The organism is Streptacidiphilus anmyonensis (assembly GCF_000787855.1).
Taxonomy (GTDB): Bacteria; Actinomycetota; Actinomycetes; order Streptomycetales; family Streptomycetaceae; genus Streptacidiphilus; species Streptacidiphilus anmyonensis.
On the sequence record NZ_BBPQ01000004.1, the window covers coordinates 212,269 to 269,202 of the forward strand.

General features: G+C 72.0%; 49 protein-coding genes, 1 tRNA gene and 1 pseudogene (2 of these 51 cut by a window edge). 28 read left to right on the forward strand and 23 right to left on the reverse strand.

Annotation, left to right across the window (positions count from 1 at the left end; translation table 11 throughout):
• From TR50_RS07185 to TR50_RS07200, 4 genes are all read left to right on the forward strand, one after another.
• A protein-coding gene (locus tag TR50_RS07185) for a dihydrolipoamide acetyltransferase family protein (protein ID WP_042416047.1) crosses the window boundary here: on the forward strand, positions 1 to 44 show its 3' end. It extends 1,411 nt beyond the left edge of the window; 44 of the gene's 1,455 nt are visible here — the last part of the coding sequence; its start codon lies beyond the left edge, outside the window; the stop codon is at positions 42 to 44.
• 107 nt (positions 45 to 151) lie between these two features.
• The gene (locus TR50_RS07190) at positions 152 to 1,273 is read left to right on the forward strand and encodes a M64 family metallopeptidase (RefSeq protein ID WP_052440814.1); all 1,122 of its coding nucleotides are present in this window, start codon (positions 152 to 154) and stop codon (positions 1,271 to 1,273) included.
• Positions 1,274 to 1,377: 104 nt separating this feature from the next.
• Positions 1,378 to 2,511 carry a trypsin-like serine peptidase gene (locus TR50_RS42365; protein ID WP_152648290.1) on the forward strand — a complete coding sequence of 378 codons (1,134 nt, stop codon included), beginning with the start codon at positions 1,378 to 1,380 and terminating at the stop codon, positions 2,509 to 2,511.
• A gap of 72 nt (positions 2,512 to 2,583) precedes the next feature.
• Positions 2,584 to 4,029, forward strand: a complete 1,446-nt coding sequence (locus TR50_RS07200; RefSeq protein ID WP_042416050.1) for an MFS transporter — start codon at positions 2,584 to 2,586, stop codon at positions 4,027 to 4,029.
• Between the two features lie 78 nt (positions 4,030 to 4,107).
• Here TR50_RS07200 and TR50_RS07205 read toward each other — a convergent pair whose 3' ends face one another.
• A complete protein-coding gene (locus TR50_RS07205; protein ID WP_042416363.1) occupies positions 4,108 to 4,935 on the reverse strand; it encodes a maleylpyruvate isomerase family mycothiol-dependent enzyme in 828 nt (275 codons plus the stop codon).
• A 118-nt stretch (positions 4,936 to 5,053) separates the two neighbouring features.
• On the opposite strand from TR50_RS07205, the gene TR50_RS07210 reads away from it, so the two are divergent.
• The gene (locus TR50_RS07210) at positions 5,054 to 5,848 is read left to right on the forward strand and encodes a nitrilase-related carbon-nitrogen hydrolase (RefSeq protein WP_042416053.1); all 795 of its coding nucleotides are present in this window, start codon (positions 5,054 to 5,056) and stop codon (positions 5,846 to 5,848) included.
• A 180-nt stretch (positions 5,849 to 6,028) separates the two neighbouring features.
• Positions 6,029 to 7,324, forward strand: a complete 1,296-nt coding sequence (locus TR50_RS07215; RefSeq protein ID WP_084699850.1) for an MFS transporter — start codon at positions 6,029 to 6,031, stop codon at positions 7,322 to 7,324.
• Here TR50_RS07215 and TR50_RS07220 read toward each other — a convergent pair.
• Positions 7,309 to 8,259 (reverse strand): LysR family transcriptional regulator, encoded by a 951-nt coding sequence (locus TR50_RS07220; RefSeq protein WP_042416056.1) that lies wholly within the window; start codon positions 8,257 to 8,259, stop codon positions 7,309 to 7,311. The genes TR50_RS07215 and TR50_RS07220 overlap by 16 nt on opposite strands.
• Before the next feature lie 70 nt (positions 8,260 to 8,329).
• Here TR50_RS07220 and TR50_RS07225 point away from each other — a divergent pair, with 70 nt between their 5' ends.
• Entirely contained in the window at positions 8,330 to 9,415 is a 1,086-nt protein-coding gene (locus tag TR50_RS07225) for a TDT family transporter (protein WP_042416061.1), read from the forward strand.
• Here TR50_RS07225 and TR50_RS07230 read toward each other — a convergent pair.
• The 6 genes from TR50_RS07230 to dnaK all read right to left on the reverse strand — a co-directional run bounded on the left by TR50_RS07230 (position 9,393) and on the right by dnaK (position 15,874).
• On the reverse strand, positions 9,393 to 9,920 hold the full coding sequence (locus TR50_RS07230) for a hypothetical protein (RefSeq protein ID WP_152648291.1): 528 nt from the start codon (positions 9,918 to 9,920) through the stop codon (positions 9,393 to 9,395). The two genes, TR50_RS07225 and TR50_RS07230, sit on opposite strands and share 23 nt — an antisense overlap.
• A 202-nt stretch (positions 9,921 to 10,122) precedes the next feature.
• Complete coding sequence (locus TR50_RS07235) at positions 10,123 to 11,142, reverse strand: helix-turn-helix transcriptional regulator (protein ID WP_042416067.1); 1,020 nt, start codon at positions 11,140 to 11,142, stop codon at positions 10,123 to 10,125.
• A gap of 475 nt (positions 11,143 to 11,617) precedes the next feature.
• Positions 11,618 to 12,076, reverse strand: coding sequence for a heat shock protein transcriptional repressor HspR (locus TR50_RS07240; protein WP_042416070.1), 459 nt, complete (start codon positions 12,074 to 12,076; stop codon positions 11,618 to 11,620).
• Between the two features lies 1 nt (position 12,077).
• Positions 12,078 to 13,250 (reverse strand): molecular chaperone DnaJ, encoded by a 1,173-nt coding sequence (dnaJ, locus tag TR50_RS07245; protein ID WP_042416073.1) that lies wholly within the window; start codon positions 13,248 to 13,250, stop codon positions 12,078 to 12,080.
• A 93-nt stretch (positions 13,251 to 13,343) separates the two neighbouring features.
• Complete coding sequence (gene grpE, locus TR50_RS07250) at positions 13,344 to 14,024, reverse strand: nucleotide exchange factor GrpE (RefSeq protein ID WP_042416075.1); 681 nt, start codon at positions 14,022 to 14,024, stop codon at positions 13,344 to 13,346.
• Entirely contained in the window at positions 14,021 to 15,874 is a 1,854-nt protein-coding gene (gene dnaK / locus TR50_RS07255; protein WP_042416079.1) for a molecular chaperone DnaK, read from the reverse strand. Before dnaK ends, grpE begins: the two co-directional genes overlap by 4 nt.
• Positions 15,875 to 16,120: 246 nt before the next feature.
• Here dnaK and TR50_RS07260 point away from each other — a divergent pair, with 246 nt between their 5' ends.
• From TR50_RS07260 to TR50_RS07275, 4 genes are all read left to right on the forward strand, one after another.
• Entirely contained in the window at positions 16,121 to 18,319 is a 2,199-nt protein-coding gene (locus tag TR50_RS07260) for a (Fe-S)-binding protein (protein WP_042416082.1), read from the forward strand.
• An 87-nt stretch (positions 18,320 to 18,406) separates the two neighbouring features.
• Entirely contained in the window at positions 18,407 to 19,261 is an 855-nt protein-coding gene (locus tag TR50_RS07265; protein ID WP_042416085.1) for a LamG domain-containing protein, read from the forward strand.
• A 95-nt stretch (positions 19,262 to 19,356) separates the two neighbouring features.
• Positions 19,357 to 20,175, forward strand: coding sequence for a Yip1 family protein (locus tag TR50_RS07270; protein ID WP_152648292.1), 819 nt, complete (start codon positions 19,357 to 19,359; stop codon positions 20,173 to 20,175).
• 134 nt (positions 20,176 to 20,309) lie between these two features.
• A complete protein-coding gene (locus tag TR50_RS07275; protein ID WP_042416088.1) occupies positions 20,310 to 21,176 on the forward strand; it encodes a metal-dependent hydrolase in 867 nt (288 codons plus the stop codon).
• Between the two features lie 16 nt (positions 21,177 to 21,192).
• Here the strand turns inward: TR50_RS07275 and dcd are convergent, their stop codons facing one another.
• Complete coding sequence (dcd, locus tag TR50_RS07280) at positions 21,193 to 21,768, reverse strand: dCTP deaminase (protein WP_042416092.1); 576 nt, start codon at positions 21,766 to 21,768, stop codon at positions 21,193 to 21,195.
• A 74-nt stretch (positions 21,769 to 21,842) separates the two neighbouring features.
• The gene (locus tag TR50_RS07285) at positions 21,843 to 22,061 is read right to left on the reverse strand and encodes a hypothetical protein (protein WP_042416094.1); all 219 of its coding nucleotides are present in this window, start codon (positions 22,059 to 22,061) and stop codon (positions 21,843 to 21,845) included.
• 201 nt (positions 22,062 to 22,262) lie between these two features.
• Between TR50_RS07285 and TR50_RS07290 the strand changes: the two genes are divergently transcribed.
• From TR50_RS07290 to TR50_RS07305, 4 genes are all read left to right on the forward strand, one after another.
• Positions 22,263 to 22,336: transfer RNA gene (locus tag TR50_RS07290), tRNA-Gly, on the forward strand.
• 203 nt (positions 22,337 to 22,539) lie between these two features.
• Positions 22,540 to 22,872, forward strand: coding sequence for a hypothetical protein (locus TR50_RS07295; protein WP_042416099.1), 333 nt, complete (start codon positions 22,540 to 22,542; stop codon positions 22,870 to 22,872).
• Positions 22,873 to 23,014: 142 nt separating this feature from the next.
• Positions 23,015 to 23,713 carry an 8-oxoguanine DNA glycosylase OGG fold protein gene (locus tag TR50_RS07300; protein ID WP_042416102.1) on the forward strand — a complete coding sequence of 233 codons (699 nt, stop codon included), beginning with the start codon at positions 23,015 to 23,017 and terminating at the stop codon, positions 23,711 to 23,713.
• 116 nt (positions 23,714 to 23,829) lie between these two features.
• Complete coding sequence (locus TR50_RS07305; protein WP_152648293.1) at positions 23,830 to 24,894, forward strand: glycoside hydrolase family 26 protein; 1,065 nt, start codon at positions 23,830 to 23,832, stop codon at positions 24,892 to 24,894.
• Positions 24,895 to 24,934: 40 nt separating this feature from the next.
• On the opposite strand, the gene TR50_RS07310 is transcribed toward TR50_RS07305, so the two are convergent.
• Genes TR50_RS07310 through TR50_RS07320 form a run of 3 tightly spaced genes read right to left on the reverse strand, consistent with a single transcriptional unit; the run spans position 24,935 to position 29,287 of the window.
• On the reverse strand, positions 24,935 to 26,779 hold the full coding sequence (locus TR50_RS07310; protein ID WP_052440818.1) for a glycosyltransferase family 39 protein: 1,845 nt from the start codon (positions 26,777 to 26,779) through the stop codon (positions 24,935 to 24,937).
• Positions 26,776 to 27,975 (reverse strand): glycoside hydrolase family 26 protein, encoded by a 1,200-nt coding sequence (locus TR50_RS07315; protein ID WP_152648294.1) that lies wholly within the window; start codon positions 27,973 to 27,975, stop codon positions 26,776 to 26,778. The genes TR50_RS07310 and TR50_RS07315 overlap by 4 nt, the downstream gene beginning before the upstream one ends.
• A complete protein-coding gene (locus TR50_RS07320; protein WP_042416106.1) occupies positions 27,968 to 29,287 on the reverse strand; it encodes a glycosyltransferase family 2 protein in 1,320 nt (439 codons plus the stop codon). Before TR50_RS07320 ends, TR50_RS07315 begins: the two co-directional genes overlap by 8 nt.
• 396 nt (positions 29,288 to 29,683) lie before the next feature.
• Between TR50_RS07320 and TR50_RS07325 the strand changes: the two genes are divergently transcribed.
• Positions 29,684 to 30,847, forward strand: a complete 1,164-nt coding sequence (locus TR50_RS07325; protein WP_042416109.1) for a hypothetical protein — start codon at positions 29,684 to 29,686, stop codon at positions 30,845 to 30,847.
• A 112-nt stretch (positions 30,848 to 30,959) separates the two neighbouring features.
• Here TR50_RS07325 and TR50_RS07330 read toward each other — a convergent pair whose 3' ends face one another.
• Complete coding sequence (locus tag TR50_RS07330; RefSeq protein WP_042416114.1) at positions 30,960 to 32,279, reverse strand: UDP-glucose dehydrogenase family protein; 1,320 nt, start codon at positions 32,277 to 32,279, stop codon at positions 30,960 to 30,962.
• A 159-nt stretch (positions 32,280 to 32,438) separates the two neighbouring features.
• Between TR50_RS07330 and TR50_RS07335 the strand changes: the two genes are divergently transcribed.
• From TR50_RS07335 to TR50_RS07345, 3 genes are all read left to right on the forward strand, one after another.
• Positions 32,439 to 32,792: a hypothetical protein gene (locus TR50_RS07335; RefSeq protein WP_052440820.1), complete on the forward strand. Its 354-nt coding sequence runs from the start codon at positions 32,439 to 32,441 to the stop codon at positions 32,790 to 32,792.
• Positions 32,789 to 33,199 carry a DUF2568 domain-containing protein gene (locus TR50_RS07340; protein ID WP_042416117.1) on the forward strand — a complete coding sequence of 137 codons (411 nt, stop codon included), beginning with the start codon at positions 32,789 to 32,791 and terminating at the stop codon, positions 33,197 to 33,199. The genes TR50_RS07335 and TR50_RS07340 overlap by 4 nt, the downstream gene beginning before the upstream one ends.
• 240 nt (positions 33,200 to 33,439) lie before the next feature.
• Positions 33,440 to 34,813, forward strand: coding sequence for a S53 family peptidase (locus TR50_RS07345; RefSeq protein ID WP_042416120.1), 1,374 nt, complete (start codon positions 33,440 to 33,442; stop codon positions 34,811 to 34,813).
• A 139-nt stretch (positions 34,814 to 34,952) separates the two neighbouring features.
• Here the strand turns inward: TR50_RS07345 and TR50_RS07350 are convergent, their stop codons facing one another.
• Positions 34,953 to 35,867, reverse strand: coding sequence for an NAD-dependent epimerase/dehydratase family protein (locus TR50_RS07350; protein ID WP_052440822.1), 915 nt, complete (start codon positions 35,865 to 35,867; stop codon positions 34,953 to 34,955).
• Positions 35,868 to 35,962: 95 nt separating this feature from the next.
• Between TR50_RS07350 and TR50_RS07355 the strand changes: the two genes are divergently transcribed.
• The 3 genes from TR50_RS07355 to TR50_RS07365 all read left to right on the forward strand — a co-directional run bounded on the left by TR50_RS07355 (position 35,963) and on the right by TR50_RS07365 (position 38,604).
• A complete protein-coding gene (locus TR50_RS07355; protein WP_042416127.1) occupies positions 35,963 to 36,568 on the forward strand; it encodes a DedA family protein in 606 nt (201 codons plus the stop codon).
• A 65-nt stretch (positions 36,569 to 36,633) separates the two neighbouring features.
• The gene (locus tag TR50_RS07360) at positions 36,634 to 36,939 is read left to right on the forward strand and encodes a hypothetical protein (RefSeq protein WP_042416130.1); all 306 of its coding nucleotides are present in this window, start codon (positions 36,634 to 36,636) and stop codon (positions 36,937 to 36,939) included.
• A gap of 153 nt (positions 36,940 to 37,092) precedes the next feature.
• Positions 37,093 to 38,604, forward strand: coding sequence for a GlnX family signal transduction membrane protein (locus tag TR50_RS07365; RefSeq protein WP_042416135.1), 1,512 nt, complete (start codon positions 37,093 to 37,095; stop codon positions 38,602 to 38,604).
• Positions 38,605 to 38,738: 134 nt separating this feature from the next.
• Here the strand turns inward: TR50_RS07365 and TR50_RS42370 are convergent, their stop codons facing one another.
• On the reverse strand, positions 38,739 to 39,164 hold the full coding sequence (locus tag TR50_RS42370; RefSeq protein WP_052440823.1) for a hypothetical protein: 426 nt from the start codon (positions 39,162 to 39,164) through the stop codon (positions 38,739 to 38,741).
• A 230-nt stretch (positions 39,165 to 39,394) separates the two neighbouring features.
• Between TR50_RS42370 and TR50_RS07375 the strand changes: the two genes are divergently transcribed.
• From TR50_RS07375 to TR50_RS07390, 4 genes are all read left to right on the forward strand, one after another.
• Complete coding sequence (locus tag TR50_RS07375) at positions 39,395 to 42,040, forward strand: ATP-binding protein (protein WP_084699854.1); 2,646 nt, start codon at positions 39,395 to 39,397, stop codon at positions 42,038 to 42,040.
• Complete coding sequence (locus TR50_RS07380; RefSeq protein WP_042416138.1) at positions 42,037 to 42,723, forward strand: response regulator; 687 nt, start codon at positions 42,037 to 42,039, stop codon at positions 42,721 to 42,723. Before TR50_RS07375 ends, TR50_RS07380 begins: the two co-directional genes overlap by 4 nt.
• A 154-nt stretch (positions 42,724 to 42,877) precedes the next feature.
• Positions 42,878 to 44,500, forward strand: a complete 1,623-nt coding sequence (locus TR50_RS07385; protein ID WP_152648295.1) for a N,N-dimethylformamidase beta subunit family domain-containing protein — start codon at positions 42,878 to 42,880, stop codon at positions 44,498 to 44,500.
• Positions 44,501 to 44,539: 39 nt separating this feature from the next.
• Entirely contained in the window at positions 44,540 to 45,133 is a 594-nt protein-coding gene (locus TR50_RS07390) for an acyltransferase (protein ID WP_042416140.1), read from the forward strand.
• A gap of 174 nt (positions 45,134 to 45,307) precedes the next feature.
• On the opposite strand, the gene TR50_RS07395 is transcribed toward TR50_RS07390, so the two are convergent.
• From TR50_RS07395 to TR50_RS07425, 7 genes and pseudogenes are all read right to left on the reverse strand, one after another.
• Positions 45,308 to 47,944 carry a glycosyltransferase gene (locus TR50_RS07395; RefSeq protein ID WP_236654307.1) on the reverse strand — a complete coding sequence of 879 codons (2,637 nt, stop codon included), beginning with the start codon at positions 47,942 to 47,944 and terminating at the stop codon, positions 45,308 to 45,310.
• A gap of 101 nt (positions 47,945 to 48,045) precedes the next feature.
• Positions 48,046 to 49,329, reverse strand: coding sequence for a nucleotide sugar dehydrogenase (locus tag TR50_RS07400; protein ID WP_042416143.1), 1,284 nt, complete (start codon positions 49,327 to 49,329; stop codon positions 48,046 to 48,048).
• A gap of 14 nt (positions 49,330 to 49,343) precedes the next feature.
• Positions 49,344 to 51,176: a glycosyltransferase gene (locus TR50_RS07405; RefSeq protein WP_052440825.1), complete on the reverse strand. Its 1,833-nt coding sequence runs from the start codon at positions 51,174 to 51,176 to the stop codon at positions 49,344 to 49,346.
• Complete coding sequence (locus tag TR50_RS07410) at positions 51,173 to 52,144, reverse strand: Gfo/Idh/MocA family protein (protein ID WP_042416387.1); 972 nt, start codon at positions 52,142 to 52,144, stop codon at positions 51,173 to 51,175. Before TR50_RS07410 ends, TR50_RS07405 begins: the two co-directional genes overlap by 4 nt.
• A 47-nt stretch (positions 52,145 to 52,191) precedes the next feature.
• Positions 52,192 to 53,307, reverse strand: coding sequence for a DegT/DnrJ/EryC1/StrS family aminotransferase (locus TR50_RS07415; RefSeq protein WP_042416146.1), 1,116 nt, complete (start codon positions 53,305 to 53,307; stop codon positions 52,192 to 52,194).
• 233 nt (positions 53,308 to 53,540) lie between these two features.
• The gene (locus TR50_RS07420; RefSeq protein WP_042416149.1) at positions 53,541 to 54,473 is read right to left on the reverse strand and encodes an SDR family oxidoreductase; all 933 of its coding nucleotides are present in this window, start codon (positions 54,471 to 54,473) and stop codon (positions 53,541 to 53,543) included.
• Between the two features lie 205 nt (positions 54,474 to 54,678).
• Positions 54,679 to 55,434 (reverse strand): annotated as a pseudogene (locus TR50_RS07425) (SDR family oxidoreductase); the annotation flags it as partial.
• Positions 55,435 to 55,559: 125 nt separating this feature from the next.
• Here TR50_RS07425 and TR50_RS07430 point away from each other — a divergent pair.
• Complete coding sequence (locus TR50_RS07430) at positions 55,560 to 56,309, forward strand: enoyl-CoA hydratase family protein (RefSeq protein WP_042416152.1); 750 nt, start codon at positions 55,560 to 55,562, stop codon at positions 56,307 to 56,309.
• A gap of 31 nt (positions 56,310 to 56,340) precedes the next feature.
• Positions 56,341 to 56,934 carry the 5' portion of a CoA transferase subunit A gene (locus TR50_RS07435; RefSeq protein WP_042416394.1) on the forward strand. It continues 240 nt past the right edge of the window, so the window shows 594 of its 834 coding nt (coding positions 1–594); it begins with the start codon at positions 56,341 to 56,343; the stop codon falls past the right edge of the window.

The window sequence follows — 56,934 nt, forward strand, 5'->3', positions numbered from 1 at the left end:
CGGCGATCCTGGCGGACCCGAAGAAGCTGATCAGCTGGCAGTAGCCGGTCAGGGCGCGGGGAGTGGCATCGTGCCGCTCCCCGCGCCTCGCTTGTCCGCAATTGCCCGAATGGTGCAACAACCGTTGCGCGGCGGCTTCGTTCTGCATTGAGTGAAGCCCTCTGCCGCCCTTCTGCTGCTGTTCACACTGCTGTTCGGCGCCGCCCCCGTCCCCGCCGCGGCGTGCGAGGCGCACGTCGTGGACGCCGTCGACCTCGTCGACAACGGCCCGGCCGCGAACCGGATCACCGTCGTGCTGGTCGGGGACGGCTACACCCCGGCCGAGCTTCCGCGCTTCCGCGCCCAGGCCGAGGCCACCTGGCGGGCCCTCAGTTCGGTGGAGCCGTTCCGCAGTTACGCGCGCTTCTTCGACGTCAGGCGGGTGGACCTGGTCTCGCCCCACTCCGGGATCGGCGACGGCTCCCCCCTCGGCATGCACTTCGGCTGCGGCGGGACCCCGCGCCTGCTGTGCGCCGACGACGACGCCGTCAGGCACTGGGTCGGCCCCGCGGCCGGGCCGCGGTACGTGATCGCGCTGGCCGACTCCACGGACTACGGCGGGGCGGGCGGCAAGGGTGTGACCACGCTGTCCGCCGGGGCGCCGGACGCGGCCCGCATCATCGAGCACGAGATGGGGCACACCGTCGGCGGGCTCGGCGACGAGTACGACTCCGCCCCGGCCGGGGACTCCGACTTCCCCAACCTGTCCGACCAGGGCGCCGACGCGATGGCGGCCGCGCACGCCAAGTGGTGGCGCTGGCTCGGCGCGGCCGACCCCTCGGGAGGCGTCGTGGGCGCGTACCGCGGGGCCAACGGGCTGTACCGGCCCACCCAGGACTCGATCATGCGCACCCTCGGCGGCGTCTACAACCTGCCCTGCCGGGAGGCGATCATCGAGTCGCTGTACCGGCGGCTGCGACCGCTCGACGGCGCGGCCCCGGCGCCGCAGGCCGGGCCGGTGCGGGCGGGCCGGATCCTGCGGGTCCGGCCGCTGCTGCTCCCGGGCGGTGGCCGCCGACTCTCCGTCAGCTGGACCGTCGACGGCCGCCCGGCGCGCTTCGGCGCGCTGCGGGAGGGCGGCCTCGCCCTGGACACCGGTGCGCTCGGACTGCGCCCGGGCGCCCGGGTCGTCGTCCAGGCCGTCGTCACCGACGAGACGTCATGGGTGCGCGACGAGGCGTTCCGACAGGCGCGGATGCGGGGCCAGGTGGCCTGGCGGGTCGGCCGGTTCTGAAGATCCGCACAGCAAACTCACAGGTCACGTCCTGCTAACGGGGCCTGTGACGTGATCGGCGGACGGCCAGTCATATGAGAGTGTGTAAAAACGAAAATCGGAGGGTGGGGAGTTCCACGGTGGGTGAGCGCAGGCGTCGCCGCTTCGGAGGGGTCAGGACGGGAGTCGCGGCGCTGGTGGCGGCGGGCGTGCTGGGAGCCGTGTTCGCGCCCTCCGCGTTGGCCGGGATCAGCGGATCGGGTGCGGGCTCGCACCCGATGGGCGATGCCGCGCCGGTCTCCGCCTCGCCGACACCGGGCGCCCCGGGCGCGGGGACGATGGCGGTCTCCCCGAAGGTCGCGACGACCTCCGCGACGACCTGGAACGCGGCGGCCGCCGCCGAGTTCTGGACCCCGGCACGGCTCGCCTCAGCCCTCCCGGCCGACGCGCCGAAGCCCGTGACGCAGCAGCCCGTGACCCAGCAGCCCGTGACACAGCCCGCGGCGCGGTCCTCGACGAGGACGGCCGCGAGGACCGCGGCGAGGGCCGCCGGCGTCGTCGCCGACTCCGTGCCGAACTCCTCGTCGATCGCCCGCTCGACGCACTTCTCGGGCGCGTCGAGCACCGGCATCATCTTCTACGCCTCGAAGGACCTCACCACGCACTACTGCACCGCCAGTGTCGTGGACAGCCACTACGGCAACCTGATCATCATGGCCGCCCACTGCAACCCGGGCAGCTGGATGGCCTACGTGCCCAAGTACCAGCACGGCGCCGCGAAGCAGCCCTACGGCATCTGGGCCGTCACCAAGGTCTTCAAGGACTCGCACTACACCGGCACCCCCGCGACCAGCGACTACGACTACGCCTTCGCGCAGGTGGCCAAGAACGCCAAGGGCCAGACCATCCAGAGCGTCACCGGCGGCAACTGGCTCAGCCACACCCCGAGCTACAGCATGTACGTGACGGCGCTGGGCTACCCGAAGATCACCGCGGACTCCGCGGACCAGGCCATCCGCTGCCACCCGAACTACCCGACGCAGCGGCTCACCGGCTACCGGCAGATGGTCCTCTACTGCACCGGCTTCTGGGGTGGCACCTCGGGCGGCCCGTGGATCACGTACTTCAACGGGAACACCGGCTACCTGGTCGGCATCACCGGCGGCTACGAGGAGGGCGGTCCCAACAGCTGGACCAGCTACAGCCCGATCTTCGACGACCGGATCTTCACGCTGTTCAACTACGCCGAGTATCACTAGTTGGCATCAGCAAGTTCCACACGGTGGACCCAGGCGGGGTTGATTCGTCCTACCAATTAGGATGACGCCACGATGACTGCCGACCCCGCCACCGCTGCCGCCGACGCCTCGACCTCCACCGGCCCCACCGCCGCTCCGGCGCGGCGCGAGCCGCCGGGCGGCAGGGGGGCCTGGCTGGCGTGGGGCATCGGCGTCACGGTCTACGTCCTCGCCGTCGTCCACCGCACCAGCCTCGGCGTCGCCGGGGTCGACGCGGCGGCCCGGTTCGGGATCAACGCCTCGGCGCTGTCGACCTTCTCCATCCTTCAGGTCCTGGTCTACGCCGGCATGCAGATACCCGTCGGCCTCCTTGTCGACCGCCACGGCCCGCGCCGGATCCTCAGCGCGGGCCTCGTGCTGCTCACCGCCGGGCAGCTCGGCTTCGCGCTGGCGACCTCCTTCACCCCCGCGCTGCTCGCGCGCGGCGTGCTGGGCTGCGGCGACGCGATGACCTTCGTCAGCGTGCTGCGGATCGGCTCGCGCTGGTTCCCGCTGTTCCGCAACCCGTTCATCGCCCAGCTGACCGGTCTGGTCGGCACGGTCGGCAACCTGGTCTCGACGCTGGTGCTCTCCCAGGTCCTGCACAGCGCCGGCTGGACGGCGACCTTCGGCACCACCGCGCTGCTGGGCTTCGGCGTGCTGGCGCTGGTGGTGCTGGTCCTGCGGGAGACGCCGGACAGCGCGCCGCGCGAGCCGCTGTTCGTGCGCCGGAGCGCACGCGTCCCCGACGCCCCCCGGCCGGTAGCACCCCTGCCGCCCGTACCGTCCGTACCGGGTTTCTCGCTCCGCGACCAGATCCACGCGTCCTGGCGCGAGCCCGGCACCCGGCTCGGCATGTGGGTCCACTTCACCACGGCGTTCCCGGCGTCCAGCTTCCTGCTGCTGTGGGGCATGCCCTTCCTGATGACCGGCCAGCACCTCTCGCGCGCCCTCTCCGGTGCGCTGCTCAGCCTGGTCATCGTCGCGGGCATGGGCTTCGCGGTCCTCTTCGGCCAGCTGATGTCGCGCCGGCCCGGCTGGCGGACCCCCACGGTCTTCGCGGTCGTCCTCACCACCGGCGCGGCCTGGGCCGCGGTCCTGGCCTGGCCGCAGCCGGGCCACGTCCCGATGTGGCTGCTGATCGTCCTCGCGGTGGTGATGGGCAGCAACGGCCCCGCGTCCCTCATCGGCCTCGACTACGCCCGCCCGGTGAACCCCCCGGAGCGGGTCGGCACGGCCTCCGGCATCGTCAACATGGGCGGCTTCATCGCCGCGGTCCTGGCGCTCTTCCTGATCGGCCTCGTCCTGGACCTCGACACCCCGGGCGGCGGCACGGACTACACGGCGAACGGCTTCCGCGCGGCGTTCGCGATGCTGTACCTGCCGATGGCCCTGGGCATCCTCCAGATCCTCCGCCTCCGCAAGCGCGCCCTCGCCCGCGAACGCGAACTCATCGCGGCGGCGGTCCCTGTCGCGCGTGGGGAGCTTGCCGCTCCCTAGGGGCACGAGGAACCACTGACATGCGGGTCGTTTCTCGCGCCCCTGGGGAGTGCACCCACCTGTGAGGGCGAAGCCGCCTCAGGGCGTGACGGCGAAGTTGTCCAGGATGAGGCGGGCGAGGTCCTCGTCGCCCTCCACCTTGACGTCCGCCGCCTGGGACGGGATGCGGCCGCAGGCGAGGCGGGAGAAGGTCTCCCAGTCCATGCCGAGGGCCACCGCCGGGGCGAGCAGGACCTCGCCGTCGACACGGCCGCGGCCGTCCGCGTCGACGTGGACGGTGCGCATGAACTCCTGCTCGCCGTGGACGTCGAAGACGGCCGTCGTGCCGGCCGGAGCGCCGGCCAGCTTGGCGACGGCGCGGGGCAGCATCTCGATCAGGTAGTCGCGGGTGATGGCGGCCGCCGCCGAGTCCAGACCGCCCGCCCGGCCGAGGGCCCTGCGGATGTCCTGCTCGTGGGTCCACACGTCGAAGACGCGCGTGCGCAGCAGCTGGTGGAAGGGGACGTCGCGGCTGTAGGGGCCCATCGGCCAGCGGACCTCGTCCACCGGCGCGTAGCGGTCGCTCCGCAGCGCGCGGGAGCGGCGGATGATGGTGTACTCCAGCTCGGAGGCCATCTCCACCGCGGTGTGGCAGCGGCGTTTGTCGACCGGCACCTCGCAGTGGCGGCTGAACTCGTCCACGACGTGCCGCAGATCGCGTGGCAGCGTGTGGATCGGGCGTGGGTCGCCCAGCAGTTCGGACTCCATGGCGATGATGTGCGAGACGACGTCCCGCACGGACCACCCCGGGCATTCGGTCGGCCGGTTCCACGCGCCCTCGGGGAGTGGGGCGACCAGCTCGGATATGGCCTCGATGGACTGGGTCCAGGCATCGGCGTACGCCTGGACGGTCTGCTTGTCGGTCACGTTCACGACCCCTCAGGCGGAGCAGCCAACTTCGCTATCGGCACGTTACGCTGCCTGGTGTCCCCAGGCAGCGCTTTCCGGTGTTGATCGTAGGGCTCTTGACGAAACGGGTGGTACCGTGCGCGCTTCTCTTGTCCAGATCGATGTGAACGAGCGCGAGTCCGCGGACGAGCGCCGGAGCCGGATCGCGGACGTGGTCCGAGCGCAGCGCGGCGTCGCCGATCTGGTGGTGCTGCCCGAGCTGTGGACCCTCGGCGGGTTCGCGTACGAGGCGTGGGCGGACGGCGCGGAGACGCTGGAGGGCCCGACCGCCGAGGCGATGTCCGCGGCCGCCCGCGACGCGGGCGTCTGGCTGCACGCCGGCTCGATCGTGGAACGGGACCCGGAGGGGCCGCTCTGCAACACCTCGCTGCTGTTCGCGCCGGACGGCGAGCTGCACGCCTGGTACCGCAAGATCCACCGCTTCGGCTTCGACAGCGGTGAGGCCGCGCTGATGGCCGCGGGGCGGGAGCTGTGCGTGGTGGACACGCCCTTCGGGCGGATGGGTCTGGTCACCTGTTACGACCTGCGCTTCCCCGAGTTGTTCCGGGCCATGCTCGACCAGGGAGCGGAGCTGTTCGTCGCCCCGGCGGCGTGGCCGGCCCGCCGTGCCGCGCACTGGTCGCTGCTGGCACGGGCGCGGGCGGTGGAGGAGCAGGCGCTGGTCCTCGCCTGCAACACCGCGGGCACGCACGGCGGCGTCCCGCAGGCGGGGCTCAGCGTCGTGGTGGACCCGTGGGGCACGGTGCTGGGAGAGGCGAACGGCGGGGAGTCCGGCAGCGCGGAGGAGGTGCTGACGGTCGAGTTCGACCCGGCCGTGGTCGAGCGCACCCGCGCCGAGTTCCCGGTGCTGCGGGACCGTCAGAAGTGGTGACGGGTTGAGCCGCTGACATGTCGACCCGATGGCCGGAAGTGGTAACCGGCCCGTGGCAGGAAGATGTCACTGATGCTCGTGGTGGCAGATCTGGTGATGGTGCCGTGAAGCCGACATGATGATCCGCGCTCACACTGCATTCTGGTTGGCCTGCGACTCGCTTTGCGGTAATTGTGATGAGTGCCTGACAAAATTGCGTCCACGGCGACGCCACTCCCCTCACAGGCGCGCTCATCGCTGTGGCGCGACAGGGACTTCCTGCTGCTCTGGGGCGGCGGTGCGGCCAGCGATCTCGGCTCGGCCGTCTCCACTCTGCTCATCCCGCTGATAGCGGTCCAGAACGTAGGCGCGACCACCTTCCAGATCGCCATGCTCGGGCTCGCCCGCCGGCTTCCGGCGGCGGTGCTCTCGCTGCCCGCCGGGGTCCTGGTGGACCGGCTGCGCAAGCGCCGGCTGATGATCTGGTGTCAGGTCCTGTGCGCGGTGGCCATGGGCTCCGTCCCGGCCGTCGCCTTCTTCGGCCACGTCCACCTCTGGCAGCTCTACGTCGTGACCGCCGCGGTGGGCAGCGTCGGCGTCTTCTTCGGCATCGCCGACCTCAGCTATCTGCCGACCGTGCTGTCACGCGACCAACTCGTCGACGGCAACGCCAAGCTGAACACCACCGAGACCGCCTCCGACGCCGCCGGCCCGGCCCTCGGCGCGCTGCTCGCAGGGGTGGTGACCGCCGCGCGGGCCGTCGCCGTCGACGCCGTCTCCTACGCGATCGTCGCCGCCACGCTGCTGCTGATGCGCACACCCGACCCCCAGCCGGAGCCCGACCGGACCAGGACGACACCGGTCAGCTTCCGCGTCGCGATGACCGAGGGCCTCCGCTTCGTCTGGCGCAACCCCGTGCTGCGCGCGATCACCTGCTGCACCGCGACGGCCAACCTCGGCATCATCGCGGTGGTCAGCCTCGAGGTCGTGTACCTGGTGCGCGGTCTGCACGCCTCGGCGACCTCCGCCGGCATGGTGCTCGGCCTGGGCGTGCTGGGCGGCTTCGTGGGCAGTCTGGTGGCCAAGCCGCTGGCGCGGCGGCTGGGCAACGCCCGGGTGATGTGGGTGGCGCTGATCGTCTGCGGCCCGTTCGCGCTGCTGATGCCGCTGGCGACGCCGGGGGCGGGGCTGGCCCTCTACGCGTTCGGCTGGGCCGTCTTCAACGCCGGTGGCGTCGTCTACCAGACCGCGCAGATGGCCTACCGCCAGTCGAGCATCCCGAGGGAGCTGCTCGGCCGGGTCAACGCCGGTATCCGCTGGGTGGTGTGGGGCGCCATGTCGCTGGGCGCGCTGTTCGGCGGCACCGTCGGCAGCTGGCTGGGACTGCGCACGGCCCTGTGGCTCGCCACCGGCTTCCTCGCCGTCACCGGCCTGTGGCTGCTGGCCTCCCCGCTGCGCGGCTGGCGGGACATCCCGGAGCGTCAGCTGAGCCACTGACCGGCGCGCGGGCCGCTGCCCTTGGCGCGGATCAGGGTGAGCAGCTCCCGGGCGGGCCCCTTGGGCTTGGCCCCCTTCGGCCAGACGGCGTGCAGCGGGCGCTTGAGGTCGAGCTCGGCGACCGGGACGGACACCAGGCGGCCGGCGGCCAGATCGTCGGCCACGGCGAGCTCGCTCAGCACGGCCGGACCCGCTCCGCTGGTCGCGGCCGACTTCAGCGCCGTGGTCGACGCGAGAGTGAGCAGCGGCTCCGCTAGGCCGCCGACGGGCGCCAGCGCCGCGTCGAGCACCTCGCGGGTGCCGCTGCCCTGCTCGCGCAGGATCAGCGCGGTCGAGGCGACCTCGGCGGGTGAGAGCGGGGCGCGCCGTCGGGCCCAGCGATGGGCCGGGGCGACCAGCACCAGCAGCCGGTCGTGGGCCACGACCGCGCCGTCCAGACCGGCCGGGATCCGCACGCCCTCGACGAAGCCGAGGTCCGCCTCGCCCTCCAGAACGTGCGCGGCCACCTCGGTCGAGTTGGCCGCGCGCAGCGTCACGGCGGTGTCGGGCAGGGCGGCGTGCAGGGCCAGCAGCCAGCCCGGCATCAGGTACTCGGCGACGGTGAGGCTGGCGGAGACCCGCAGCCGGGCGTCGCGCCTCTCCCGCAGGGCGGCGATCCCGGCGTCCAGCGCCTGGGCGGCGCCGACGACCTGCGCGGCCCACTCCGCGACCAGCGCGCCGGCCTCGGTGGGCCGGGATCCGCGGGGGGAGCGCTCCAGCAGGGTCACCCCGATCTGCCGCTCCATCGCGGCGATCCGCGCGGACGCGGCGGGCTGGGTGATCCCGAGCGCGGCGGCCGCCCGGCCGAGACTGCCCAGCCGGACGACCGCGAGCAGCAGTTCCAGCCCGCCGAGCTCGGGCACGTGGGAGGAGAGGGGCGCCGGGGTCGAGCTCATAGAGCCAGCTTATGCCCCGATCGACGAATGGTCCCTACCGGCGCGAACGGCCCGGACGGAGGGTGGAGACATGGCTACCACCGTGCTCCCGAGGCCGCTCACCAGGCGGTTCGCCGACCGTCCCCTGATCGAGGCGGCAGGCCGCTTCGGGCCGAACTGGTACGCCGCGGTGATGGGCACCGCGATCGTCGCCAACGGCGCGCACGTGCTGCCGGGCGGCGTGCCGGCGCGGTTCGCGGAGCTGTTCTGGGTGCTGGGCTTCGCGGGGCTGCTCGCGCTGGCCGGGATCCGGCTCGTGGGCCGTCTGCACCACGCCCGGGTCCGGCCGCTGGACGACCCCACCGTCGCGGTCTTCCTCGGCTGCCCGCCGATGGCCCTGATGGCCGTGGGCTTCGGCGCGCTGGGGGCGGGCGAGCCGCTGCTCGGCCCCGGTCCCGCGGTGGCCCTGGACGCCGTGCTGTGGACCCTGGGCACGCTCTACGGGCTCTGGGCGGCCGGGACGGTGCTGTTCCGGCTGACGACGCGCTACGAGGTCAGCTGGGCGGACGCCGCGCCCACCTGGCTGCTGCCCGTGGTCGCCCCCATGGTCTCCGCCGCGCTCGGCCCGGCGCTGATCCCCCATCTGCCCGCCGGGCAGGCGCAGCAGACGATGCTGCTGGCGTGTGTGGCCATGTTCGGGATGAGTCTCGTCGCGGTGCTGATGCTGCTGCCGACGCTGTGGGGCCGGCTCGCGCACGAGGGTCCGCTGCCGCCCGCGCTGATCCCCACGCTCTTCCTGGTGCTGGGCCCGCTCGGCCAGTCGGTCACGGCCGTGACCCAGTTCGCGGCGCACGGGCCCGCGGTCTTCGCCGGGTTCGCGCTGCTCTACGGCGTGCCGGTGTTCGGCTTCGCGCTGCTGTGGCTCGCCGTGGCGGCCGCGGCGAGTGTGCGCGGCCTGCGTCGCGGGATGCCGTTCGCGATGACCTGGTGGGCGTACACCTTCCCGGTCGGCACCTGCGTCACCGGTGCGGCCGGCCTCTATGCCCGCACCGGGGCGGATGCCTTCGCGGTGGCGTCGGTGGCGCTCTACGTGCTGCTGCTCGCGGCCTGGGCCGTGGCGGCGGTGCGCACGGCCCGGTCGCTGCCGGCGTTCGTCAGGACGCCTCGGGGTAGGTGAGGGAGGTGTCCGCCCAGTCGAGCGCGGTGATGATCGTGTGACGCAGCTGCTGGTCGGTCCAGCTGGTGTCGAACTCCAGCGGCAGCACCGGGGAGACCTCCTCCAGCGTGGAGATCATCGGGCTGTGGGCGACGGCCTTGTCGACCAGCAGCACGACCGGCTTGCGCAGCGCGGTGGCCCAGCCGAGCTCCATGCCGACCCCGGCCGACAGCGGCGAGCCGACGTAGGCGATGGCCAGGTCCGCGGACTGCATCGCCCGGAACGCGGAGGGGACGCGCAGTCCGATGCCGACGCCGCGGGTGGTCCACACGTCGTCGTGGTGCGTGCTGAACACGCTCACGCCGGCGTCGAGCAGGGCCTCGCGCAGGGCCGATATCTTGCCGCGCAGGGCCAGGCTGAAGACGCCGTCGGCGGGACCGGTGAGGCGAAGCGACGGGGCGGCCAGAAAGACGCGCATGGTGCGGCGTGCGTCGGCCGCGAGCTCCGCGTCGGACAGCTCGGTCATCACGATCGGCTCCATCGACATGGTTGACCGCGCAACGACAACTCCCGTACGTTGCGGGATGAGTGTTGCTCAGTCAGACGGGGGAATCAGGTGCCGGCGCCGGCAACCCTTGGGGGGATGCTTCGATGGTGCTGGGGAGAACACGTGAGCGTCCAGGGTCGCCCTGTGACATCAAACTGCCGAGCGGTGGCACGAGAGGGCATCAGCGCTCGTCGTCCCGCTGCTTCAGCAGGCCCAGCTGAGCTGCGCGCACCCCGGCCTCGAAGCGGCTCTCGGCGCCGAGCTCCTGCATCAGGGCGGAGATGTGGCGGCGACAGGTCCGCACCGACATCCCGAGTCTGCGGGCGACGACCTCGTCCTTGAGCCCCTGGGCCAGCAGCTCCAGCAGCGATCGGCGCAGGTCGTCGGAGACGTTCTGGTAGCCGGGTCCCTCCACCAGGAACGGGGTGGAGGCGATCCAGAACTGTTCGAAGAGCGCGCACAGGAAGGAGGTGAGCACCGGCTCGCGCACGACGACCGCGCCGGGCGGCTGGTTGGCCTGGCTGCGCTTCGGTATGAAGGCCACTTCGCGGTCGAAGATGAACATCCGCTCCGGCAGCTGGTCGACGGTGCGGATCTCGGCACCGGACTCCACCATGGCGCTCACGTACGAGCGCATGCTGAGCTGGGTGCGGGTCGTGTGCTGGTAGAGCATCCGGAACCGGACGCCGCGCTGGGCGATGCTGAGATCGAGCGGGAGCGTCCGCTGGAGCGTTCCCGGGTCGCGCTTGCCGCCTGGTTGGACGGTCATCAGGTCCCGGGAGCACTTGTTGGCCGCCTGGTTGATCAGCAGCTGGACCTCGGCCGGATCGGTGATGATCTCCAGGCCCCCGGTGGCCGGCCCCGAGATCGTGCGACCCAGGTAGGCGGGCATGAGCTGGAGGAGGCGTTCCCGGGTGCCGTCCACGGCGGTCCGGTAGTTGCGGATCGTTTCTTCCAGAGGCTGAGCGAGTCTGGTCGCCGCAAGTTCGGGATTGACCGGAACCAGTCGATCGTCGGCGCCGGAGACGCGTTGCAGGAGGCAGTGGGCCAGGAGTTCGTCGCGACACAGGGCGATCCCGTCGTCGGTCAGTCCGGTGACCTCGGCCGCCGATTCCGGCAGGAATTCGCCCTCGGCCAGCGCTTGCATGTAGATCGCGACCGCGTCAGGGCTGAGCGGGGCCGGCAGCTGCGGGCTCGTCATGGGCGATATGCCAATCTCGTCCGGTTTTATCCTGTGGCCACTTCAGGTCTGGTCACTTGTTGCCACTATCGAACAACGACTCGGGCCAGATCCGTACCCCATTGTGGTGGATGGCCTCCCTCCGTTCGGGTGGCTGTCTGTCGATATCAAGGCATGAACGGCCCGGTTCATCGCCCTGTCAGGAGAGGGAGTGCTCCGTGCGTCGTACGTCGCATCGTTCGTTGTGGAGAGTTGCTCTCGCCGGGGGTGTCGCCGTTCTGGCTCTCTTCCTCAGCGCCGGTGCAGCTTCGGCTGACCTGGGCTGGGACGGCGGCCACATGACGGCTGCCACCGTGCACCCGTAGCCCCGCGAGTCTCCCCGGTCGATCCTCCTCGACGACCGGGGTCTGCAAAGACCGAGGGACCGTGCCTCCCCGGACACGGTCCCTCGGTCATGCCTGCGTACGCGTCAGGCCGCCCACCACGGGGCTGGCTGCTACCGCACGCCGCCGTCCGGGCGCGGCTTCGGGCGCCAGACGACCAGGGCGGAACTCTGCTGGTACGGCACCAGGTCGCGCCGGTACGAGGCGTGCACCGCGGCGGCCGCGGCCTCCGCGGCGCCCTGGAGCTCGGCCACGCGCGACTGGAGCGCGGCGACCTGGTTCTCCAGCTCGATGATGCGCTTGATGCCCGCGAGGTTGATGCCCTCCTCCTGGGAGAGCCGCTGCACCTCGCGGAGCTGCTCGATGTCCCGCGCCGAGTAGCGGCGGCCGCGGCCGGCCGTGCGGTCGGGGGAGACGAGGCCGAGCCGGTCGTACTGCCGCAGCGTCTGCGGGTGCAGACCGCTCAGCTCCGCAGCCACGGAGATGACGTACACCGGGGTGTACTCCGTCAGGTGGTAGGCCGCTCTGCGGCCACCGCCGGGCCCGCCGGGGCCGTCCGTCACGCCTGGCATCTCACGCCTCCTCCGCCGCCTTGAACAACGCCGACCGCGGGTCCTCCGCGGAGATCGCGTCGCGGTACTTCTCCAGGGCCTCCTTGGCCTCGCCCTCCGTCTTCGGAGGGACCGCCACCTCGACCGTCACCAGCAGGTCGCCACGCGTGCCGTCCTTGCGCACGGCGCCCTTGCCCCGAGCCCGCATGGTGAGGCCGTTGGCCGAGCCCGCGGGGAGCTTCATGGACACCGGCGGACCGCCGAGGGTCGGCACCCGGATCGTGCCACCGAGCGCCGCCTCGGGGAAGGAGACCGGCACCGTCACCGTCAGATTGTCGCCGCGCCGCCCGAAGACCGGGTGCGGGGTGACGTGGACCGTCACGTACAGGTCGCCCGCGGGGCCGCCGCGCTCGCCCTGGGCGCCCTTGCCCTTGAGCCTGATCCGCTGGTCGTCGCCGACACCGGCCGGGATCCGCACCTGCATGGTGCGCGCCGAGGTGGCGCGCCCGCTGCCGTGGCAGACCTCGCACGGGTCGTCGACCAGCAGCCCGCGGCCCTTGCAGTCCCGGCAGGGCTCGCTGAGCGCGAAGTTGCCCTGGCCGCGGCTGACGTAGCCGGTGCCGACGCAGGTCGGACAGACGCGCGGGGTGGTGCCCGCCTTCGCGCCGGTGCCCGCGCAGGCCTTGCAGGCCGCCTGACTGGTCATCCGGATCGGGACCGTGGCGCCCTCGACCGCCTCGACGAAGCTGAGGGTCACCTCGGACTCCACGTCCGCGCCGCGCCGCGGCTGCGTCGTGGTGCCCCGGCCGCGGCCGCCGAAGAGGCCGCCGAACAGGTCCCCGACGCCGCCGCCGAAGCCGCCGCCGCTCTGCGTCGTGGTCTGGCCGGTGCCGCCGAAGAGGTCCCCGAGGTCGAAGTTGAAGCCGCCGCCCGCGCCGCCGGGGCGGAAGCCGCCGTTGGCGAAGAGCGCGCGCGCCTCGTCGTAGTCCTTGCGGCGCTTCTCGTCGGACAGGACGTCGTTGGCCTCGGAGATCTCCTTGAAACGCTCCTCGGCGGCCTTGTCGCCCTTGTTGGCGTCCGGGTGGTTCTCCCGGGCCAGCTTCCGGTAGGCCTTCTTGATCTCAGCGGTGGAGGCGTCCTTGGGCACGCCCAGGATCTTGTAGTAGTCCTTCTCCACGTAGTCCTTGCCGCTCAACGCGCTCCCTCCTCACCACTTCTGATCACACGACCGAGGGCCGGCCGCCGCCGCCCGCACGAAGCGGTGCGGTCCGCGGCCGACCCCGGTCGGTTACTTCTCGGTGTCACTCTCGTCCTTGGAGGCCTTGGCGCTCTTCGCGTCCTCGGCACCCTCGGCAGAGTCCCCGTTCGTCGCGTCCGACTTCTCCTCGGCCGAGGAGGAGCCGCCCGGCTCCGGTTCGGCGACGGCCACCCGCGCCGGGCGGATGATCCGGTCGCCGATCTTGTACCCGGGCTGGAGGATCTGCACGCAGGTCGTCTCCTCGACGTCCGGCGAGTAGCTGTGCATCAGCGCCTCGTGCAGCTGGGGGTCGAAGACCTCCCCCTGCTTGCCGAACTGCTGCAGGCCCAGCTTGGCGACGACCGTCTCCAGCGACTCGCCGACGGACTTGAAGCCGCCCGTCAGCTCCTCGTGGTCGCGGGCGCGGCCGATGTCGTCCAGGACCGGGAGGAGGTTCTCCAGGATCGCCGCGACGGCGATCTCACGGACCGTCACCCGGTCGCGCTCGACGCGCTTGCGGTAGTTCTGGTACTCCGCCTGGAGCCGCTGAAGGTCAGCGGTGCGCTCGGCCAGCTGCTTGCGCAGGTCGGCGACGGACTCGGTGCCCGCCTCCGTCTCCTCCGCCGCGGCCGGGGCCGCGGCGGGCTTGCTGCCCGCCGCGCCCCGACCCTTGGCGGCCTTGCCGGAAGCGGCGCCGGGCTCCTCAGTGTTGCCCCGCGTCTCTTCCGTCACTTGGCACCGCCCTCGCGCTTCTCGTCGTCGACGATCTCGGCGTCCACGACGTCGTCCTCGACGTGGCCGTCGGCGTGCGGGGCGTCCTGCGGGCCACCGGCCGCGGCCGCACCCTCGCCGGCCTGGGCGTACAGCGCCTGGCCGAGCTTCTGGGAGACGGTGGAGAGCTTCTCCGAGGCCTCGCGGATGGCCGCGCTGTCCTCGCCCTTCAGCTTCTCCTTGAGGTCGGCGACGGCGGCGCCCACCTCGTCCTTGATCTCGGCCGGGACCTTGTCCTCGTTGTCCTTGATGAACTTCTCGGTCGAGTAGACGAGCTGCTCGGCGGTGTTGCGGGTCTCCGCGGCCTCGCGGCGGCGGTGGTCGTCCTCCGCGAACTGCTCGGCCTCGCGCATCATCCGCTCGATGTCCTCCTTGGGGAGGGCCGAGCCGCCGGTGACGGCCATGCGCTGCTCCTTGCCGGTACCGAGGTCCTTGGCGGAGACGTGCATGATGCCGTTGGCGTCGATGTCGAAGGTGACCTCGATCTGCGGGACGCCGCGCGGCGCCGGCGGCAGACCGGTCAGCTCGAACATGCCGAGCTTCTTGTTGTACGCCGCGATCTCGCGCTCGCCCTGGTAGACCTGGATCTGCACGGACGGCTGGTTGTCCTCTGCCGTGGTGAAGATCTCGGAGCGCTTGGTCGGGATCGTGGTGTTGCGCTCGATCAGCTTGGTCATGATGCCGCCCTTGGTCTCGATGCCGAGGGACAGCGGGGTGACGTCGAGCAGCAGGACGTCCTTGACCTCGCCCTTGAGGACACCGGCCTGGAGGGACGCGCCGATGGCGACGACCTCGTCCGGGTTCACGCCCTTGTTGGGCTCCTTGCCGCCGGTCAGCTCGCGGACGAGCTCGGCGACCGCCGGCATACGGGTGGAGCCGCCGACCATGACCACGTGGTCGATCTCGGACAGCGCGATGCCGGCGTCCTTGATGACGTTGTGGAACGGGGTCTTGCAGCGGTCCAGCAGGTCCGAGGTCAGCTGCTGGAACTGGGAGCGGGTGAGCTTCTCGTCCAGGTGCAGCGGGCCCTCGGCGGAGGCCGTGATGTAGGGCAGGTTGATCGTGGTCTCGCTGGAGGAGGAGAGCTCGATCTTGGCCTTCTCCGCCGCCTCGCGCAGACGCTGCAGCGCCATCTTGTCCTTGGACAGGTCGACGCCGTGGCCGTTCTGGAACTGCTTGACCAGGTGGTCGACGACGCGCTGGTCCCAGTCGTCACCACCGAGGTGGTTGTCACCGTTGGTGGCCTTCACCTCGACGACGCCGTCGCCGATCTCCAGCAGCGACACGTCGAAGGTGCCACCACCGAGGTCGAAGACCAGAATGGTCTGGTCGTCCTTGTCGAGACCGTAGGCCAGGGCGGCGGCGGTCGGCTCGTTGACGATGCGCAGGACGTTGAGGCCCGCGATCTCACCGGCCTCCTTCGTCGCCTGACGCTCGGAGTCGTTGAAGTACGCCGGCACGGTGATGACCGCGTCGGTGACCTTCTCGCCCAGGTAGGACTCGGCGTCGCGCTTCAGCTTCTGCAGCACGAAGGCCGAGATCTGCTGCGGCGTGAAGTCCTTGCCGTCGAGGTTGATCTTCCAGTCGGTGCCCATGTGGCGCTTCACGGACCGGATGGTGCGGTCAACGTTGGTGACCGCCTGTCGCTTGGCGACCTCGCCGACGAGGACCTCGCCGTTCTTCGCGAAGGCGACGACGGACGGTGTGGTCCGGGCGCCCTCGGCGTTGGTGATGACGGTGGGCTCACCGCCTTCGAGGACGCTGACGACAGAGTTCGTCGTACCGAGGTCGATTCCGACCGCACGAGCCATCGTGGAACCCTCCAAGAGAGGAAGTTGAGCTGAACAGACTCAAGAGTGCCTGACGCCTCGCGGTTCGTCAACAGACATGAGTGGGCACGGCTCAACTTTATGTCGCCCCTACGCCGCATGGGCGGTCGTGCCGTATGTCACCCCTGCTTCGGCTGTGGATCGTGTACGCGAATCGCTACGCTCGGCATGAACTGAGATAAGTTACTACTGGGTAGTTGTCGCTCCGTGGTCCTTTGAGGAGCCCGCATGCAAATCGCCGCGATCATCGTGTCGCTGGTCCTGGCCGTGGTCGGCGTGGCGCTCTTCGCGCGCGCGTTCCTCCAGATCTACGGCTTCGTCCGGCTCGGTCAGAACGTGCCGGCCGGCTCGCGCACCAACGACTGGAAGGACCGAACGGTCACCGTCGTCCGCGAGTTCCTGGGCCACACCAGGATGAACCAGTGGGGCATCGTCGGTGTCGCCCACTGGTTCGTCGCCGTCGGCTTCTACACGCTGGTGCTGACCCTGGTGAACGCCTTCGGCCAGCTCTTCTCGGCCGACTTCACGCTCCCGATCATCGGCAAGTGGGCGCCCTACGAGGTGTTCACCGAGCTGATCGGCGTGCTGACCACCCTCGGCATCGTCGTGCTGATCGTGATCCGCCAGCTGAGCAAGGCGAACAAGCCGGGCCGCAAGTCCCGCTTCGCGGGCTCCAACGCCGGCCAGGCCTACTTCGTCGAGTCGATCGTCCTGATCATCGGCCTCGCCATCCTGACCCTGCGCGGTCTGGAGGGCGTGCTCCGCGGCGTGCACTCCTACGAGGTCAACTTCCTCTTCTCCTACCCGCTGACGGTCGCCTTCCGCGGCCTGTCGACGGGAACCGTCGAGAACCTGGTCTACCTGGTCGCGATGATCAAGATCGCGACCTCGTTCATCTGGATGATCGTCGTCTCGCTCAACACCAACATGGGCGTCGCCTGGCACCGCTTCCTCGGCTTCCCCAACATCTGGTTCAAGCGCAACGCCAAGGGCGAGGTCGCGCTCGGCGCGCTGCTGCCGATGCACTCCGGCGGCCAGCCGATCGACTTCGAGGACCCGGCCGACGACGCCGTCTTCGGCGTCTCCCAGGTCGAGGAGTTCTCCTGGAAGGGCATCCTCGACTTCTCCACCTGCACCGAGTGCGGCCGCTGCCAGTCGCAGTGCCCGGCCTGGAACACCGGCAAGCCGCTCTCGCCGAAGCTGCTGATCATGAACCTGCGCGAGCACGCCTACGCCAAGGCGCCCTACCTGCTCGCCGGTGAGGACAAGTCGAACGTCCCGGCCGCCGCCGCTGCCGAGGCCGAGCGCCCGCTGATCGGCACCGCCGAGGAGAACGGCGTCATCGACCCGGACGTGCTGTGGTCCTGCACCACCTGCGGCGCCTGCGTCGAGCAGTGCCCGGTCGACATCGAGCACATCGACCACATCGTCGACATGCGCCGCTACCAGGTCATGATCGAGAGCAACTTCCCGACCGAGGCCGGGACGATGCTCAAGAACCTGGAGAACAAGGGCAACCCGTGGGGTCTGGCCACCAAGGCCCGCCTGGACTGGGTCAAGGAGCTCAAGAAGGAGACCGGCATCGAGGTGCCGGTCATCGGCGAGGACATCGACCCCGCCGAGGTCGAGTACCTCTACTGGGTCGGCTGCGCCGGCGCCCTGGAGGACCGGGCCAAGAAGACCACCAAGGCCTTCGCCGAGCTGCTGCACACCGCGGGCGTCAAGTTCGCGATCCTCGGCAAGGAGGAGACCTGCACCGGTGACTCCCCGCGCCGCCTGGGCAACGAGTTCCTCTTCCAGATGCTCGGCGCGCAGAACGTCGAGACGCTGAACGCGGCGCTGGAGGACGCGCCGGTCAAGCGGATCGTCGCCACCTGCCCGCACTGCTTCAACACCCTCGCCAACGAGTACCCGCAGCTGGGCGGCCACTTCGAGGTCATCCACCACACCCAGCTGCTGCAGCACCTGATCGACGAGGGCAAGCTGCTGCCGGTCAACCCGGTCGAGGGCCTGATCACCTACCACGATCCGTGCTACCTGGGCCGCCACAACAAGGTCTACAGCCCGCCGCGCGAGATCATGGACAAGGTCCCCGGTCTGCGCCAGCAGGAGATGCACCGCCACAAGGAGCGCGGCTTCTGCTGCGGCGCCGGCGGCGCGCGGATGTGGATGGAGGAGCGGATCGGCAAGCGCATCAACACCGAGCGCGTGGACGAGGCGCTGTCGCTCAACCCCGACATCGTCTCCACCGCCTGCCCGTTCTGCCTGGTGATGCTCTCCGACTCGGTCAACGGCAAGAAGAACGAGGGCGCGGCCAAGGAGTCCCTGCGCGTCGTCGACGTGGCCCAGCTGCTGCTGGAGTCGGTCAAGGCCGACCCGGCCGCGCCGGAGGCCACGGCCGAGGAGCCGGAGCCGGTCTCGTCCTGACCCGCGCGGTCCCCGCTCGAACGTCCCGACGGCCCACCCGATCCTCGGATCTGGTGGGCCGTCAGCGTGTGGCTATGATCATCCGCCATGACCGATCACACGTACGCGATGAACGACGGTGGCCGGGCCGGGGGGAAGCGGGGGAAGGCGCGCGTGCTGAAGCGCGCGCTGGCACCTGTGGCGGTCGCGGCCGCGCTCGCCGGCGCGGTGGCACTCGTGGCTCCCTCCGCCTTCGCCTCCGCCGCCGCGCCCCGCAGCGGCGGGCCCACCGTTCCGGGTCGTCCGAACCAGCTCGCCGACGCCACCGGCCACCTGCCGCTGACCGTCCAGGGCCCCAAGGGCGCGATCAAGCACATCAAGGGCGGCTGGGTGCTCAGCAGCAGCCGGGCGGCCATCGCCACGGCGCAGTCCGCCACGGCGGCCGTCGACATCAAGCACGCCTTCACCGTCTCGGCCTGGGTCTGGACCGGCGACACCCGCGACCCGGGCGTCGCGGTGAGCCAGGGAACCGGCGAGAACTCCTCGTTCGAGCTCGGCCGCACCTACGACGACTCCCACCCGGGCGGCCCGGCGCTGTGGAGCTTCGACGTCAACGGCCAGGTGGGCGGCCAGTACACCGCCTACGCCCCCGCCCGCTTCAAGGCGGCGCCGGGCACCTGGGCGCTGCTGACCGGTGTCTGGAACCCCACCGCCCACCGCGCCTACCTGTACGTCGACGGTGTTCTCGCCGCCTCGCACTACGCGCCGAACGTGACCACCAACCCGGGCGGCCTGGTGCTCGGCGCCTCGCGTGAGGGCAACGGCTGGGACAACGCCTGGGGCGGCCTGATCGGCCATGTCCAGGTGTGGAACCAGGCGCTGACCGCGACCCAGGTGATGGAGATCAAGAAGTCCGGCGGCCCGAGCCACCTGCGTGCCGCGCACGCGTGGTTGGTCGCCTGACGGGCCGTGTCACCGACCGTCCTGCCCGTGTCACAGCTCTGTTCCGGGTGATCACTTGATCGTTCGGCCGTGGCGCGGGCGGGTACCGTCGGATTGTGCGTCTACGAGGAATGAAGATCGGCGGGGGCGATCGCCGGCGGCAGGCCGAGCCCGCCCCGCAGCCGGTCGCGGTCGATCCGGCCGACGAGCGCGGTCACACCCGCGCCTTCACCGTGCCCGAGATGCCGGCGGCCGGCTACGCCGGTTACGACGGCTACGGCCCCTACGGCGGGTCGGACGGGCCCGCCGGGACGGACGGTTACGACGGGCAGGGGGCCGACGAACACGTCGCCGTCTACCGGGCCGGTCAGCCGCACCCGCAGGTGGGCTCGGAGCGGCTGCCGTGGCGGGAGCTGCTGCGCGGGATCGTGCGGCACCCCACCCGGACCTTCGCGCAGATGCGCACCCACCAGGCGTGGGGCCCGGCGTTGGCCGTCTCCGCCGGCTACGGCCTGCTGGCCGGGTTCGCCTTCGGCGGTACCAGCGACGACGTGCTGCACTCGACGTTCACCGTCGCCCTGATGATCCTTTTCAGCAGCGCCGTCGGGTTCGTCGTGTGCGGGCTGATGCTCGGCTCCGTCACCCACGCCCTGGCCCGCCGCCTCGGCGGGGACGGCGCCTACGCGCCGACGGTCACCCTGGCCATGCTGATCTCCTGGCTGACGGACGCGCCGCGGCTGCTGCTGGCCCTCTTCCTGGGCACCGGCAACGGCGTGGTGCAGCTGCTCGGCTGGGCGACGTGGGTGCTCTGCGCGTGGCTGCTGGCGGCCATGGTGCGCCAGCTGCACGACCTGCCCTGGGGCAAGGCGCTGACGGCGGGCTCACTGCAACTGATCATGTTGCTGGTGCTGATCAAGCTGCCGACCCTGGGCTGACACGGCAGCCCGCAGCCCGACCGGGCGGTTTGTTGTTCAATGGTCGGCAGACCCTCGATCGTTCGATCGCACGGCGGCGACCCCGACCGTGCGCCCGCGACCGTGCCAACCCGACCGTGCAACGGAGCCCGCTGATGACCGCGCCGTCCCTTCCCGCCGCCTCCACCCAGGTGACCTTCCCCGCCGGAGGCGTCGCGGACCGGTCCACGGTCGTGGCCTGCCTGCCGCTGCCCGACGGCCGCCACGGCGTCGTGGTGGAGCGCACGCCCTTCCACCCGCTCGACCACACCTGGCCCGACCAGCCCGCCGACACCGGCACGCTGGGCGGCCTCGCCGTGCTCGACTGCGTCACCGGCGGCGTGGGCCCGGACGGCGAGTTCGCGCTCGGCGCGGACATCCCGGTGCGGCGCGGCGACGCCGACTGGGCCTGGCTGGTCGTCCATGTGACGGCCGAGCCGGTCGCGGTGGGCGAGGAGGTCGAGCTGCTCGTCGACGCCGACCGCAGGGCGGCGCTGAGCGCCTCCCACACCGGCTGCCACCTGCTGGCGCTGGCCCTCAACGCGGCCCTGGCGCCGCGCTGGCGCAAGGACCCGGGCCGCAGCGACTCGCACGGCAACCCGGACTTCGACTCCCTGGCGATGGACACCTCGCGGATGGACACCGCGGCGAGCTACGACGTGTACCGGATCGGCAAGTCGCTGCGGAAGAAGGGCTTCACCGCGGAGGGCCTGGCCGAGGACCTCCCGGCGGTCACCGACGCCGTCAACGCCCGCCTGGCCGCCTGGGTCGCGGCCGACTCGTCCGTCCGCATCGAGGCCCCCGGCCCGGAGCTCACCGCCCGCCGCGAGTGGCACGCGGAGCTGCCGGAGGGCCACGCCTCGATCTTCTGCGGCGGCACCCACCTGCACCACCTCGGCGAGCTCGCCGCGCTGAGCGCGGAGCTGCGCCTGAACGAGGACGGCACCGAGCTGACCGTCACCACCACGCCCAAGCGGGCGTGAGGCGTCAGTCCTGGTCCTAGACCTTGGTCCGGTGGAAGTTCATGTAGGACCGGGACGGCGTCGGGCCACGCTGGCCGAGGTAGCGCGAACCGTAGCGCTCGGACCCGTACGGGAACTCGGCCGGCGAGGACAGCCGGAACATGCACAACTGGCCGATCTTCATGCCCGGGTAGAGCTTGATCGGCAGCGTGGCGACGTTCGACAGCTCCAGCGTCACGTGGCCGCTGAACCCCGGGTCGATGAAGCCGGCGGTGGAGTGCGTCAGCAGGCCGAGCCGGCCGAGGCTGGACTTGCCCTCCAGACGCGAGGCGATGTCGTCCGGCAGTGTGACCACCTCGTAGGTGGAGGCCAGCGCGAACTCGCCCGGGTGCAGGATGAACGGCTCGTCCCCCTCCGGCTCGACGAGCCGGGTCAGGTCGGGCTGCTCGACCGCGGGGTCGATGTGGGGGTACTTGTGGTTCTCGAAGACCCGGAAGAGCCGGTCGAGACGCACGTCGATGCTGGACGGCTGGATCATCTCCGGGTCGAAGGGGTCAATGACCACACGACCGGACTCGATCTCGTTCCGGATGTCCTTGTCTGAGAGCAGCACGGGTCGAGGGTACGTGCATGGCAGGACCCCCGCCCAATCCGGCACGGGGGTCCGCTTCTCGTTTCTCCCTCTCGCTACGCGAGGAAGTCCACGGCCTCCCGCCGCAGCGCCCGCGTGATCTGCTCCGTCGACAACACCGCCAGGTCCGCGGGAACCGCGCTGCGCAGTCGTGCGCACTGCGGACACCGCATCAGCCGTCCAGGGCCGATCCGTGCGGGTCGCAGATTCTGCAGCGGGAAACTCGCGGTGCTGAACAGGTGCCCTTCGGCACAACGGACGACAGTGCGCTCCATTGCATCCTCTCCCCAAGCCGTAGGCCAGCCCTGCCACATTAGGGGATCTTCCGGACATACCGCCCACAGGCTCGCCGACCCGTCCCCCGGCCGCCCGAGGCGTCACAGTACGCCCACGGCACACGGGGACACCACCGCTGCACGTGAGGCGCACGATGGGGTAGAGTGAGAATGGATCGACCGTCTCTGACGGGTGATCAGGCGGGCGTAGTTTAATGGTAGAACATGAGCTTCCCAAGCTTAGAGCGCGAGTTCGATTCTCGTCGCCCGCTCCAGCAGTAAAGGCCCAGGTCAGGGACATGATCCCCACCCTGGGCCTTCGTCGTGCCGGGGGCCATTCCAGCCCGCGTGCCCGCTACATGCTCGATGGGCCCTCGGGCTGTGTGGCGTGCCCGGCGTCCGTGCCTCCGCGAGACCGGCGCATCCCGGCATCCGGATTCTGCGCTACGGTCTCGGCAGCCTAACCCCGGGGAGCGGGATGAAGCGCAGTCAGCGGGAGACCGAGGATTGGGTTGCCGGGGCTGTGCTGCGGCATTACGCCCTGTTGGAGATCCGTGCGATGGCGGGGCGACGGCGGCCCCTCAAGATCTGGCCTGATGACGACTTCGTCGCCTGTATTCGCTGGCTCGCGGACCTCTGCGACAACATGCCCTTCACCCCGCGCCCACAGCCCTGGTGGGACAGGAAGGCGCCCAAGAGGCGCTTTGCTTATGCATGGGAGGTCGCCGGCCCTCTGGGGCAACGCTGGATCGTCGACACGCTCGCCAAGAACGGCATGCCCTGGACGCCTCCCACAAGGGCGGACCTCTGAGTCCGCCAACCGAGCCACGAAGACGCCGGTTCTGTGTGCCATCCGCGGTAAGCCGGTTCGGTGTGTCAGTGCCGACCGGGAATTGGCAAGCGTGAGGACCGAAGTCTCCATCCCGCCTCATTCCTACGGGCAGGATGGGGGCATGGCACCCACCGACCTGTCCCGCCTGCAGTTGCCGCAGGCGTGCCGTGAGGCTCTCGTCGAGCAGCGCTCAAAGCGGATCGACGGTCACACCATCCCCATCGCCACCGACTGGTGGAACACCGAGATCGCCGCCTTTCACCTGCCTGGTGCGCCCGTCACCGCACCAGGTGTTGAGCAGCTCAGCCGGGGCGACTTGTTCACGGATGCGGCCAAGCTTGATCCGGGCTCCGAGGCGGAGCTGCTGCGATTTCTGTGGCGAGTCCTTGCCTGGGGCAGCGGCATGAAACTCCGCCTTAATCGCAAGCGCATCCGGGCTGTGGCGGATAACCGAAGCTCAGCGGTGGCGGCTCTGCGCCAGGCTCTGATGGCGGCCCGCGAGGATCCGGCGCAGGCGTATGAGACTCTGCACCCGGAGCGCCGCAACGCCATCTCGTATCTGGGCCCGGCGTTCTCCACCAAGCTCCTGTATTTCGCGGGCTACGGCGATCTCGACCACCCGTGCGCGATCCTCGACTCCCAAGTCGCCGCCGCACTCAGGGGTACCTGCCAGTGGGATTCGCTCGGCAAGGGCGCATGGCCCACCAGCACCTACGCCCGGTACTGCGTGCTACTGCGCCGCTGGGCCGACGAGGAGAGCACAGAGTGCGGGCGCCGTATCGGCATCGACGAGATCGAACTCTGGCTGTTCAGGCCCTGACGGCTGGATGAGCGCGACTCGAGCCGGGTTGGAGAATCGGCAGGTCAGTCGCCCGGGCTCGGTTCATTGGTCGGAGCGTTAGACTCCCCCGCGAAACGGAGATCCTGGGGGTTTTCTTGCGCACCACCCGTGCGGCGTTGCTCGCGCTGCTGCTCCTGGTCTGTGCGGGCTGTGCGCAATCCGCGGACGGGGCGGCCCGAGGCGCGGGCGGGGGTTGGGGCGCCGGGGCCACGAGCGGTGCGACGGCGGCGAAGCCGGATGTGCCGACGGTGGCGCAGTTGCTGCACCCGGACGGGGACTACTTCGGGGTGAGCACGGTCGGTTCGCCGCAGCCGCAGGAGACGGCGTCCGTGGTCGCCGCCGCCGGGCGGCACCCGACGATCCTGGAGTACTTCCGGAACTGGACCCAGCCGTTCGACGCCGACGCCGTGCGGGAGAGCTGGAACGAGGGCGCGGTGCCGCTGCTGACGTGGGAGCCCGCGTCGCAGTCCAAGCAGACGGACCAGCCGCAGTACGCGCTCAAGCGGATCGCGAACGGCGCGTTCGACACCTACATCACCCAGTACGCCCTGGCCGTGAAGGCCGTCGGACTGCCCGTCATCATCCGTTTCGCGCACGAGATGAACGGCAACTGGTACCCCTGGTCCGAGCAGAACAGCGGGAACGCCCCCGGCGACTTCGTGAAGGCGTGGCGCCACGTGCACGACGTCTTCACCAACGCCGGTGTCACCAACGCGATCTGGCTGTGGAGCCCGAACACCGTGCGGGGCACCCCGGAGCAGTCGGTGGAGCCCTACTTCCCGGGTGTCGACTACGTCGACATGGTCGGCGTCGACGCCTACGGCTTCGGTGAGAAGACCGCGCAGGAGGTGCTGGACCCGACGGTGGTGCAGTTGCAGGCGCTCACCCGCAAGCCGATCCTGATCGCCGAGACGGGGGCGCAGCCCGGTGCGGAGCAGGCGGGCTGGACGGCCAGTCTGTTCACCTGGCTGCACACGCATCCGCAGGTCGTCGGGTTCGTCTGGTTCGAGCACAGCGTCGCCGAGGGCGCCTGGCACGACTACCGGTTCACCGTCGACCCGAGGACCGAGGCCGCGTTCCGGGCCGGGCTTTCGGGGATGACGCTGCGCACGTGGCCGATGGCCTCGGTGCTGCCCTCGGCCGCCGCGTCGAGCGGCTGAGGGCAGCACCTGGTTGCGTGCGGTGGTGGGTCCGGGCGCGTCAGCGCTTGGCCACCGTGTGGGCCTTCTTGACCGTCGGTGGCTTCTTGGCCGCCGGAGGGCGGCGCTCCAGCAGCACCACCCGTAGCTCGCCGGTGAAGCGCTCCTCGGAGACGACCTGGAACTGCTGCGTCAGCACGGCCCGTTGCTTGTCCGGCAGCCCGTCGTAGAAGGACGCGGTGGTCGAGGTGGAGACCAGCCAGATCCGCTCCACTCCCGCCGCGCAGGTGGACGGGACCGCGCACGGCTTGCCCTCGTACGTGCCCGAGGCGGCCGGGGACTGCGCCAGGAAGACGTCCTGGGGCTGGGCGCTCGAGCCGCGCATGTTGTAGGCCATGGTGCGGATCGGCACGCCACGGGTGCCGGCGAAGGCGATCCCGTCACCCTGCCGCTGGTGGACCGAAAGCCAGGCGGCCGCGCTCTGGAAGTCCGGCTGCCCCGCCAGCGGGTTGACCCGCACCGCGCGCTGGTCCGGCAGGCAGACCGCGGCCAACGCCCCGACCAGCGCCACGCCGGCGACCAACTGCCGGACAGCCAGGCCCCGCTGTCGCGGACCGACCAGCCCGGCCAGCCCGCAGACGCCGACCGCGGCCAGCAACGCCCAGGCGGGCAGCGTGAACAGCAGATACCGGGGCAGGAACAGGTTCAGCACCGATCGCGAGGCGAACAGCAGCACCGGCGGCACCAGCGTCCACGTCAGCAGCACGAACGAGTACCGGCGCGCGAAGTACAGCCCCAGCACCGCCGCGCCGACGGTGACGTACATCCCGTCGGCGGACAGGAAGAACTGCCCGGGGAACTGCGGGAGATCCTTCAGGTCGGTGGAGATCCAGGAGACCTGGGCGGACTGGCTGTGCCCGAGCAGGGCGATCAGCAGCACCGGTACCACGCAGAAGCCGACCACCGCCGCCCACGCGCCCCAGCGCTTCCTGGCCACCACCAGGACCAGCACCAGGTGCGCCGCCAGGACGAGTGCGGCCACCAGGTGGAACATGCCCGTGAACGGCAGGGACAGGGCGTAGCCGCCCCAGCGGTCCGCTCTCGGGTCGTCCAGCGCGCGGTACAGCAGCAACGTCGCGACCAGCACCGCGAGCACGGTGAGGGCGTAGGGACGGGCCTCCTGCCCGTACCGGCTGGTCACCGGGAGCACCGCGAAGATCAGGCCGGCCACCATGCCGACACGGGAGTTGAACATCCGGCGGCCCAGCAGCGCGAGCAGTCCGGCCGAGAGGCCCATGGCCGCGAGCGAGGGGATCCGCAGCGCGACCACCGAGGTGCCGGCGACGGAGACCCACAGGTGCATCAGCGCGTAGTAGGGCGCCAGCACGATGTCGATGTTGCCGAGCAGGTGCAGCAGTTGGGACCAGGAGAGGGTGGCGGCCCACCACGAGGCCGACTCGTCCTGCCACAGCTGACGGTGCCCGAGCTGGTAGCCGCCGACGACCAGGGTGACCACCGAGGGGACCAGCAGCAGCGCGGCGGTGCGCCGGGCGCGGGCGGCGCCGCCGGTCGCGCCCTGGTCCTCCGCGTCGTTCTCGTCGAGCGGTTCGGGCTCCGGCTCCGACTCCGAGAGGGGGTAGAGCGGTTCCTCCTCCGGGTGGGTCCACATGTACCGGTCGTCGTCCGGTTGACCGTGCACCTGGCCCTGGAACCGGCTCTGCGGCTCGCCTTGGAACTGTCCCTGCGGCCCGTTCCGGAGCGGTCCCTGCGGCTCGCCCTCGAACCCGCCCTGTGCCCGGGACGGGTGCCCGGCGGAGGGTGCCTGCTGGACGGCGTACTCGTGCTGGGACGGGATCTGGTCCGCGCGGGTGCGGGTGAACCAGCCGTCCTCGGACTCGGGGGTCATCGGGTGCTCCCGCTCGAAGGTCTGGTGAGGCTGCCCAGCCCGGTCACCAGCGAGGCGGTGCTGATGCCGTTCTGGAACGCGTCCTCGCTCTGCGGGTCGCCGTTGAAGCGCCAGTCGGACAGGGCCCCCGAGGTCCTGGTCTTCTCGGTCCACACGAAGCCGATGATGTCGTGGTTCTGTTCGAGCCACGGGAAGAAGGACGTCACCCAGGACACCTTGTCCTTGTCCGGCTGCGCGCCGGTCTCGGTGATCAGGATGGGCTTCTTCGTCAGCGCCCGGACCTGGCGCAGGGTCGGGTCGAAGGTGGTCGCCGGGGTGCTCTCGCGGACGCCGTAGCCGGTCAGGCCGACCCAGTCGACATAGGCGTCACCCGGGTAGAGGCTGCTGAGCTTCGTGTGCGGCACCGGCCGGATGATGTTCGGGCTCCACACCCAGATCACGTTGGTGGCCCCGGCCTGCTGGAACAGGTCGTGGACGTGCCGCCAGGCGGCGACGTACTGGCCGGGCTTGTTGCCGTCGGTCTTCTCCGACCACGGGTACCAGGTGCCGTTCATCTCGTGCGCGAAGCGCAGCGCGACCGGCCATTTGGCGGCGGCGACGCCCTTGGCGAACGCGGTGATGTACGAGTCGAACGAGCCGTCGATGATGTTCGCCAGGCGGTACTTGGGCTGGTCCGCGTTGTTCTTCGGGACCTGCCCGACCCCGATGTTGTTCTCCTGTCCGCCGGCCCACGGCTCCCACGAGATCACCGGCAACGTGCCGTGGTCGTAGGCCGAGGTGACCATCGCGGCCCGGAAGGACTGCGTCCAGTTGACGAAGAACTCCGTCATCGTGGGACGGACCCCGCCGGCTGCCGCGGCGACGTCGGAGACCTCGCCGGAGCTGTACGGCGCGCCCGGCGTCGCCGCCCCGAAGTAGACGCCTTTGGGGGCGAGGAAGAGGGACTTGTCCGGGACGGTGTCCGCGGGCTTGGACCCCCCGCCGCTCAGCCGCTGGAGCAGGCCGGGCGCGGTCGGGGCGACCCCGAGGCCGGCGAAGGACGTCCCCTCCGCCTTGGTCTGGACGGCGGCGTAGACCCCGTAGCTGATGGTGGCCAGCAGCAGCACGTTGACGGCCATCCAGACCCGGAGCCGGATGCCGCTGCCCCGGTTCCACCAGTGCAGCCGCTTGGAGCGGCGTTGGCTGGACCTAGACACTCATCATCACCGACCCCGCCAGCATGACAGCTCCGATCAGGTAGGGCACGAGCACGAGCGGGCTCCGGCTCTTCTCACCGGCGAAGCTGTCCTTGCGGGTGCCCCAACTCGCGTTGTGCGCGCAACGGAAGAATCCGAGGAGTCGCACCGGGAGCAGCAGCAGGGTGTTGATGATCATGAATGTGGGCAGGAACAGCAGGTCCTGCGGCCGGTAGGCGAAGTGGCGCCCGAACCGGATGGCGATCGACAGCAGCGACATCACCGCGGCCAGCACGATGACCAGGACCAGGGACCTGGTCGGGTCGCCGGGCAGCGGGAGCGCGTTGTAGATGCCGGGCCGGGAGCGGTGGAACGCCGCGGCCACCCAGGAGCCGAAGGTGCCGAGCAGGACGAACGGAACGGCGATGTCGGTCAGGTAGAAGAGGCAGAGCACCTTCGCGTGCCGCAGCATCCAGGGGAGCATGCGCAGCGTGTTGTACTGCGAGCCGCGCGCCCAGCGGTACTGCTGCTTGGCGAGTTTGGTCAGCTTCAGGGGGGCGTCGGTGTAGACCAGGGAGGTGGACTGGTAGACCGTCCGATATCCGCGCTTCAGCGTGTAGTTGGTCAGCGTTCTGTCGTCGCTCACCTCGAGGAAGACACCGAGGAACTTCTCGGAGAGGAAATCGTCGAGGCAGTCGAAGAGAATGCTGCTGCGAAAGGCGATGGTGCGGCCGGGAAGGCAGCCGACGGTGCCGAGGACGCTCATCGCGGGCATGGAGTACTGGCAGCGGACGCTCTCGAGCCAGTCGGCCCAGCGGGTCAGCACCGCGCGGCTCGGCTCCAGGATGCGCTGGCGGGTCGTCACGCCGCCGACCTCGGGCTCGCGGAAAGGCTTGATGAGCTCGCTCAGGGTGTTGTCGGTCCAGATGGTGTCGGAGTCGACCAGGACGGCGATCTCGCCGCTGGATTCCTCAAGACCGATCTTCAGCGCGTTGCGCTTGCCGGGGATCTCCGTCCAGACCCAGTGGACGCCCACATCGGCGCAGATTTTCTCCAACACGGGATTGCGGCGGCCGTTGATGACCACGATGATCTCGGTCGGACGCTGGACCAGGATCCGCCGGAGCACGTCGCGGAAGAGCTCCTCCGGTTCGTCGACCACCGGGATGATGACCGAGGTGGTCGCCGAGTAGGGCCGCTTCCAGGGCTTGTAGCGGCGTGCCAGCACGATCCTGACGACCCATAGGAACCAGATGAGCGCCATGAACAAGGCAAACGGGTAGACCGAGCCGTCGGTCCACCACCTGCCGAGTTCGAGCAGGAAGGCCAGCATGTCCGTCCGTTCTTGCCTGCGGCTGACCGCATCGAGTCGAGGCCGCGACCGGCGGCACGACAGGATGGTATGACGGTGACGTGTGGCAAACTTGGACAAATATGTGCAGAACAAAGGTCGTACAGCGAACTGTTATGCATCGGTGATGAATGGTCAGCATGTGATTTCGGAATGAACTCGGTGGGATTGGGACTCCGGTCGCTCTTTCCTGCCAATTCCGCTCTCAGGCGGACAGGTTGTCAGTGCGGCGACCCGGGGCGGGCGTTGGTCGACCCTGGGAGCGGTGGGCGCTGACGCGGTCCCGATACGGGCCCGATCGCTCCCCGACTGCCTCCAGCGGAACCGGGATCAGTCAGACTCGTCCTGGCACCGAACGTCATCGATGGAGGAACCGCCATGTCCGAAGCCTCGTCAGGCTCGTCCTCTACGCCGGATCCGCGGCTCTACCAGCAGCAGCCGCCGGTGCCGGCGCAGCCTCAGCCCGTCCCGCCGCCGACTCCTCCGCAGCAGTACGTGCAGCCCGCGCCGCAGCAGCCCATACCCACGCAGCGGGTCCAGCCCGCCGCGCCGACTCAGTCCGCGCCCGCCCAGCCCGCTCCGGCCCAACCCGCGCCGCACGGCGCTCCGACGCAGGCCGGCACTCCGGGCCAGCAGTTCGGCGGGCCCGGCTACGGCTACCCGCACCCCCAGCACCCCCAGCAAGCGCAGCAGGCGGCGCAGCCCAACCAGCCGCCGCAGCAGACGTACGCGCCGCCGCAGGCCGGTCCGGCCTATGGCGGCGGCCCGGCCGGCCCCGGAATGCCCGGCACGCCCGGGGCCCCCGGCGGCGCGCAGCGGGAGCCGGACTGGGCGGGCATGGCCGCCGACTACGAGCGCAACGGCAAGCGCAAGCGCCTGATGGTCCTCTCCGGCGCACTGGTCGCCGGTCTTGCCGTCATCGGGGGTGTCGTCTGGTTCGGGCTCTCCGGCTCCAAGAACCACCCCGATGCCGGGCCTTCCACCTCGCCTGCCCCTGTGGCCTCGGCGAGCGCGAGCTCCTCGGCCTCCGGTCCGGCCTCGCCGGACCCGTCGCCCAGTCACACACCGCCGTTGGCCCCGGCCGACGTCTTCGCCAAGAAGACGCTGACGATCGACGGCAAGACCTTCACGAAGGCCGGTGACGACAACGCCGACCCGTGCTGGAAGGCCAGCATGGACGGCCTCGGCACGGTGCTCACCAAGAACGGGTGCGCCCAGGTACTGCGCGGCACCTACGCCACGGGCAACCACGCGGTGACCGTCGCGGTCGTGGTCTTCCACAGCAAGGCCGACGCACAGGCCGCGGGTGCGGCGTTCGTCGGCAAGGTGACCCCCCTCTACGGGAACAACGTGGACTCGTTCTGCGTCGGCAAGGCGGGCTGCGCCGTGACGCACGCCGTCAGCGGCCGCTTCCTCTACATCGCCGAGTCCGGGCTGACCGGCGCCTCGGCGAGCACGCCGGACGCCCTGTCGAACACCGCCGGGCACGCCGCGGCGAGCTATGTGCTGAGTTCCCTGCTCAAGATCGAGCAGAACAGCTGACCGGCCGGCCGGAGCCGGGGCGGCGTCCACGCCGCCCCGGCCCGGCCCGTTTCCGCGGTCGAGGCCAGGAGCGGCTGAGGCCAGGAGCGGCTGAGGTCAGGAGCGGTCGGGGTCAGGGGCGGCCGAGTGAGCGCACCGTCCAGCCGGCCGCCCGCCAGGCCCGGACGTCCAGCGCGTTGCGGCCGTCGATGAGCCGCGGCGCGGCCACGACCGCGGCGACTGCCTTCGGGTCCAGCGCGCGGTACTCGGCCCACTCGGTCAGGTGGACCACCAGGTCCGCGTTCCCGGCCGCCTCCAACGCCCCGGTGGCGTAGTCCAGTTCCGGGTAGCGCTTGCGGGCGTTGTCCAGCGCCTTCGGGTCGTGGACGCTCACCAGCGCGCCGTGGCGGCGCAGCCGGGCGGCGACGTCGAGCGCGGGCGAGTCGCGGATGTCGTCCGACTCGGGCTTGAACGCCGCGCCCCAGACGGCCACCCGGCGTCCCGACAGCTCGCCGTCGCAGAGTTCCTCGGCGAGCGCGACCACGCGGTCGCGCCGACGCAGGTTGATCGCGTCGACCTCGCCCAGGAAGGCGAGGGCCGGGCCCGCTCCCAACTCCTCGGCCCGTGCCCGGAACGCCCGGATGTCCTTGGGGAGGCAGCCGCCGCCGAAGCCGACGCCCGCGTTCAGGAACCGGCCGCCGATGCGGGTGTCGAAGGAGAGCGCGCGGGAGAGCTGGGTGACGTCGGCGTCCGTCGCCTCGCAGACCTCCGCCATGGCGTTGATGAACGAGATCTTGGTGGCGAGGAACGCGTTGGCGGCGGTCTTCACCAGCTCGGCGGTGGGGAAGTCGGTGACGACCGCCGGCACGCCCTGGGCGAGCGGCGTCGTGTAGACCTCGCGCAGCACGGCCTCCGTCCCGGGGGCGGCCGGGTCGATGCCGAAGACCAGCCGGTCCGGGCGGAGGGTGTCCTCCACCGCGTAGCCCTCGCGCAGGAATTCGGGGTTCCAGGCGAGCCGGGCCGCCGCGCCGGCCGGTGCGAGCTCGGCCAGCCGCGCGGAGAGCCGGGCCGCGGTGCCGACCGGGACGGTGGACTTGCCGACGACGAGCGCCGGGCGGTCCAGGAAGGGCGCGAGGGTCTCCACGACGGCGTCGACGTACCGCAGGTCCGCGGCGTCGCCGTCCGGCCGCTGCGGGGTGCCCACACAGGAGAAGTGGACGTCGGCGAAGGCCGCCGCCTCCTGGTAGGAGGTGGTGAAGCGCAGCCGCCCGGAGGCGACGTGCTTGGCGACCAGCTCGTCCAGGCCCGGCTCGTAGAAGGGGAGTCGACCTGAGCGCAGGGCGGTGATCCGGTCGGGTTCGACGTCGACGCCGAGGACTTCGTGTCCCAGTTCCGCCATGCACGCCGCATGGGTGGCACCCAGATAGCCGGTGCCGATCACCGTGAGCCGCATGCGCGAGGTCCTTCACAGCTCGTCGGGCAGTTCATATGAGTCCGGTGAGCCTAGTCGACCGACCTGGGCGGGCTGCATCGGGGGCGCTTGACATCGATCGCGCGGCGAATGGTATCTTCGGAATATCGTTCACGATGAGAATGATTCAGGGGAGGATCGATGAACGTGGTGTTGGTCGTCAACGCGCTCGCCTCGCTGGTCAGTGCGGGGTCGAGCATCCTCGGGGTGGTCCGGCCCGGCGTCCTGCTGGCAGCGGGGGAGCCGGTCACGGAGGGGACGGAGCTCTACGCACGCGCCTACGCGGTGCGGGCCGTCCCGCTCGGTCTGGCCCTCGCCGTGACGCTGCTCGCGGGCGCCCCTGGCGCGGTCCTCTGGCCGCTGCTGCTGGTGGCCGGGCTGGCCCAGGTCGGGGACTCGGTGATCGGGGCCCGGCACCACAACCGGGGGATGATGCTCGGGGCCGGCGCCTTCGCGCTGCTGCACCTCGCCTCCGCGTTCGGGCTCGCCCGATGAGCCCCGGGGCCGCCCTCGCCGGGGTGAGCGCGACGCTCGGGTTCCTGCTGGAACTGGCCGTCTACGTCGCGGCGGGGTACTGGGGGTTCACCCGGCGCCCGCCCCGCCTGCCCGCACGGCGCGCACGGTCCGCACGGCGCGCACGGCGCGCACGGCCCGCCCGGCTCGCACTGGCCGCCCGGCTCGTGTCGGCTCTCGCCGTGGTGGCCCTGATGGCCGGCGTCTGGAGCCTGTTCGGCGCTCCGAGCGCGCTGCACCCGGTCCACGGAGCGGGCCGCGCCGTCCTCGAGCTCGGCTGGTTCGGGGCGGGGGCCGCCGCGTTGGTCGCCACCGGTCGTCGGCGCGCCGCGCTCTGGTTCGCGGCCGCCTGGGCGGTCGCCACCGTGCTGGAACTGACGGTGAGTTGAGGCTCCACGGAGGTCCCGGGCGCCGTTCGGGTGAGATTCCGGGCGAGGCGGGAAGATCACGCACCACTGGGCGGGGTTGCACCCCCCGGTCGGGGGGTGGTGGACCGGTCGGCCATGCGGCAGCATCGTCCGCACTGTTGCGGCGGTGCCGCGCTCCGGGGGCGGGGGTGACGTGTTTTCAGGAGTTCCAGGAAATCCCCCGGTGCCTGCGCGCACGCCACTGTGAGCCTGAGGAGAAGCATGGGTCAGTCGATCGCACGTTCGCGCACTCTCCGTGCCGCGTCCGCGGTGACCGCGGGGGCAGCAGCACTGCTCACCTTCGCCGGCGTGGCGCCCGGCACCGCTGTCGCCTCGGCGACGCCTTCCACCGCGCTGCCGCAGCCGGTGCCCGCGTCGCAGGGCCACCTGCTCGCCTCGGGCCTCAGCTCGGTGCTGCCGACGAGCACCTGCCTCAGCAAGATGAAGATCCGCTGCTACACCCCGCTTCAGTACCGCAAGGCCTACAACCTGGCCCCGCTGTACAAGTCCGGCATCACCGGCAAGGGCCGCACCATCGTCATCGTCGACTCCTTCGGCTCGCCGACGATCCAGACGGACCTGACCACCTTCGACAAGACCTTCGGCCTGCCCGACACCAAGGTCGACGTGAAGCAGTGGGGCAGCGTCCCGAAGTGGACCGGGACCCCGGACCAGCTCGGCTGGGCGGGTGAGACCACCCTGGACGTCGAGTACGCGCACGCGATCGCCCCCGGCGCGAAGATCATCCTGGTCGAGACCGGCGTCGCCGAGACCGAAGGCACCACCGGCTTCCCCGAGATGATGAGCGCGGAGAAGTACGCGATCGACCACCACTGGGGCGACGTCATATCCCAGAGCTTCGGCGCCACCGAGAACACCTTCCCCGGCTACGGCAAGAACGGCACGCCCTCGCTCCAGGCGCTGCGCTACGCCTTCGTCGACGCCTACAAGAAGGGCATCACCGTCCTCGGCGCCTCGGGCGACAACGGCGCCACCGACTCGACCACCGGCAGCGCGCTGTACACCCAGCGGGTCAACTCCTGGCCCTCCTCGGACCCGCTGGTCACCTCCGTCGGCGGCACCGAGCTGACCCTGAACGACAAGGGCGACCGCCTCAAGGCCGACATGGTGTGGAACGACGGTTACGGCGCGGGCGGCGGCGGCATCTCCGGCGTCTTCGGCCGGCCGAACTACCAGAACCACGTCGCCAAGGTCACCGGCGCCCACCGTGGCACCCCGGACATCAGCATGTCCGCGGCGGTCAACGGCGCGGCCTGGGTCTACTCGTCCTTCGACCCGAACCCGAAGAACGACGGCTGGGGCCTGACCGGCGGCACCAGCGAGGCCACCCCGATCTTCTCCGGCATCGTCGCGATGGCGGACCAGAAGGCGTGCCACGACCTCGGCCTGATCAACCCGAAGCTCTACCGGATGGGCCGGGACGACGCGGCCCGCAACGGCATCGTGGACGTGACCACCGGCAACAACTCCTTCGCCAAGGTCACCGGCTACAACGCCGTCAAGGGCTACGACCTGGCGAGCGGCTGGGGCACGATCAACGGCACGCTCTTCGTCGACGCGCTGGCGCGGCGGTAGGCGGCGGCTCCAGGAGGAGCGCTGACCCCATGAGCTGACGGGGCGCGAGGGTGACTGTCCACCCCTCGCGCCTCGTCCTTTTCCGCGCCCGCTGCCGCGCCCACCCGAGACTGCTGTGCGACGCTGGACGCTAGTCGAGCTAGTCGAGCTGGTCGGCGAAGCCGGTGCGCCAGGAGGGCCGCTCGGGCGTCCAACCACGCGTGCGGGCCAGCGAGTTCGACGCTCCGCGGGCCCAGCCGGCAGCCTCGGCGGGCTCGCCGCCTTCGGCGGCCGAGGGCGGCGAGGGCGAGGGCGCGGGAGCGGGCGCGGGAGCGGCGAGGGCCGCGGCGAGCACGGGCAGCCAGGCGGTGGCCGGAGCGGGCTCGTCGTCCACGATGTTGACCGGTCCGGCGGGCCACTCCAGCGCGGCGAGCACCGCCGCGGCCGCGTCGTCGACGTGCACGAAGGAGCTGACGCCGGCGTCGGGGGTGAGCCCGGCCAGGTAGGGCCCGCCCTGCTCGCCGCGCAGTGCGGCGGCGACGGGCCCGCCCGGCGCGTACCAGGTGCCCGGTCCGTAGAGCAGTCCATTGCGCAGCACGACCGCCTCCGGCAGCTCCGCGGAGATCCGCTCCAGCTCCGCGACCGCGCCCACCATGGAGCCGCGCGGCATCGGCGCCCCCAGGTCCAGCGGCTCGCCCTCGTCGGCGGGAGCCTCCCCGCCGACGTACGCCCAGCTGATCGACTGCGCGACGATGCGGCGCACCCCCGCGGCCCGCGCGGCGTCCACCAGATGGCGCGTCCCCTGGCGTCGCAGCCGGGAGTTGGCCGCGCCGTCGGCCGCGGACAGGTCGGTCAGCTGGTGCAGCACCGCCTCCGGCGCGGCGGCCGTGACCGCGTCCCGCAACCGGTCGGCGTCGAGCGCGTCCACGACGACGCCCCGCGCCCCGAGCGCGCGCACCCGCGCCGCCCCCTCCTCGCTCCTGGAGGTCCCCACGACCTCGTGTCCCGCCCCGACGAGCAGCGGCACCAGCCGCCGCCCGAGGGCTCCGCCCGCCCCGGCAAGAAAGATCTTCACGGGGCCACTGTAGGCAGCCGGCTGTCGACAGACGGCGGCGGGCGGGCTGAGGTGTCGCCGCCCTGCGGCCGGGTGCGTGGAGCAGACTGGGGGCCATGGGAGCGATCACCAACTGGCTGGCCGGCCTGTCCGGGCCCGTCGTGTACGCGGTCGTGGGCGCGCTGGTCTTCCTGGAGGACGCGATCTTCGTCGGCTTCGTGCTGCCGGGCGAGACCGCCGCCGTGCTCGGCGGGGTGCTGGCCAACCAGGGGCACGTGACGTACTGGGGCATCGCGCTGGTGGTCGTCTTCGCCGCCATCGCCGGCGACAGCGTGGGATACGAGATCGGCCACCACTTCGGGGACCGGATCCTGGGCATCCGGCCGCTCCAGCGGCACCAGGAGCGCCTGGGCGCGGCGCAGGAGATGATCCGGGAGCGGGGTGCCGCGGCGGTCTTCTTCGGCCGGTTCATCGCCTTCTTCCGCGCGGTGATGCCCGCCCTCGCGGGCATCTCGAAGATGCCGTACCGCCGGTTCCTCCTGTTCAACGCGCTCGGCGGGATCACCTGGGGGATCGGCTTCACCCTGCTCGGATACCTGGCCGGGCAGGCCTACCAGCGGGTGGAGAAGCAGGCCGGCCAGGTCGTGGCCGGCGTGATCGGGGGGATCGTCCTGCTCGTCGTCGGGGTGTGGGCCTGGCGGCGTCACAGGCGGCAGGGGTAGGCGGCGGACGCCGGGCTTATCGTGGGAGCTGTGGGGGACGTCCTTTGGCGGCCCGGGAGGCCAGGATGACCACGCGGCACCACTACCACCTCGACATCGACGGCCACTCCGTCTCCGTCGACCTGCGCACCGGTTTCACCTGGCGCACCGAGGACCTGCTCCTCCTCGTCGACGGCAAGGAGGTCGGGTACCACCACCAGCGCGGCACCGGCACGACGGTGCTGGAGGCGGAGCTGCCCGGTGACCCGCCGACCCCGATCAGCGTCCGGATCGACCACCCCCACCACGGCGGCCACCGTCCGCACACGCCCGTGTGCACCCTGCTGACCGGAGGGCAGCGGTTGCCGATGCCGGAGAGCGTGCCCGCCTGAGGCCCGTGCCCCGCGAGGGCCACGACAACAACGCGTCAAGAACCACCCGCCGAGCGCTAAGAGAGCGTTAGGACGACGCCGTCTGCCCGTGCACCGCAGGAGAGTTGACGCCCGAGGCCGACAGGCCGGACACGGGGAGAAGGCTCGGCGGGGATGACGACGGTGGGGGAACGGGTCGCGGTGGTCGAGCGGCCGCAGCAGCAGGGGTCGGCGGGGTCGGGGGACGGCACGGGCCCGGGCGGCCCGGCCCGGTCACCACGGCGGGGACGGGTCCGCGGGCGGCTCGGCACCCCTGCCCGCCTGCGCTGGGCGACCGCCGGGTGCGCGCTGCTCGCGGTGCTGCTGGGCGCGGTGCTCGCAGGCGCCGCGACCGGGGCTCGCGACAACTGGGACCGGATCACGCAGCACGAGGCGCCGCAGGTCACCGACGCGGGCGCGCTCTACCAGTCGCTGACCGATCTGGACGCCCAGGCGGCGAACCAGCTGATGTTCGGCGACGACCCGAAGCTGGCCGGCAACCTGGCCACCGCGCGGCAGCAGTACGCCACCGACCGCACGGAAGCCGACAAGGACCTGCAGCAGGCCACCCTGGACGCCTCCGGCAACGCCGGCGCACAGACCGCGCTCGCCGCGATCCTCGACGGGATGGGCCGCTACCAGGACCTCGCGGCCCGCGCGCTGGAGCTCGACACCCGCGCGAACGCCCCCGCCGGTCACCCGGACCCCGTGGCGCTGGTCGAATACCGGCAGGCGACGGACCTGATGCGCGGGCGGCTGCTGCCCGCCGCGCACTCCCTCGTCGTGGCCAACGACCAGGCGTTCGAGCAGAGTTACACCGACGAGCGCGGCGCGCTCGGCACGGCGGGCGTGTGGCTGCTGCTGCTCGGCGGCGCGCTGCTGGCCGCCCTCGTCGGTACGCAGGTCTGGCTGGCGATCCGGTTCCGACGCGTCGTCAACCCCGCGCTGGTTGCGGCGAGCGTGCTGGTCGTGGTGCTGCTCTCCACGGCCGGCTCGTTCCTGGACGCCGAGCGGCAGGACCTGTTCACCGCCCGGAAGGACGCGTACGACTCGGTCGTCGCGCTGACCCAGGCCCGCGCGATCGTGGCCGACTCGAACGCGGCGGAGAGCCGCTACGTCCTCGATGTGGACCGCCGCGCCCAGTACCAGTCGGACTTCGTCAACGACACCGACCAGATCCTCTCCCTGGGCGGCGCGCAGCTGGGCGCCTACGACACCGCGCTGGCCTCGGCCGTCGCGGCCGTCAGGCAGAACCCCGCGGACATCCGCTTCGGCGGGGAGTACGGGCGGGAGTTCCACAACATCACCTTCCCCGGGGAGGGAGCGGCGGCGATGAGGACGCTGCTGGCGTTCCAGGCCTACCAGGCCGACGACCGCAGGATCCGCGCGCTGGTGGCCGAGGGGCGTCTGGAGGACGCGATCGCCTACTGCACGAGCCTGGCCCCCGGCGGCTCGAACGCCGACTTCGACGCGCACGACGCCGCGCTGCGGCAGCTGATCGGCATCAACGAGCAGGCGTACGTCTCCGCCTCGACGGCAGGCGCGGGACGCGCCGACTCGGCGCTGTGGGTGCAGCTGGGGTGCGTGGCCGGAGCGCTGGTCCTGCTCGGCGTGGGGGTGGCGCCGCGCCTCCGGGAGTTCCGGTAGTGGCAGCCCGGCCAGGGGCGCGACGCCACTCGTCGTGTCGGTACGCGTCGTGTCGGTACGCGTCGTGTCGGTACGTGTCGCGTCGGTACGTCTCGCGCCGGCGTTCCGTGAGCCGGAGCTCGCGGAGCCGGGCCTCAGTGGGCCAGGGCCGCGCCGCGGTGCAGGCCGAGGCGGGTGAGCAGGCCGGGCTGGGCCGCCGGGGCGAAGATCTCGTCCGTCGGGGCGGTGGCCGTCGCGGTGACGGCGTCGGCCAGGGACCCGGCGCGGACGGTGACGGGCCGGACCGCCGTCGGCAGCTGCTCGGCGGCGAGGGTCTGCGAGACGACCGCGTCGAGCTTCGCGCAGGCGCGCCGCTCCCAGGCGTGGGCCAGCTCCGGGCACGGGCGGGTGCGGTAGAGGGACTCGCCGCCGGAGGGGGACCAGGCGAGGACCGGGACCAGGACCGCGCCCTTGCGGCGGGCCTCCGCCGCGGCCCGGCGCAGCTGCGCGCGGCCCTTCGCGGAGTCGCGGACACCGACGATGACGCGGGCGGTCACTGCTGCGGTGGCGGTCTCGGACATGACGTATCGGTTCTTTCCGTGAATCCCAGGCCCGGATGGCTTCGACGCCTTCAGATTAGCAAGTCAATGGCGGTTTCCGCACAAGTTTTAACGACATCTATGCACTGTTCACCTCAGGATCGACGGAAGTCGGCGGGGTGGGCGGCGTCAAGATTGCGTATGGGCAGTGGTAAGGACCGGTGCCGTCGCGTCAAGGTGGTCCGGGCAGAGCGGCAAGGAGGCACGGCGCGATGGCGGGAAGCACCGGTACGGGTCGCGGGAGGCTGAAGGTCTTCCTCGGCGCGGCGCCGGGGGTCGGCAAGACCTACAAGATGCTGGACGAGGCCCACCGACGAGTGGAGCGCGGCCAGGACGTGGTCGTCGGGTTCGTGGAGAGCCACCGGCGCCGGCACACCGAGGACCGGGTCACGGGCCTGCCGGTGCTGCCGCGTGTCGAACGCGAGTACCGCGGCGGGCGGTTCGAGGAGCTGGACGTCGACGCGGTGCTGGCCCGGCGGCCCGACGTCGCGCTCGTGGACGAACTCGCCCACACCAACATCCCCGGCGGCCGCAACGCCAAGCGCTGGCAGGACGTCCAGGAGCTGCTGGACGCCGGCATCGACGTGCTGACCACCGTCAACGTGCAGCACCTGGAATCGCTCAACGACGTCGTCCAGAAGATCACCGGTGTGCCGCAGCGCGAGACCGTGCCCGACGAGGTGGTGCGCCGCGCCGACCAGATCGAGCTGGTCGACATGGCCCCCGAGGGCCTGCGCCGCCGGATGGCGCACGGCAACGTCTACGCCGCCGAGAAGGTCGACGCCGCGCTCTCCAACTACTTCCGGGTCGGCAACCTCACCGCGCTGCGCGAGCTCGCGCTGCTGTGGCTGGCCGGGCGGGTCGACGAGGGGCTGCGCCGCTACCGCGCCGAGCACGAGATCCCGGAGGTCTGGGAGACCCGCGAGACCGTCGTCGTGGCGCTGACCGGCGGTCCCGAGGGCGAGACGCTGATCCGTCGCGCCGCCCGCATCGCCGACCGGGCGGGCAGCGGCGCGCTGCTGGCCGTGCACGTCGCCCGCAGCGACGGCCTGGCCGACGCCGACCCCGCCGCGCTCGCCTCCCAGCGGCAGCTGGTCGAGTCGCTCGGCGGCAGCTACCACTCCGTGGTCGGCGACGACGTGCCGACCGCCCTGCTCGACTTCGCCCGCGCCGCCAACGCCACCCAGCTGGTGCTCGGCACCAGCCGCCGCGGCGTGCTGCGGCGGGCGCTGACCGCCGGGCGCGGCATCGGCGAGACCACGATCGAGCTCTCCGGCGACATCGACGTCCACATGGTCACCCACGAGGGGTCCGGGCGCGGGCGCCAGGTGTCCGAGGGGCTGGGCGGCGGACGCCGCGGTCGCGGGCGGTCCACGACGCGCCGCTGGGCCGGGCTGGCCTGCGGCCTCGTGCTGCCCTTCGTGCTGACCGCGATCCTGTGCCACACCAGGGACACCATCAACCTCACCAGCGAGACGCTGCTCTTCCTCGCCCTGGTGGTCGGCATCTCCACCCTCGGCGGCCTGGCCTCCGCGCTGGTGGCCTCGGTCACCGCCTCGGTGCTGCTGAACTACTACTTCATCCCGCCGATCCACCGGTTCACCATCGCCGAGCCCAACAACGTGCTGGCGCTGGCCGTCTTCGCGCTCGTGGGCATCGTCGTGGCCGGGATCGTCGACACCGCGACCAAGCTCGCCGGACGGGCGGCGCGCGCCACCGCGGAGGCCGAGACGCTCTCCGCCCTCGCCGGCAGCGTGCTCCGCGGCGACCAGGCCGTTCCGGCGCTGCTCGCCCGGCTGCGGGAGACCTTCGCCCTGGACCGGGTCGACCTGGTCGAGCACCTGGTGGAACCCGAGGAGCTGGCCGACCAGCCCGGCGCGGAGGCCGTGCCCGTCGGCGGCAGCGCCTCGCTGGTGCTGCGCGGCCGGCCCCTGCCCGCCTCCGACCGGCGCGTCCTCGCGGCCTTCGCCGCGCACGTCGCCGTGGCGCTGGAACGCACCCGGCTGGCCGAGGCGGCCGCCGAGATCGAGCCCGTCAAGGCCGCCGACCGGCTGCGCACCGCGCTGCTCGCCGCCGTCAGTCACGACCTGCGCACCCCGCTCGCGGTGGCGCTCGCCTCGGTCTCCTCGCTGCTCAGCGACGACGTCGAGTTCAGCCCCGAGGACCAGCGCGAGCTGCTCGGCACCGCCGAGGTCTCCCTGGAGCGGCTGACCCGCCTGGTGGAGAACCTGCTCGACATGTCCCGGCTCCAGGCGGGCGCGCTCTCGCTCCAACTGCACCCGACCGCGCTGGAGGACGTGGTGGCGACCGCCCTCGACTCGCTCGGCCCCGACACCGCGGAGGCGGAGGTGGCGGTCGCGACCCAGGGCCTGGACGGGATCCCCGACGCGGTCGTCGACGGCCCGTTGCTGGAACGCGTGGTGGCCAACCTCGTCGGCAACGCCCTGCGGCACGCCTCGGGCCACCCGGTGCTGCTCAGCGCGAGCGCGCTCGGCGACCGGGTCGAACTGCGCGTCGTCGACCGCGGGCCCGGCCTGCCCGAGCCGGACCGCGAGCGGATCTTCCAGCCCTTCCAGCGGCTGGGCGACAACGACAACGCCACCGGCGTCGGCCTCGGCCTGGCGCTGGCTCGCGGGCTCACCGAGGCGATGGGCGGCACGCTCCAACCCGAGGACACCCCCGGCGGCGGCCTGACCATGGTCCTGTCGCTCCCCGCCGCACCGGCGGAGGCGACCGTCCCGGAGGACGAGGACGAGGACGAGGACGAGGACGAGGACGACGTCGCGCTCGCGCCGGGAGAAGCCGGCCACAGGGACTTCAGGGACTTCAGGGACGAGAGGGAGGACGAGCCGGTATGAGCCGGATCCTCGTGGTCGACGACGAACCGCAGATGCTGAAGGCGCTCCAGATCAACCTCCGGGCCCGCCACTACGAGGTGTCCACCGCCTCCGACGGCCGTCGCGCGCTCCAGGAGGCCACCCACAATCCTCCCGACGCCGTCATCCTCGACCTCGGTCTCCCCGAGCTCGACGGGATGGAGGTGCTGCGCTCGCTGCGCTCGTGGACCTCGGCCCCCGTGATCGTCCTGTCCGGCCGGGCCGACCCGCGCGAGAAGGTCGCCGCGCTGGACGCCGGCGCGGACGACTACGTCACCAAGCCCTTCGCCATGAACGAACTGCTCGCCCGGGTGCGGGCGGCGCTGCGCCGTCCCACCAGCGAGGAGCCGTCCGCGGCGCCGATCCGCATCGGCGACCAGGTCGTCGACCTCGAACGCCATGTGGTCGAGCCCGCCGAGGAGGGCGGTCCGTCGGTGCGGCTGACGCCGACAGAGTGGCGCATCCTCGCGGTCCTGCTCCAGCAACCCGGACGGCTGGTGACGGGCAGCCACATCCTGCGTCAGGTCTGGGGTCCCGGACACGAGGAGAACACCAACTACCTGCGGGTCTACTTCGCGGGGCTGCGACGGAAGCTGGAACGCGAACCGGCGCGCCCCCGCCACATCCTGACGGAGCCGGGGATGGGCTACCGCTTCGAGCCGTGAACGGGAGTTGGACACGGCATGAGATCCGGGGGGCCGCGGGGACGCAATCGCGTCACAGTGCCCGCCGGGGGTCCCACAGGGCGCTGACAGATCACGCCGCCCCATAGACTCCCCGCCGGAAGACGCAATGCCTGCGAGGACGAGGGACCTGCGGATGCGGGAAGTCACAAGACGCGGCCTACTGCGCGGAGTGGGTCGTGCCGCCGCAGCGACCGCGGGGGTCGCCGCCGGGGCGGCCGGGTTGGGCAGCCTGGCCGGCTGCGCCGGCGACAGCGAGGGAACCAGGGACGGCCCGGCGACCGCGCGCGCCGCCGACGTCCGGACCGGGAACCCGATCATCCGTGAGAACGGGCAGGCCGGCAGCCGCGCCTGGATGTCGAACCACGGCGGGGCGACGCCCGTCACGGACGCCCTGAGCCAGATCAAGGCGTTCGCCGACACCACCAGCGTCACCCACGGCCAGCGGATCACCTTCTACGTCGCCACCGCCGCCCCGAAGTCCTACTCCGTCGCTGTCTTCCGGATGGGTCACTACAACGGCGCGGGCGGCCGGCTGCTGACCACCAGTCCGACGCAGCGCGGGATCCAGCAGTCCGCGACGCAGGTGGACGGGCCCACGGCCACCGTGCGCACCGAATGGGAACCGAGCTGGTCGCTGGAGATCCCGCAGGACTGGGTCAGCGGGCTCTACCTCGCCTCCTTCACCACCGAGCACGGCGAGCGCACCGCCGTGCCGTTCGCCGTCCGCGACGACAGCCGGGCGAGCACCTTCCTGGTGATCCTGCCGTTCAACACTTACCAGGCCTACAACCAGTACCCGTTCGACGGCGTGCTGGGCCGCAGCCTCTACTACGGCTTCCTGCCCTCGGCCTCGGATCCGGCGGCGCGCGCCAAGGCGCCCGACGGCCACGCCTACCCGGCCGAGCCGGTCCCGCACGAGAGCTACGTCCGCCACTACCCGCACCGCTCGCGCGCGGTCAGCTTCCAACGGCCCTACCAGCACGACGGCATGCCCGCCGAGTTCGCGCTGGACCAGGCGTTCGTCTCCTGGGCGGAGCGGGAGGGCCTGGACGTCACCTACGCCACCAACCTCGATCTCCACGAGGGCCGCGTGGTGCCGACGAGGCACCAGGCCATGCTGTTCAGCGGCCACGACGAGTACTGGTCGTTCGAGATGCGGCAGACCGTCGAGCAGGCCGTCGCCAGGGGCCTCTCGCTGGCGACCTTCGCGGCCAACGACTGCTACTGGAAGGTCCGCATCGACCGGGACCCGACCGGCTTCCCCCTGATGACCTGCTACAAGACCGACCCCGACCCGGTCGTCGACCCGACCGGTCCGAGCACGTTCTGGCGCCGCGCCGCGGCGAACTCGGCCCGGGCCGAGCAGCGGCTGCTCGGCGGCCAGTACACCGGCGCGGTGGTCGGCTCCTCCCCGCTCGTGGTGAGCGAGAGCGCCCACTGGTTCTGGCAGGGCACCGACCTCAGCGACGGGGACCTGATCCCGGAGCTGATCAGCGGCGAGGCCGACGGTCACCAGAAGGGCGTGCCGCTGCCGGCGGCGAGCCAGTACCTGACGCTCTCCGACTCCCAGTTCCGCGCGGCCGGACGCAACCGTCCGCAGCAGCAGAACACCACGCTGTACCGGTCCACGGGCGGCGGCTGGGTCTTCAACGCGGGCACCTTCGGCTGGGCGCTGGCGCTCGGCGGCGGAGCCGCGCTGGAGAAGCCGCAGGTGCAGCTCGCGACGCGGAACCTCGTCACCCGCTTGAAGGCCTGATTTCCCCTGTTGGTCACCGGAAGGCCGTACGGTCGGCGCATGAACGCACGCGTCCAACCCACGGCCCAGGTCGACCCCACGGCGGATCTCGGCGACGGCACCACTGTCTGGGAGCTCGCCCAGATCCGCGAGAAGGCCCAGCTCGGCACCGGCTGCGTGATCGGCCGCGGCGCGTACGTCGGCCCCGGCGTCCGCATCGGCAACAACGTGAAGCTGCAGAACCACGCGCTGGTCTACGAGCCGGCGGAGCTGGGCGACGGCGTCTTCGTCGGCCCCGCGGTCGTGCTCACCAACGACCACTACCCTCGCTCCGTCGACCCCGAGGGCAAGCTGAAGCGCGGCGGCGACTGGGAGCCGGTCGGCGTCACCGTCGCCGAGGGCGCGTCGCTCGGCGCGCGCTCCGTCTGCGTGGCACCCGTGCGGGTGGGCCGCTGGGCCCTCGTCGCCGCGGGCGCGGTCGTCACCCGCGACGTCCCCGACTTCGCCCTCGTCGCGGGCGTCCCCGCCCGCCGCATCGGCTGGGTCGGCCGCGCCGGCCTCCGCCTCACGCTGGACGCGGAGACGGGCGAGTGGGTCTGCCCCCAGACGGGCGCCCACTACGCCGAGCGTGACGGGGAACTCGTCGAACTCTGAGCCGCTTGCTCCCCGAGGGGCGTGCGGCGGTAGACAGCCACTGGCGTGCGGATGGTCCTGTTACTGGGGACCATCCGCACGCCAGTGGCTGTTCGCGCCCGCGCGGCGGAGCGCATATCGGTACAGCCCCGCGCGCGGGGGCGGTGCGGCCGCGCGCGGGAGCGGGATTCGGCGTTACTGCAGGAAGCTGCTGAGCGCGGCAGCGGTCCTGCGGCCGTCGTGGTTCTCGCGGACGAAGGCGAGGGATTCCGCGCCGATGCGGGCGCCCGCGGCGCGGTCGTCCAGGAGGGACTCCACCGCCTCGCGGAGCGTCGCGCTGGTGGCGTTGACGATCGGGAGCGGGCCGGTGAGGGAGGAGACCTCGTCGGAGATGTAGCACAGGACCGGCCGGCCGGCCGCCATCGCCTCGCAGGAGAACGTGCCGTACGCGCCGATCGCGAACTGGTCCACCACGATGTCGGCGGACTTGATGCGGCGGCGGACCTCCTCCCACGGGACGCCCTCCAGCAGCTGGAAGTCGATCGCGCCCTTGTCGTGCAGCTCCTCAAGGACGGGGAGGATGCGGCCGCTGCCCTTCGTCCAGCGCTTCGACGGGGCGTGCACCACGACCGGGCGCTTGCGCTCCAGCACCGGGGCGTCGCTCGCCCAGGAGTCGACGTCGACGACCAGCGGGGTCCAGGTCGCCCACGGGAGGTCGACCAGCAGGTCCGGGGTGGTGACGAAGACGGGCAGGCCGCTGTCTGCGGCCGTCCTGCGGTTGCGTTCCGCGATCGCGGTCATCAGGGCGCGCTGGTCGTCGGGCGCGTCGAAGAAGAGCGACTCGGCGTGGCGTTCCATGTGGCGGCCGGGGTGGCGGATCTCGCTGCCGTGGGCCAGCAGGGCCACCTTCAGCCCGGCCGACCGCAGCGCGGGGAGGTCCGCGCCGATGTGGTCGCCGTTGAGGGTGCCGAGCACCGGGCGGAAGGCGTCCGCCAGGAGGTGGGTGTAGCGGCCGGAGAGGACCCTGCGGACCTGCTCGACCTGGACGTCCACCGACCCGAGCCGGGCGTTGTCCAGGTAGGCGTCGGCCGGGTAGCCGAAGCCGGTCGCGCTGCTGGCCATCACCACCTCGCAGGAGACGTCGTCCCGCTCGCGGCTGACCGCGGAGGCGAACGCGGCCAGCTGGCCCGCGTAGTTGGCGATGCCCATGCCGAGCCGGACGCCGTCCTCGCCCGAGGCGTCCAGCGGACGCCAGCGGTTGAAGGACGCCGTGCCGTCCTCGCTCTCCGCCGGACGCTGCACCTGCTCGGTGACGGTCCACGGGACGTCGGGACGGGCCACCTCGGGGCCGGTGCCGGCCAGTCGGCGGTAGAGGTCGAGCAGCGCGCCGGACTGGGCCTCCCAGGACAGCTCCGCGAGCAGCGGCTCGGTGATCCGCTCCGCGAGGCTGTCCCGGCAGGCGACGGCCTTGGCCGCCGCCTCGGCGAAGGAGACCGCGTCGCCGGCGGTGAAGATCTCGCCGATCCCGTGCTCCTCGGTGAAGGCGCGGACCGTCTTCACGTCGCTGGCCAGCACCGGCAGACCCGCGTGCAGGTACTCGGCCATCTTCGTCGGCAGCGACAGCTCGCAGTTCGGCGTGCGCCGGAAGGGGATCAGGCCGAGGTCGGCCGAGGCGATGTAGTCCGCGACGGCGTGCTGCGGCACGTACGGCAGGACGTGCACGCGGTCCGCCGCGCCCACCTCCGCCGCCTGGTCCAGCAGCTCCTGCACGAAGGGGTTCTGGCGGTTGGTCACCAGCGCAAGGTGCACCTCGGGCAGCTCGCCGAGGCCCGCGACGACGGTCTCCAGGCCGCGCTGACGGTCCACCCAGCCCGCGTAGACGAGCAGCGGGACGCTCTCGTCGAGCCCGCACAGCCCGCGCACGCCGGTGCCGGGCACGTCCACGCCGACCGCCTCGCGGACCGGGGTGTTGGCCACGACCAGCGGCGTCTCGGAGAGGCCGTGGGCCTCGCGGAGCAGCTCCGCGATCTCCGGCGACACGGTGACGACCGCGTCGGCCCTGCCGATGAACTCCGACTCCAGCGCCGGGTAGGCGGCGTGGCGCAGGGGGTTGCCCCACTCGACGCCGGCCACGTACTCGTGCGAGTCGTAGATCCAGGAGCAGCGGTGACCGGAGGCCCACAGGCGCGCGGCGCTGTGCGCGGCCGGGACCAGCATGGTCACGTCGTTGGCGTGGATCACGTGCGGGCGGAACTTCTCGATCGCCGGGCCGAAGGCCAGGTCCAGGTCGAGCAGTTCGGGCCAGTCCTGGCGCCACTCGCCGACCGGCACGGCCGGGTCGGCCTGGTGGCGGCCTTCCCAGCGGTAGGCCCAGTTGCGGGCCCGGTAGACGGTCCGGCGGGCGCGCAGCACGGCCTTGAGGGTGTTGCGGCGCAGCGCCGCCCGGCCCTCCCGGGTCAGCGTGCCGACCTCGGCGCTCTGCGCGCGGTCCCAGGTGCGGTGCGCCGCCTGGTAGCGCTTGAGCGCCTCGCTGTCGTCGAGGCGGAAGCGGGTGACCAGGCTGCGCAGGCCGCGCTCGCGGTCGTGGGCGACCTGGCGCCGCACGTTGTGCCAGACCGGCACCCGGACCACCTCGATCGGGCCCATCCAGGAACGCTCCACGCGTCCGCTGCGGCTGCGCCCGAGCAGCAGCACCCGCCAGCCCTCCCGGGCGGCGGCGATGGCCGTCTTCTGCACCCGGGAGTCGCCGGTGATGCCGTTGCCCACGATGACGGCCAGCCGGGGCCGGTCGTCGAGCTCTTCCACGTCGTCCTGCTGCTGCTCCGCGTTCACCTGCGGTCGAGCCTCTCGCTTTGATGTCACAGCCTGTTCCCCCCTGCCGGCGGAGCCGGGACCGGCCCCCGCTGGTTCAGCCCCGCCGGTCAGCCGCCGGTTCAGCCGCCGATGACGACGCGGCGCACGCCTTCCCAGCGCGCCGGGTCGGTGGTGCGGCGGCCGTCGACCAGGGCCCGGACGCCGGGCAGGTCGGCGGCGCCGAGCATCTGGTACTCGGCGTGGTCCGCCTGGATCACGGCCGCCGTCACCGGCTCGCCGCGGTGCGGCGGCAGACCGAGGGCGACCAGTTCGGTCTCGGTGTAGAGCGGGTCGCTGACGTACGGCACCGCGCCGCGCTCACGCAGCGCCGCCACGGTCGGGAAGACGCCGGAGAACGCCGTCTCCTTGACGCCGCCGCGGTAGGCCGCGCCGAGCACCAGCACGTGCGCGCCGTCCAGCTCGCCGTACGCCTCGGCCAGCAGCTCCACCGCGTAGTCGGGCATCGCGGCGTTGGCGGCACGGGCGGAGGCCACGACGGTCGCCTCCGGGTCGTTCCACAGGTACAACCGCGGGTAGACCGGGATGCAGTGCCCGCCGACGGCGATGCCGGGGGTGTGCAGGTGGCTGTACGGCTGGCTGTTGCAGGCCGCGATGACCTGGGCGATGTCCACGCCGACCCGGTCGGCGAAGCGCGCGAACTGGTTGGCCAGGCCGATGTTGACGTCGCGGTAGGTGGTCTCGGCGAGCTTGGCCAGCTCGGCGGCCTCGGCGGAGCCGAGGTCCCAGACGCCGTTGGGACGCGGCAGCTCGGGGCGCTCGTCGAAGTCCAGCGCGGCCTCGTAGAAGGCACGACCGGCCTCGGCGGACGCGGCGTCGATGCCGCCGATCAGCTTGGGGTAGCGGCGCAGGTCCGCGAAGACCCGCCCGGTGAGCACCCGCTCGGGGCTGAAGACCAGGTGGAAGTCGCGTCCGGCGGTGAGCCCTGAGCCGCGTTCCAGCAGCGGGGCCCAGCGGTCGCGGGTGGTGCCGACCGGCAGCGTCGTCTCGTAGCAGACCAGGGTGCCCGGCTTCAGCCCGGCGGCGACCGCCTCGGTCGCGGCGTCGAGCAGGGAGAAGTCCGGGGTGCCCTCGCCGTCGACGAAGAGCGGCACGACGAGCACCACGACCTCGCTCGCGGCCACGGCGGCGGCCGTGTCCGTGGTCGCGGTCAGCAGGCCGGCGGCGACCGCCTGCTTGAGGCGCAGGTCGAGCTCGGCCTCGCCGGGGAACGGTTCGACCCCGGCGTTGACCTGCTCGACGACGGCCGGGTTCACGTCCGCGCCGACGACCCGGTGGCCCTTGGCGGCGAACTGCACCGCCAGCGGGAGGCCGATCTTGCCGAGGGCGACTACGCAGACCTGCACGTGGTTGTTCCTTCCTAAGCGGCCGGCGCGGGGCGCAGCCGTCGTTTCAACGAGCGGACCAGGCTCAGCGGGGCGGCCGCGAGCTGCAACTCGCCCTCGGCGCCCGTGATCGCGGAGACCCGGAAGAGGTGCGAACCGCGCCAGGCCCGGAGCTTGACGGGCTTGGCGCAGCGGACGGGCTGCACCTCGTGCGTGCGGCCGCCGGTCGTGGCGCGGCCGAGCAGCCGCAGCCGTACCGACCACGGCCCGCTCGCCGCGCCCAGGTGGGTCTGGCGCAGCAGCAGTCCGAGCGGGACCCGGGCGGTGACCACGGTCCCGCCGTCGGGGGCGGCGGCGTAGGAGACGAAGGCCTGGTGGGCGACGAACTGCTCGCCCGCGGAGCCGGAGCCGCCGGGGCGGAAGGTCTCCACCCAGACGCGGGCCACCGGCCCGCCGTAGCCCGGCAGCGGGCTGTACCCGGTGACGGTCAGGCAGGGACGGCGGCGGGCGTCCAGCGCGAGCTCGGCGGTGAGGTCGTCGAGGCGGGTCAGCGACTCGTCCGTCTCGAAGAACCGGTCGTCGATGCCGAGCCGGGCGTCGCCCAGGGCCGGGTGGTCCAGCAGGGCGCGCTCGCCGCGGACCACCAGCGGCAGCTGCGCGTGCTGCTGCTCGAAGCGCAGCGCCGCGAGGATCGCGTCCACCTCGCCGGCGCGGGCCAGCAGCAGCCGGATCCGGGCCGCGACGGGGACCCTGAGCAGCAGCTCGTCGTTGGCGTGCGCGCCGACCAGCGTCCCGACGCGGGAGACGATCCGCTCCTGCGCCTCGCGCTCCAGCTCCAGCAGCGCCGGACCGAGGATGTCCGCGAGCTCGCCCTCCAGGTGGCGGCGGTGCACGCGGTCGCGTGCCTCGGGCGAGTCGGCGAGCCGCCCGGTCAGCGCCATGATGCGCTCGGTGCCGAGCAGCCGCGGCTCGGGGCCGCCCCGGTAGGTGATGTTCCCGGCGTTGTAGCGGCGGACCGCGTAGTAGTAGTCGTAGTCGTTCAGGATCGACACCGGCCCCGCAGCGAACAGGGCGGCCAGGGTGAACGGCTGGTCGCTGAGGACGGGCAGGTCCTCGTCGTAGCGCAGCGCGAGCCGCTCGATCAGCGCCCGGCGGAACAGCTTGGTGTTCGACAGGGCCCAGGCCAGCGGGGAGTTGCCCAGGGTGGCGTCGTGCCGCTGCCGCTGGAAGGCGGCCTTGGGCACCCAGCGGCCGTTGAGGCCGACCATCCGGCCGGCCACGACGTCGGTGCCGTGGGTGTCGGCGGCGGCGACGAGACGCTCCAGCGCCTCGGGGCCCAGGTGGTCGTCGGCGCCCAGGAAGAAGACGAAGCGCCCGCGGGCCAGTTCCAGCCCGCGGTTGCTCGGCCCGGCCGGACCGCCGGAGTTGGCCTGGTGCACGACGTCGACCAGCCCGGGATGCTCGGCCGCGAAGGCGTCCAGCGCCTCGCCGCTGCCGTCGGTCGACCCGTCGTCGACGGCGACGATCTGCATCCGCCCCGTCCCGAGCGTCTGCGCGAGCAGCGACTCCAGGCAGGTCGTCAGGTACGGCATGGTGTTGTACACCGCGACGATCACGGTGACGTCCGGCTGTCCCTCCCCCGCCGGTCCCGCCTGCGCGGGCACCTGCGCGCCCGCGGCCGAGGGCGTGTCGCCCGTGGTCGGGGCGGGCGTGCCGGAACGCTCGGTCGGAGCGGCTGCCGGAGCCCGCGTCGCCTCGGCGTTGGTGGCCGCGTCGGCTTCGGACGCCGGGCTCGCCCCGGCCGCCGAGGCCGGGAGGTCAGCCGTCGTCGGTCGGGGGTCCAGCGCGGACTGGGCTCGGGTGCTCACGCGGCCGGGGTCCGGGACGAGGGTATGCGGATGGTGGCGCCCGACTCGGCGGAGGCCAGGACGGCGGCGGAGACCTCCACCGTGCGCAGGCCCTGCCGCAGCGTCACGATGTCGGCGTCCTTGCCCGAGACCGCGTCGCGGAAGCTCTCGTGCTCCACCAGCAACGGCTCCCGCTTCGGGATCGCGAAGCGGATCATGTCGCCCTCGGCGACGCCGCGGAAGGCGCGCAGCGCCTCCCACTCGGTGTCGATGGCGCCGTTGGCGTAGAAGGTCAGGTCGGCCGTCAGGGTGTCGGCGACGAAGCAGCCCTTGTCGCCGGTGACGACGGTGCGCCGCTCCTTGAGCGGGCTGAGCCAGTTGACCAGGTGGTTCACCATGGTGCCGTCGGCCAGTCGGCCGACCACGGCGACCATGTCCTCGTGCGGACGGCCGCTGCGGGAGACCGTGTGCGCGGCCACCGACTCGTACTCCTGGCCGGTCACCCAGCCGGTGAGGTCGATGTCGTGGGTGGCGAGGTCCTTGACCACGCCGACGTCGGCGATGCGGTGCGGGAAGGGGCCCTGGCGGTGGGTCACCACCTGGTAGACCTCGCCGAGCTCGCCCGACTCCAGGCGTCCCCGCAGGTTCTGCAGCGCGGGGTTGAACCGCTCGATGTGGCCGACCGCGCCGACCAGCCCGCGCGACTCGAAGGCCTCCACCACCCGGCGGGCGCCCTCGACCGTGTCGGCCAGCGGCTTCTCGATCAGCACGTGGACGTCCGCCTCGGCGAACGCGACGGCTATCTCCTCGTGCAGCGCGGTCGGGCAGGCCACCACCGCGTAGTCGATGCCGAGCGCTATCAGCTGCTGCACGTCCGGCACGACCGGGACGCCGCGCACCACGCCGGCCGGGTCGGACGCCGGGTCCACGACGCCGACCAGCTCGACGCCGGCCAGACCGCCGAGCACCCGGTAGTGGTGGCGCCCCATGGCGCCGACGCCGACCAGTCCGGCCCGCAGCGGCCGGTCCCCGGCGGTCACTTCCCGGCTCCCGTGGTGGTCTCCAGCGCGTTGCAGGCGGCGACGATCCGGTCGATGTCGGCGTCGGCCAGCGACGGGTGCACCGGCAGCGACAGCACCTCGGCCGCCGCGCGCTCGGTCTCCGGCAGGTCCCAGGTCCGCTCGCTGGAGGGGCCCTGCGCCGCGTACGGGATGAGCCGGTGGATCGGCGTCGGGTAGTAGACCGCGCTGCCGACGCCGGCCGCCGCGAGTGCCCGCTGGGCCTCGTCGCGGCCGACGGCCTCGGGCACGCGCACGGTGTACTGGTGGTAGGCGTGCTCGGCGCCCGCGGCGACCGGCGGGGTCACCAGCGTGGTGATGCCCGCGTCGAGCGCCTTGGCGTTGGCCCGGCGGCGCTCGGTCCACTCCGGGAGCCGGCCGAGCTGGACGCGGCCGATCGCGGCGGCGACGTCCGTCATGCGCATGTTGGCGCCGACGATCTCGTTGGCGTAGCGCTGCTCCATGCCCTGGTTGCGCAGCAGCCGCACCTTGCGGGCGAGCTCCGCGTCGGCCGTGGTGACCATGCCGCCCTCGAGGGAGTGCATGTTCTTGGTCGGGTAGAAGCTGAAGCAGCCCGCCGTGCCGAAGGCGCCCGTGGGGGTGCCCCCGAGCGAGGCCATGTGGGCCTGGGCGGCGTCCTCGACCAGGGCCAGGCCGTGGCGCTCGGCGAGGGCGCCGAGGCGGTCCATGGCGGCCGGGTGGCCGTAGAGGTGCACCGGCATGATGGCGGCGGTACGCGGCGAGATCGCGGCGGCCGCGGCCTCGGGGTCGAGGCAGAAGCTGTCGCGCTCGATGTCGGCGAAGACGGGCTCCGCGCCGACGAGCCGCACCGCGTTGGCGGTGGCGGCGAAGGAGAAGGACGGCACCACGACCTCGTCGCCGGGACCGATGCCCATCGCGAGCAGCGTCAATTGCAGCGCGGACGTCCCGGAGTTCACCGCCACACAGTGGCGGTCGTCCACCAGTCGGGAGAACTCCTCCTCGAATCCGGCGACTTCCGGTCCTTGTACGACGTTCCCGCTGCGCAGGACTCGGACTGCGGCCTCGATCTCGGCTTCGCCGATCACTGGTTTGGCCACGGCGATCTGGATCATTTCTTGCTCCGGCACCTGTGCTTCCTCTCCAGAAAGCATGAAGTAACAGGCGTATCCGCATCGCAAACAAGATTTTTCTGCAATGCGGCCACGGCGGGCACAGCATATAAGAGCTCCCCGGCCGGGCAAGAGGGTTGTAAGAATTTCTTTGAAGCCCCTGACCTGCGTGTTTGTTTGGATTAAACCTGCCATTCAACAAATAGGGCCCTATTCTTAAGAGGGCCAACAACAGTTCACCGGGAGCCGTACGCGGGGAGTGGCGGCACGCCGGCGGCGAGCAGTGCGCGGGTCCTGTCGCCGGCCTCGGCGGGCGTCCAACGTGCGGCGATGTCCGCGGTGGGGCCGGGCCGCCAGCCCTCCATGACGGTGATCCGGCCGCCCTCGGCCTCGAAGACCCGGCCGGTCACCCCGGCGGAGGCGGCCGAGCCGAGCCAGACCACCAGCGGGGAGACGTTCTCCGGAGCCATGGCGTCGAACGCCTGCGGCCCCTCGGGCGCGGCCATGGCGGCGGCGAAGGCCTGCTCGGTCATCCGGGTGCGGGCCGCGGGCGCGATCGCGTTGACCTGGACCCCGTAGCCCGCCAGTTCGGCCGCGGCGACGAGCGTCAGGCCGAGGATGCCGGCCTTCGCCGCGCTGTAGTTGCCCTGGCCCACGCTTCCCAACAGCCCTGCGCCGGAACTGGTGTTGACCACGCGGGCATCGGGCCTGCGGCCCGCCTTGGCCTCCGCCCGCCAGTGCGCGGCCGCGTGACGCAGCGGCAGGAAGTGGCCCTTCAGATGCACCCGCATGACGGCGTCCCAGTCCTCCTCGTCGAGGTTGACCAGCATCCGGTCGCGCAGGAAGCCCGCGTTGTTGACCAGGGTGTCCAGGCGGCCGAACGCGTCCAGCGCGGTGGCGACCAGGGAGGCGGCGCCGTCGGCGGTGGCGATGTCGCCGCCGTGGGCGACGGCCTCGCCGCCGTTCGCACGGATCTCGGCGACGACCTCCTCGGCGGGGGTCGCCGACGCGCCCGCGCCGTCGAGCGCCACGCCGAGGTCGTTGACGACGACCTTCGCGCCTTCGGCCGCGAACGCGAGCGCGTGCGCGCGGCCGAGGCCACGGCCCGCGCCGGTGACGGCGACCACCCGGTCGGCACAGAGTCCGCCGGAGTCAGGGGAGTTGGGCATCGCGGTGCTCCTTTGCTGGTCGCTGCCTCTGGGTGCGGGAGGCGCTGAACGGATCGCCGGCGTCGGCCTCGTCGGCCTCGTCGGCCTCGCCGGCGGTGTCGGCGGTGCCGGTGTTGTCGGTGGTGCCGCCCGCGCCGACGCTGCCGGCCCGGGCCGGCCCGGCCAGGTCGACCGGGGGCGCCTCTCTGTCCGCGGTCGCCGCGCCGTTCGCGTTGGCCGCGGCCAGGAAGGCGGGGCGCTCGCCGCCGCCGTGGACGGTCAGTGCGGCGCCGGTGATGTAGCCGGCCTGCGGTGAGGCCAGGAAGACGCAGGCCGCGCCGATCTCCTCGGGCTCCGCGAGGCGTCCCAGCGGGACGGTCGCGCCGACGGCGGCGACGCCCGCCTCGTCGCCGTAGTGGAGATGGGAGAGCTCGGTGCGGACCATGCCCGGGACGACGGTGTTCACCCGCACCTCCGGGGCCCACTCGACGGCCATCGAGGAGGCCAGGTTGGCCAGGCCGGCCTTGGCCGCGCCGTAGGCGGCGGTGCCCGGGGACGGGCGGGTGCCGCTGACGCTCCCGACCATGACCACGCAGCCGCGGCTGCGGCGCAGGTGCGGGAGGGCGGCGAGCGAGGCCGTCAGCGGTGCGAGCAGGTTGAGTTCGAGCACCCGCAGGTGACGCGCGGCGTCCTCGGCCGTGCCGAGCAGGCGGAACGGCGTGCCGCCCGCGTTGTTCACCAGCACGTCGAGGCGGCCGTGCCGTTCCGCCGCCGCGTCGAAGAAGGCCGTGACCGCTCCCGCGTCGCGCAGATCCACGGCGGTGAACTCGGCCTCGCGGCCTGCCTCCTGGACTGGTTGCGCCGGGGGCCTGCGGGCGCAGACCGACACCTGGGCGCCCGCCCGCAGGAACGCGCGGGCGATCCCTGCGCCCACGCCCCGCGTGCCGCCGGTGACCACGACGACCCTTCCGGTCAGATCCAGGGCGATGCTCACGCCGTCACATCCCCTCACCTCTTCCGCGGTCTCCCGCGGCGTGGCTCTCGCTGCTACCGTCAACCCAAGGATGAACCTAACAAACGTTTGGTGGAAAGGTGGCTGATTCGCCGATGGGTGTCTCCGCCTCACGTCCACGGCCGGGCGTCGCCGTCGTGACCGCCTCGTACCCGCCCGTCAACGCTCTTCCGGTGCAAGGGTGGAGAGACCTCGCCGAGGCGGTCCGCGCGGCCGGGCGGGACCCGGAGGTGCGCTGCGTCGTCCTCGCCGCCGAGGGCCGGGGCTTCAACGCGGGCGTGGACATCAAGGAGGTCCAGCGCGACCCGGGCCGGTCGGCCATCATCGGGGCCAACCGCGGCTGCTACGAGGCGTTCGCGGCCGTCTACGAGTGCGAGGTGCCGGTCGTCGCCGCGGTCCAGGGGCACTGCCTCGGCGGCGGCGTCGGCCTGGTGGGCAACGCCGACGCGATCGTGGCCAGTGAGGACGCGTACTTCGGCCTGCCGGAGCTCGACCGGGGCGCGCTCGGCGCCGCCACCCACCTCGCCCGGCTCGTGCCGCAGCACCTGATGCGCACCCTCTACTACACCTCCCGCACCGTGACCGCAGCGGAGCTGCACCGCCACGGCTCGGTGTGGGAGACCGTCCCGCGCGAGCAACTCACGGAAGCCGCCCTGCGGTTGGCGGGCGAGATGGCGGCCAAGGACGGCGCGCTGATCCGGATGGCCAAGGCCGCGATCAACGGCATCGACCCGGTGGACGTGCGACGCAGCTACCGCTTCGAGCAGGGCTTCACCTTCGAGGCGAACCTGAGCGGCCTCGCCGACCGGGTTCGGGACGGATTCGGCAGGGAGGGTGGCGACTGAGGTGGCAGACCGGACACTTCGCGACAAGGTGATGAGCGCCGAGGAGGTCGTCGCCCGGCTGCGCAGCGGCATGACGATCGGCATCGGCGGCTGGGGCTCGCGGCGCAAGCCGATGGCGCTGGTCCGCGCCCTGCTGCGGTCCGAGGTCACGGACCTGACCGTGGTCTCCTACGGCGGCCCCGACGTCGGCATGCTGGCGGCGGCCGGGCGCATCCGCAGGCTGGTGACGGCGTTCGGCACCCTGGACTCGATCCCGCTCGAACCCCACTACCGCGCCGCACGCGAGCGTGGGGCCTTCGAACTCGTCGAGCTGGACGAGGCGATGCTGATGTGGGGCCTCACCGCCGCCGTCCACCGGCTGCCGTTCCTGCCCGTCCGGGCCGGCCTCGGCTCGGACGTGATGCGGGTCAACCCGCACCTGCGGACCGTGCGTTCGCCGTACGAGGACGGCGAGGAACTGGTCGCCGTGCCCGCGCTGCGGCTCGACGCCGCGCTCGTCCACCTCAACCGCGCCGACCGGCACGGCAACGGCCAGTACCTCGGCCCGGACCCGTACTTGGACGACCTGTACTGCGAGGCCGCCGACCACGCCTACCTCTCGTGCGAACGCGTCGTCGACACCGGG

What these genes read in the sequence shown, in the direction of transcription:
- TR50_RS07295 (WP_042416099.1), top strand. Translation starts at nt 22,540, where the DNA reads ATGAAGCGCAGTCAGCGGGAGACCGAGGATTGGGTTGCCGGGGCTGTG.
- TR50_RS07325 (WP_042416109.1), top strand. Translation starts at nt 29,684, where the DNA reads ATGTCCGAAGCCTCGTCAGGCTCGTCCTCTACGCCGGATCCGCGGCTC.
- TR50_RS07375 (WP_084699854.1), top strand. Translation starts at nt 39,395, where the DNA reads ATGGCGGGAAGCACCGGTACGGGTCGCGGGAGGCTGAAGGTCTTCCTC.
- TR50_RS07360 (WP_042416130.1), top strand. Translation starts at nt 36,634, where the DNA reads ATGACCACGCGGCACCACTACCACCTCGACATCGACGGCCACTCCGTC.
- TR50_RS07235 (WP_042416067.1), bottom strand. Translation starts at nt 11,142, where the DNA reads ATGACGAGCCCGCAGCTGCCGGCCCCGCTCAGCCCTGACGCGGTCGCG.
- TR50_RS07430 (WP_042416152.1), top strand. Translation starts at nt 55,560, where the DNA reads ATGGGTGTCTCCGCCTCACGTCCACGGCCGGGCGTCGCCGTCGTGACC.
- TR50_RS07355 (WP_042416127.1), top strand. Translation starts at nt 35,963, where the DNA reads ATGGGAGCGATCACCAACTGGCTGGCCGGCCTGTCCGGGCCCGTCGTG.
- TR50_RS07345 (WP_042416120.1), top strand. Translation starts at nt 33,440, where the DNA reads ATGGGTCAGTCGATCGCACGTTCGCGCACTCTCCGTGCCGCGTCCGCG.
- TR50_RS42370 (WP_052440823.1), bottom strand. Translation starts at nt 39,164, where the DNA reads ATGTCCGAGACCGCCACCGCAGCAGTGACCGCCCGCGTCATCGTCGGT.
- TR50_RS07320 (WP_042416106.1), bottom strand. Translation starts at nt 29,287, where the DNA reads ATGCTGGCCTTCCTGCTCGAACTCGGCAGGTGGTGGACCGACGGCTCG.
- dnaK (WP_042416079.1), bottom strand. Translation starts at nt 15,874, where the DNA reads ATGGCTCGTGCGGTCGGAATCGACCTCGGTACGACGAACTCTGTCGTC.
- TR50_RS07310 (WP_052440818.1), bottom strand. Translation starts at nt 26,779, where the DNA reads ATGACCCCCGAGTCCGAGGACGGCTGGTTCACCCGCACCCGCGCGGAC.
- TR50_RS07365 (WP_042416135.1), top strand. Translation starts at nt 37,093, where the DNA reads ATGACGACGGTGGGGGAACGGGTCGCGGTGGTCGAGCGGCCGCAGCAG.
- TR50_RS07335 (WP_052440820.1), top strand. Translation starts at nt 32,439, where the DNA reads ATGAACGTGGTGTTGGTCGTCAACGCGCTCGCCTCGCTGGTCAGTGCG.
- TR50_RS07225 (WP_042416061.1), top strand. Translation starts at nt 8,330, where the DNA reads ATGGCTACCACCGTGCTCCCGAGGCCGCTCACCAGGCGGTTCGCCGAC.
- TR50_RS07265 (WP_042416085.1), top strand. Translation starts at nt 18,407, where the DNA reads ATGACCGATCACACGTACGCGATGAACGACGGTGGCCGGGCCGGGGGG.
- TR50_RS07285 (WP_042416094.1), bottom strand. Translation starts at nt 22,061, where the DNA reads ATGGAGCGCACTGTCGTCCGTTGTGCCGAAGGGCACCTGTTCAGCACC.
- TR50_RS07415 (WP_042416146.1), bottom strand. Translation starts at nt 53,307, where the DNA reads ATGATCCAGATCGCCGTGGCCAAACCAGTGATCGGCGAAGCCGAGATC.
- TR50_RS07380 (WP_042416138.1), top strand. Translation starts at nt 42,037, where the DNA reads ATGAGCCGGATCCTCGTGGTCGACGACGAACCGCAGATGCTGAAGGCG.
- TR50_RS07410 (WP_042416387.1), bottom strand. Translation starts at nt 52,144, where the DNA reads ATGGGGCGCCACCACTACCGGGTGCTCGGCGGTCTGGCCGGCGTCGAG.
- TR50_RS07275 (WP_042416088.1), top strand. Translation starts at nt 20,310, where the DNA reads ATGACCGCGCCGTCCCTTCCCGCCGCCTCCACCCAGGTGACCTTCCCC.
- TR50_RS07220 (WP_042416056.1), bottom strand. Translation starts at nt 8,259, where the DNA reads ATGAGCTCGACCCCGGCGCCCCTCTCCTCCCACGTGCCCGAGCTCGGC.
- TR50_RS07200 (WP_042416050.1), top strand. Translation starts at nt 2,584, where the DNA reads ATGACTGCCGACCCCGCCACCGCTGCCGCCGACGCCTCGACCTCCACC.
- TR50_RS07385 (WP_152648295.1), top strand. Translation starts at nt 42,878, where the DNA reads ATGCGGGAAGTCACAAGACGCGGCCTACTGCGCGGAGTGGGTCGTGCC.
- TR50_RS07240 (WP_042416070.1), bottom strand. Translation starts at nt 12,076, where the DNA reads ATGCCAGGCGTGACGGACGGCCCCGGCGGGCCCGGCGGTGGCCGCAGA.
- TR50_RS07330 (WP_042416114.1), bottom strand. Translation starts at nt 32,279, where the DNA reads ATGCGGCTCACGGTGATCGGCACCGGCTATCTGGGTGCCACCCATGCG.
- TR50_RS07390 (WP_042416140.1), top strand. Translation starts at nt 44,540, where the DNA reads ATGAACGCACGCGTCCAACCCACGGCCCAGGTCGACCCCACGGCGGAT.
- TR50_RS07260 (WP_042416082.1), top strand. Translation starts at nt 16,121, where the DNA reads ATGCAAATCGCCGCGATCATCGTGTCGCTGGTCCTGGCCGTGGTCGGC.
- TR50_RS07340 (WP_042416117.1), top strand. Translation starts at nt 32,789, where the DNA reads ATGAGCCCCGGGGCCGCCCTCGCCGGGGTGAGCGCGACGCTCGGGTTC.
- TR50_RS07230 (WP_152648291.1), bottom strand. Translation starts at nt 9,920, where the DNA reads ATGACCGAGCTGTCCGACGCGGAGCTCGCGGCCGACGCACGCCGCACC.
- TR50_RS07300 (WP_042416102.1), top strand. Translation starts at nt 23,015, where the DNA reads ATGGCACCCACCGACCTGTCCCGCCTGCAGTTGCCGCAGGCGTGCCGT.
- TR50_RS07420 (WP_042416149.1), bottom strand. Translation starts at nt 54,473, where the DNA reads ATGCCCAACTCCCCTGACTCCGGCGGACTCTGTGCCGACCGGGTGGTC.